36 protein-coding genes and 1 pseudogene are annotated in these 42,194 nt (G+C 60.4%); 17 read left to right on the top strand and 20 right to left on the bottom strand.

Translation table 11 applies throughout. The features are described 5' to 3' along the window. A partial coding sequence (locus ACEW8N_RS01065; protein WP_373497935.1) for a hypothetical protein occupies positions 1-195 on the top strand: 195 nt, incomplete at its 5' end. Between the two features lie 82 nt (positions 196-277). On the opposite strand, the gene ACEW8N_RS01070 is transcribed toward ACEW8N_RS01065, so the two are convergent. From ACEW8N_RS01070 to serC, 6 genes are all read right to left on the bottom strand, one after another. Further along, positions 278-1,024 (bottom strand): DUF6125 family protein, encoded by a 747-nt coding sequence (locus tag ACEW8N_RS01070; RefSeq protein ID WP_373497936.1) that lies wholly within the window; start codon positions 1,022-1,024, stop codon positions 278-280. A gap of 132 nt (positions 1,025-1,156) precedes the next feature. Then, the gene (gene amrA / locus ACEW8N_RS01075; RefSeq protein ID WP_373497937.1) at positions 1,157-1,732 is read right to left on the bottom strand and encodes an AmmeMemoRadiSam system protein A; all 576 of its coding nucleotides are present in this window, start codon (positions 1,730-1,732) and stop codon (positions 1,157-1,159) included. Between the two features lie 31 nt (positions 1,733-1,763). Further along, positions 1,764-1,976 carry a hypothetical protein gene (locus ACEW8N_RS01080; RefSeq protein WP_373497938.1) on the bottom strand — a complete coding sequence of 71 codons (213 nt, stop codon included), beginning with the start codon at positions 1,974-1,976 and terminating at the stop codon, positions 1,764-1,766. Positions 1,977-2,041: 65 nt separating this feature from the next. Then, positions 2,042-3,937 (bottom strand): SurA N-terminal domain-containing protein, encoded by a 1,896-nt coding sequence (locus ACEW8N_RS01085; protein WP_373497939.1) that lies wholly within the window; start codon positions 3,935-3,937, stop codon positions 2,042-2,044. Between the two features lie 239 nt (positions 3,938-4,176). After that, entirely contained in the window at positions 4,177-4,749 is a 573-nt protein-coding gene (locus tag ACEW8N_RS01090) for a hypothetical protein (protein ID WP_373497940.1), read from the bottom strand. A 278-nt stretch (positions 4,750-5,027) separates the two neighbouring features. Next, positions 5,028-6,116, bottom strand: coding sequence for a 3-phosphoserine/phosphohydroxythreonine transaminase (serC, locus tag ACEW8N_RS01095; protein WP_373497941.1), 1,089 nt, complete (start codon positions 6,114-6,116; stop codon positions 5,028-5,030). 132 nt (positions 6,117-6,248) lie between these two features. On the opposite strand from serC, the gene hisD reads away from it, so the two are divergent. Beyond that, positions 6,249-7,550, top strand: coding sequence for a histidinol dehydrogenase (gene hisD, locus ACEW8N_RS01100; protein ID WP_373497942.1), 1,302 nt, complete (start codon positions 6,249-6,251; stop codon positions 7,548-7,550). A 30-nt stretch (positions 7,551-7,580) separates the two neighbouring features. On the opposite strand, the gene msrB is transcribed toward hisD, so the two are convergent. Then, on the bottom strand, positions 7,581-8,591 hold the full coding sequence (gene msrB / locus ACEW8N_RS01105; protein ID WP_373497970.1) for a peptide-methionine (R)-S-oxide reductase MsrB: 1,011 nt from the start codon (positions 8,589-8,591) through the stop codon (positions 7,581-7,583). Between the two features lie 446 nt (positions 8,592-9,037). Here msrB and ACEW8N_RS01110 point away from each other — a divergent pair, with 446 nt between their 5' ends. Beyond that, positions 9,038-9,217: a hypothetical protein gene (locus tag ACEW8N_RS01110; RefSeq protein ID WP_373497943.1), complete on the top strand. Its 180-nt coding sequence runs from the start codon at positions 9,038-9,040 to the stop codon at positions 9,215-9,217. 14 nt (positions 9,218-9,231) lie between these two features. Here the strand turns inward: ACEW8N_RS01110 and ACEW8N_RS01115 are convergent, their stop codons facing one another. After that, the gene (locus tag ACEW8N_RS01115; protein WP_373497944.1) at positions 9,232-11,799 is read right to left on the bottom strand and encodes a glycogen/starch/alpha-glucan phosphorylase; all 2,568 of its coding nucleotides are present in this window, start codon (positions 11,797-11,799) and stop codon (positions 9,232-9,234) included. Between the two features lie 163 nt (positions 11,800-11,962). Further along, entirely contained in the window at positions 11,963-12,373 is a 411-nt protein-coding gene (locus ACEW8N_RS01120; protein ID WP_373497945.1) for an acyl-CoA thioesterase, read from the bottom strand. A 344-nt stretch (positions 12,374-12,717) separates the two neighbouring features. On the opposite strand from ACEW8N_RS01120, the gene ACEW8N_RS01125 reads away from it, so the two are divergent. From ACEW8N_RS01125 to ACEW8N_RS01150, 6 genes are all read left to right on the top strand, one after another. After that, positions 12,718-13,254 (top strand): Spy/CpxP family protein refolding chaperone, encoded by a 537-nt coding sequence (locus ACEW8N_RS01125; RefSeq protein WP_373497946.1) that lies wholly within the window; start codon positions 12,718-12,720, stop codon positions 13,252-13,254. A gap of 68 nt (positions 13,255-13,322) precedes the next feature. Then, positions 13,323-13,925, top strand: a complete 603-nt coding sequence (locus ACEW8N_RS01130) for an RNA polymerase sigma factor (protein WP_373497947.1) — start codon at positions 13,323-13,325, stop codon at positions 13,923-13,925. Then, positions 13,922-14,242, top strand: a complete 321-nt coding sequence (locus ACEW8N_RS01135) for a hypothetical protein (RefSeq protein WP_373497948.1) — start codon at positions 13,922-13,924, stop codon at positions 14,240-14,242. Before ACEW8N_RS01130 ends, ACEW8N_RS01135 begins: the two co-directional genes overlap by 4 nt. Next, positions 14,243-14,992 (top strand): hypothetical protein, encoded by a 750-nt coding sequence (locus tag ACEW8N_RS01140; RefSeq protein WP_373497949.1) that lies wholly within the window; start codon positions 14,243-14,245, stop codon positions 14,990-14,992. Positions 14,993-15,031: 39 nt separating this feature from the next. Next, positions 15,032-16,084, top strand: coding sequence for an RNA 3'-terminal phosphate cyclase (gene rtcA, locus ACEW8N_RS01145; RefSeq protein WP_373497950.1), 1,053 nt, complete (start codon positions 15,032-15,034; stop codon positions 16,082-16,084). Positions 16,085-16,265: 181 nt separating this feature from the next. Next, the gene (locus tag ACEW8N_RS01150; RefSeq protein WP_373497951.1) at positions 16,266-17,198 is read left to right on the top strand and encodes a YceI family protein; all 933 of its coding nucleotides are present in this window, start codon (positions 16,266-16,268) and stop codon (positions 17,196-17,198) included. A gap of 96 nt (positions 17,199-17,294) precedes the next feature. Here the strand turns inward: ACEW8N_RS01150 and ACEW8N_RS01155 are convergent, their stop codons facing one another. After that, entirely contained in the window at positions 17,295-18,572 is a 1,278-nt protein-coding gene (locus ACEW8N_RS01155; RefSeq protein ID WP_373497952.1) for an MFS transporter, read from the bottom strand. 260 nt (positions 18,573-18,832) lie between these two features. On the opposite strand from ACEW8N_RS01155, the gene ACEW8N_RS01160 reads away from it, so the two are divergent. Further along, the gene (locus ACEW8N_RS01160; protein WP_373497953.1) at positions 18,833-19,549 is read left to right on the top strand and encodes an AzlC family ABC transporter permease; all 717 of its coding nucleotides are present in this window, start codon (positions 18,833-18,835) and stop codon (positions 19,547-19,549) included. Then, positions 19,546-19,878, top strand: coding sequence for an AzlD domain-containing protein (locus ACEW8N_RS01165; protein WP_373497954.1), 333 nt, complete (start codon positions 19,546-19,548; stop codon positions 19,876-19,878). The genes ACEW8N_RS01160 and ACEW8N_RS01165 overlap by 4 nt, the downstream gene beginning before the upstream one ends. 28 nt (positions 19,879-19,906) lie before the next feature. Here the strand turns inward: ACEW8N_RS01165 and ACEW8N_RS01170 are convergent, their stop codons facing one another. The 3 genes from ACEW8N_RS01170 to ACEW8N_RS01180 all read right to left on the bottom strand — a co-directional run bounded on the left by ACEW8N_RS01170 (position 19,907) and on the right by ACEW8N_RS01180 (position 21,827). Then, positions 19,907-20,482 carry a flavodoxin family protein gene (locus tag ACEW8N_RS01170; protein WP_373497955.1) on the bottom strand — a complete coding sequence of 192 codons (576 nt, stop codon included), beginning with the start codon at positions 20,480-20,482 and terminating at the stop codon, positions 19,907-19,909. A 211-nt stretch (positions 20,483-20,693) separates the two neighbouring features. Further along, positions 20,694-21,257 (bottom strand): GAF domain-containing protein, encoded by a 564-nt coding sequence (locus ACEW8N_RS01175; protein ID WP_373497956.1) that lies wholly within the window; start codon positions 21,255-21,257, stop codon positions 20,694-20,696. Between the two features lie 105 nt (positions 21,258-21,362). Then, positions 21,363-21,827, bottom strand: coding sequence for a universal stress protein (locus tag ACEW8N_RS01180; protein WP_373497957.1), 465 nt, complete (start codon positions 21,825-21,827; stop codon positions 21,363-21,365). Positions 21,828-22,282: 455 nt separating this feature from the next. On the opposite strand from ACEW8N_RS01180, the gene ACEW8N_RS01185 reads away from it, so the two are divergent. Next, the gene (locus ACEW8N_RS01185; RefSeq protein WP_373497958.1) at positions 22,283-23,914 is read left to right on the top strand and encodes an FAD-dependent oxidoreductase; all 1,632 of its coding nucleotides are present in this window, start codon (positions 22,283-22,285) and stop codon (positions 23,912-23,914) included. A 34-nt stretch (positions 23,915-23,948) separates the two neighbouring features. After that, positions 23,949-24,623 (top strand): YggS family pyridoxal phosphate-dependent enzyme, encoded by a 675-nt coding sequence (locus ACEW8N_RS01190; protein ID WP_373497959.1) that lies wholly within the window; start codon positions 23,949-23,951, stop codon positions 24,621-24,623. Positions 24,624-24,693: 70 nt separating this feature from the next. Here ACEW8N_RS01190 and ACEW8N_RS01195 read toward each other — a convergent pair whose 3' ends face one another. From ACEW8N_RS01195 to ACEW8N_RS01215, 5 genes are read right to left on the bottom strand one after another with little or no spacing between them, the layout of a single operon-like run. Beyond that, on the bottom strand, positions 24,694-26,625 hold the full coding sequence (locus tag ACEW8N_RS01195; RefSeq protein ID WP_373497960.1) for a S8 family serine peptidase: 1,932 nt from the start codon (positions 26,623-26,625) through the stop codon (positions 24,694-24,696). Positions 26,626-26,643: 18 nt separating this feature from the next. Then, positions 26,644-28,002 (bottom strand): diguanylate cyclase, encoded by a 1,359-nt coding sequence (locus ACEW8N_RS01200; protein ID WP_373497961.1) that lies wholly within the window; start codon positions 28,000-28,002, stop codon positions 26,644-26,646. Beyond that, positions 27,995-30,322 carry an ATP-binding protein gene (locus ACEW8N_RS01205; protein ID WP_373497962.1) on the bottom strand — a complete coding sequence of 776 codons (2,328 nt, stop codon included), beginning with the start codon at positions 30,320-30,322 and terminating at the stop codon, positions 27,995-27,997. Before ACEW8N_RS01205 ends, ACEW8N_RS01200 begins: the two co-directional genes overlap by 8 nt. Before the next feature lie 4 nt (positions 30,323-30,326). Continuing rightward, complete coding sequence (locus ACEW8N_RS01210; protein WP_373497963.1) at positions 30,327-30,896, bottom strand: YfiR family protein; 570 nt, start codon at positions 30,894-30,896, stop codon at positions 30,327-30,329. A 10-nt stretch (positions 30,897-30,906) separates the two neighbouring features. Beyond that, on the bottom strand, positions 30,907-32,937 hold the full coding sequence (locus ACEW8N_RS01215) for a TonB-dependent receptor plug domain-containing protein (protein WP_373497964.1): 2,031 nt from the start codon (positions 32,935-32,937) through the stop codon (positions 30,907-30,909). Between the two features lie 305 nt (positions 32,938-33,242). Here ACEW8N_RS01215 and ACEW8N_RS01220 point away from each other — a divergent pair, with 305 nt between their 5' ends. The 3 genes from ACEW8N_RS01220 to ACEW8N_RS01230 all read left to right on the top strand — a co-directional run bounded on the left by ACEW8N_RS01220 (position 33,243) and on the right by ACEW8N_RS01230 (position 39,774). Continuing rightward, the gene (locus ACEW8N_RS01220) at positions 33,243-35,291 is read left to right on the top strand and encodes an FAD-dependent oxidoreductase (protein WP_373497965.1); all 2,049 of its coding nucleotides are present in this window, start codon (positions 33,243-33,245) and stop codon (positions 35,289-35,291) included. Between the two features lie 109 nt (positions 35,292-35,400). Beyond that, entirely contained in the window at positions 35,401-38,169 is a 2,769-nt protein-coding gene (locus ACEW8N_RS01225) for an SUMF1/EgtB/PvdO family nonheme iron enzyme (RefSeq protein WP_373497966.1), read from the top strand. 21 nt (positions 38,170-38,190) lie between these two features. Further along, positions 38,191-39,774: an NAD(P)H-hydrate dehydratase gene (locus ACEW8N_RS01230; protein WP_373497967.1), complete on the top strand. Its 1,584-nt coding sequence runs from the start codon at positions 38,191-38,193 to the stop codon at positions 39,772-39,774. 51 nt (positions 39,775-39,825) lie between these two features. On the opposite strand, the gene ACEW8N_RS01235 is transcribed toward ACEW8N_RS01230, so the two are convergent. Together ACEW8N_RS01235 and ACEW8N_RS01240 are read right to left on the bottom strand one after the other, a co-directional pair. Next, on the bottom strand, positions 39,826-40,926 hold the full coding sequence (locus ACEW8N_RS01235) for a 6-phosphofructokinase (RefSeq protein WP_373497968.1): 1,101 nt from the start codon (positions 40,924-40,926) through the stop codon (positions 39,826-39,828). Between the two features lie 67 nt (positions 40,927-40,993). Beyond that, positions 40,994-41,224, bottom strand: coding sequence for a type II toxin-antitoxin system HicB family antitoxin (locus ACEW8N_RS01240; protein WP_373497969.1), 231 nt, complete (start codon positions 41,222-41,224; stop codon positions 40,994-40,996). Between the two features lie 664 nt (positions 41,225-41,888). Here ACEW8N_RS01240 and ACEW8N_RS01245 point away from each other — a divergent pair. Beyond that, positions 41,889-42,194, top strand: a pseudogene (locus ACEW8N_RS01245) (hypothetical protein); the annotation flags it as partial.

Genomic DNA, 42,194 nt, shown 5'->3' on the forward strand with positions numbered 1-42,194 from the left:
TCAAGCACTTTTTTCGCCCTCTTGCTGAAACCGAAAAAACCGCACTCCCACACACCCTTCATTCAAAAAACCCAGGCTTTTTACTGCCTTCTTCACTTCCCGTCAAGGGCTTTTTCTGCTAACCTCAAAAAAACAAAAAAAAACCTGCCGACCGTCGCCCTTCCTGTCGGTAAGCAGACCCAAACGGACCCATAACCTACAAAATTACCCCAACATTGTCAAGAGGTTTTTTCGAAAGCCCTCCGATAAGATCTATCCGAACCGAACCCTGGGGCCGCTATTCCCCCGCCAGGGTAAATTTCCAGGCGCAGAACCAGTCATCCGGATGTTCGTCCGGCGGGCACCCGATGCACACTGTCTCGATTCGGGGATCGATGGTTTTTGCAAAATAGGGATACTCCACCAGGCCTGCGGATTTGCAGGGATAGTCCGAGAGCCCTTTTCGCTTCCTGGCCGCCTGGACCCGGCAATCGTTCATCCTGAAAATGATGCAGCCCTCGTTGACGTCCTCGATGGACTGCTTGTTGATGAAGGCATACATGCGGTAGGTCAGGGCCTCTTTCAATGCCGGGATCCCGCCGTGTTCCGGCAGGTTCAGCAATGATTTGATCCGCGATGCCTCGAATGGGGAAAACCGGGTCCAGCAGGTGTCGTTGCAGCGCTTGGCGTCGGCCATGCCGAAATTCCGCTCGACCGCCTGGAACCAGATGCCGTCATTCGCCAGCCAGTTGATACCGACCTTTTCGATCAGGTCGATCAGGGCCTCACGGGGCAGGGCCTTCAACGCCGCCGGGACACCGCCCTCCACGCCGAAACCCAGGGTCGCTCCGAGACGGGTGATCTGGTTCGAGAGGCTTGCATCCCACACCTCTTTTTCAACTTCCAGCGCATTCGCCATCCCGATCTGGTGTTCGACCTCTGAAAACCAGGCGCCATAATGGACAATGATCCGCCGAAAAGCATCCATCACCAACTTGACCAGCACATCCTTTTCCGCCTGCGCAACCGACTCGGTGATACCCATTTTCTCTCCCTGTTCCTTTCCTGTGGGCGGATGATCATCCCTGTTCCACCGCCGCCAGGTCCTGTTCCGCCTCCCGATGGCTATCGATTCAAGAAACCTGGACACACCGGAACGATGGATGCGTCCGCTTCCTTATAGAGACGGCCTCTCGGAGAATGATTCCACTTCATACACCTGAACCTCGATCCCCGAATCCTTCCAGCAGTCTCGTTTCATCCCGGCCTTCAGGCAAAGCTGTTCAAGAAACCGCTCCTTCTCCGGCAGCTGCTTCCATACCTGTGGCAAAAAGGTGGAACGGCGGCCCCCCTTGGTGAGGATGACGCCATGGACGCCGGGCTTCAATTGGCGCAGGAGATCCCGGGGGGTCGAGAACGCGAGGAGCTCAGGGGAGGTCAGCACGCTGATTTCTATATTGATTTCATCAAGTTCTCTATTTTCGATCGGCGGAAATCGCGGATCGCGGAATGCGGCATTGACCGCATTCTCCCGAATCCCGTCGATTAGGGGCGCCACCGGCTCGATGATACCGATGCACCCGCGAAGGGCCTTCTTTTTATGCAGCGAGACAAAGCATCCCATGGGCTGACCCAAAAAGGAGGAGATGCTTTGCGGATATGCTTCCCCGCTTTCCGCGCCCACTTTAGAGGCAATCACGGAGCGCGCCAGCCTCAGCAGGCCCTTCTTTTCATCGTCCGTCAACCGCGTCATGTTCCCCATCCCCGTTACAGGCATATTGCGCTTATTTCCGGAAAAACGCCCACCACATGAACCCGATAAACGCAATGGTCGCAAGGATGCTCATACCGTACCCCTTCCAGTCAAAGGGCTTTTTCGCAATGCCGTCTTTGTTGGCCTCACCGACCTTGCGCTTGCACGAAAAGCACCGGGTATCGCCCTTATTCAGATTGGTGGAGCAGTAAGGGCATCTTTTAACCCCCATTCGTCCGCTCATGTTGCCCGCCTCCAAACCTCGGTCCACGCGCATCCGGCGACTGACCCGGCCGTCCGCGCATGGCGTCAGTTCATGATATCCTGCTGCGTAATGGTGATATCGCTTTTTTCTTTGACCTGGGCCAGCCAGTCCCCAAAGGCGCCCCGCTGCTTCTGCGTCAGAAGCCGTTCCTTGACGGCGGCTTTCTCGGGTTCGAAGGCCGATGCTTCCGGTGATTTCCGCTCTGCAAACCGAATCACATATGTCCCGTTGGGCCCGGTGATGGGGGCTTCAGGCAACGGTGAATTCTTGGAAAGTTCAAAAGCGGCCGAGGCGATATCGGGCGCCTTGCCGATCTCCGGTATCGCGTCTGCGCGCTTGAAAAAACCCGTTTCCTTGGGAGACAGGTTCATTTTAGCGCCCGCCTCCTTCATGGACGCCCCACCCTTCAGGGCGCCCAAAAAGGCTTTGGCATCCACAACAGCCTTCTCCGAGCGTTTTACTCGGATGAGATCCGTTCTGACCTTGTCTTTCACGTCGCTGAATTGCGCCACCACCTCGGGCTCTCTTGCGACCACCTGGATCAGATAATATCCATCGCTGAAATCCTGGATGTCGCCGATCTGCATGTCGGCAAGCCCCGAGGCCGCCCCCGCGAAACGCACCGGATTATTGACACCTTCCGGCCCCTGGTTCAGCGTGAAAAACCCGGTTTCCCCGACCTTGACATCATGGCCTTCGGCAACCTTCTTCAGGTCGTCCCCTTCGAACGCGGCGTCGAAGATCGACTCGGCCTTGTCGTAGGCAAGCGTCTTGGCCTTCTCGGTGGTCATGTTTTTCCGGATCTCTTCCCTGACCTCGTCGAGGGTTTTTTCAGAGGCCTCGTTCACCGCCTCGACCTTGATGATATGCCATCCGAACTGCGTGCGCACCGGTTCGCTGATTTCGCCGGCATTCATCGAAAAGGCTTTATCCGCAAAAGGTTCGACCATGGTTTCTTTCTTGAAGGTCCCCAGATCGCCGCCGAGGTCCTTGCTGGGCCCTTCGGAATAGGTCCTGGCCAGCTCCGCGAAATCCTGCCCGGCCTTGGCCAGCGCCAGAACCTCCTCGGCCTTTTTGCGCTTCTCTTCGACGACCTCCGGCGAACTGTTGTTTTCCAGCTTGAAGAGGATATGGCGGGCCTTGACTGTTTTCGGCACCTTGAATTCATCGGGATGGGTATCGAAATAGTCCTTGACGGCCTCGTCACCCACCGTTACGCCTGCGGTAAACTCCTGAGGATTGAAATAGATATACCGGGCTTTCAGCTTCAGCTCGGTCTTGTAATTGTTCTGGTTTGCGTCGAAATATTTTTGAACCTCGTCATCCGTCACCGCCATATCCGGATACTTGTCCGGAGCGAACATCACAAATTCGACGTTTACCGATGCATTTTCCCAGAGATAATAGTCACGGGCCTCCTGGTCCGAAACCTTGACGCTGCCCATGACCAGCTGCCTCAGCTTTTCCACCAGAATGGATTCCCGCTGCCCGTTCTCGAATTCCTCCGGGCTCAGCCGGTTCATGCTCAGCACCCGAGTATAAATGCGCTTGTCGAACACGCCCTCATTCTGAAAGGCCGGTATCGCCTGAATCGAAGCGGCCAGCTCATCGTCCGTGATGCGAAGGTTGAGCTTTTCGGCTTCCTGCAGCATGAGTGCCTGGTTGATGAGTTGATCAAGCGCCTGTTTTTTCAGCCCGAACATCTGGATCATATCCTCGTTCAACTGATCCCCGAATTGACTGCGATACCGTTCGATAAGGCTGTTGTAGGACTGTTGGTAGGCCTCGACGGTAATGGGTGTGCCGTTAACGACGGCAACCTTGTTCATCCGCTCCGAGCGGAAATTCCCCACCCCCCAGAAGATGAAAACGATGACGATAGCCCCCAGAATCGCTTTGATAAACCAGCTGCCGGCCTTCTCCCGCATTAACTTGAGCATGCTCAATTACCTCGTTCATGGTGTTTTTCCACGGCGCCCCGATTCATCCTCCATCCGCGCCCCTGCGATCTTCATGTATTGTATAAAATATACATTGAAATGCCAGTGGCTTACGGCCGAAGTTCAAAAAAACCGCTTTTTCACTCAGGACGATTTCAGACTGTTTTTCCTGCAAAATATGCAGTTTTTTCAGAATCGTTATAAAAAAGGAACTATATTATTCAGGATCGACGTTTTTGTCAATACTTCTGTTGTTCCCCTTTCCACCGACGCCAGTTGACGAAGCGGATCCCGCTTTTCCCGCCCCGCCGCCTGAAGATGATTTCGTCCTCGTCATCACCGATAAAAACCGCGCCTTCGGGCATCACGTCCATCCGATTGAATTTCAATAAGATATTCCCTCGGATGCCGCCGGTGTAACAGCCGGCGCCGTCGGTCTCCATGTCGTTGGCGTGGATGGCGACGGACGCGGTGGAAATGCCGATGGCGTGAAAACGGCGGCGGACATCGGGCCTCCGGAGGAATTGCCCCACGGCATCCCGGGAGGACCCCCGGGAAACGACGTGAATTTCCGGAGTCCGCCGGAAGGATGGGACCAGATGATCGAGGATCGCCAACACCGCCGGATTCAGGCTGAGGGCATTGCGTTTCGCCGAACGCCTTCGTGTTGAGCTGTGATGAACCAGAGCCGCAAGGCTCTTTTCCTCGACGCCCCGGAAGGCGCCGAAGGCCGTGCGGACCGCCCTTGGCTCCCATGCGGGCCATCGGGATAAGATCATGGCCGCCCCGCCGCGGACGAGGCTTTTCAGCATGAATGCCATTCTCCGACCGGCAGGCCACCCGGAACGGCGCAGAATGAACAGGACCCAGGCAGTCAATAGGTGCTCCGAGATCAGTGTCCCGTCAAAATCAAGGACGATTCGGCGGAGCCCCGGCATGTGGTCGGGAGAAGGATTCTTGGGGAAGCCAGGGCTGTTTCCGGGAGGATCGGGGGCCATTTCACCATCAGGAGGAATGCCCCGCCGCGCGCATCCGGGCGGCGGGGCCGGACCGTTGTCGTTTTCTTTCACAAAAACGGGCGAGCGCAGGCCTACCCGTTCTTTTTCTCGAAGGTTTTCATGAAATCCACCAGCGCCTCGACAGCCTCGATCCCCGTGGCATTATATATGGATGCCCGGCATCCCCCCACGGAGCGATGCCCCTTGAGGCCGCCGAAACCTTCTAGGGTGGCCTCCTGGATGAACTTCTGTTCCAGCGCTTCGGAAGGCAGGCGGAAGGTCACGTTCATCCGCGAACGGCTGTCGACGTCGGCCGTGCCCCGGTAAAATCCGCTCTTGTCCATATAGCCGTATAGGGTGCCGGCCTTCTTTTCGTTGACGGCCGCCATCTTCTCGAGGCCTCCGACGGTCTCCTCCAGCCATTTCATGACCAGTTGAACCATGTAAATCGCAAAACAGGGCGGCGTATTGAACATGCTGTTCTTCTCGCTGTGGGTCGTGTATTTGAGCATGGTGGGCAGGTTCGGGGGCACCCGCGCCAGCATGTCCTCCCGGATGATCACCATGCAGACCCCGGCAGGCCCGATATTTTTCTGGGCCCCGGCATAGATCACGCCGAAGGGATTGGGATCGAAGGAGCGGCTCATGAAGTCCGAGGACATGTCGGCCATGATCGGCACGCCGCGGGTCTCCGGAAATTCGGCCCACTGGGTCCCCTTGATGGTGTTGTTGGAGGTGATGTGCACATAGGCCGCATCCTGGTTGAACGGGATGTTTTTCGGGATGTACGCGAAATCCCGGTCTTCGGAGGAGGCCGCCACGTTGACGGTTTTCTCCAGGATCTTCGCCTCCTTGATTGCCTTGGTGGACCAGGTGCCGGTGTTGACGTAATCGGCGGAACGGCCGTCGGGGAGGAGGTTCATGGGGATCATGCAGAACTGCATGCTTGCCCCGCCCTGCAGGAAGAGGACATGGAATCTGTCATCCAGTTTCAGCACGCGCCGGGTGCGCGCAATGGCGTCCTCGATCACGGCGTCAAACCACTTGGAGCGGTGGCTGATTTCGGTGATGGACATGCCGGACCCCGCAAAATTCAAAAAGCCCTCTTGAATCTCCTCAAGGACGGGCAGGGGAAGGGCCGCAGGGCCGGCATTAAAATTGTAGATTCGGTTCTCCTTCATAAACGCCTCCGTTCATCATATTGAATATTGTGTGAACAACTCACCTGTGTTAATTAGAAATCCTTCTTTTTTCAAAAGGCTATCCTGTTGTCAAGATGATAACGACATTTATGGAGGAAAAAAGCGGAGACCATGGAAATCTACACCTACCCATCCCACGCGGCATCCGAGCGGCTGGCCGCCATCGCCGCCCGGGGCGTGACATTTGATGACGCCCTGTTCGAGAATGTCAAAACCATACTGAAAGATGTCGCATCGCGGGGGGACGCGGCCCTGGTGGATTACGCCAACCGCTTCGACGCCCCCGGGTTGAGGGCCGAAAACATAGAGGTCAGGCCGGAGGAATTCGAGGCGGCCGAAGCGGAAGTGGACGGTGCCTTCATGGCCGCCATGAACCGGGCCGCGGAACAGATCGAGACCTTTCACCGGAAGCAGCTCAGGAAATCCTGGATCACCATGGACCGCCCCGGCACCCTGCTGGGGCAGATCTTCACCCCGGTGGAGACCGCGGGGGTCTATGTGCCCGGCGGAACTGGCGGGGACACGCCCCTGGTGTCGACGGTTCTCATGAACGTCATTCCCGCAAAAATCGCCGGCGTGGACCGCATTGTCATGGTCACGCCGTCCCGCCGGGACGGTTCGGTCAACCCCTGCATGCTCGCCGCGGCGCGTCGAGTGGGCGTGGACGCCGTGTTCAGGGTCGGGAGCGCGTGGGCCATCGGCGCCCTGGCCTATGGGACCGAACGGATCCCCCGGTGCGACGTCATCGTGGGCCCCGGCAACATCCATGTCACCATCGCCAAGAAGATCGTCTCCGGCACCGTGGGCATCGACATGATCGCCGGGCCCAGCGAGGTGCTGGTCATCGCCGACGACTCGGCCGACCCGGAATACACGGCGGCGGATCTCCTTTCCCAGGCCGAGCACGATCCCCTCTCTTCCGCCGTGCTGGTCACCCCCTCCAGACCCCTTGCGGAGGCGGTTTCAGCGGCGGTGGCACGTCAGCTGGAGCGGCTTCCCCGGAAGGAGCTGGCCCGGAAGTCGCTTGCGGCCTACGGCGCGGCCTTCATCGTTTCCGACCTGTCCGCCGGGTTCAATCTCGCCAACCGGATCGCCCCGGAGCACCTGGAGCTCCACATCGAGGACCCCTTCGAGCACCTTGGGAAGGTCCGGAACGCGGGGGCGGTCTTCGTCGGACAGTTCACGCCCGAGCCCATGGGAGACTATATCGCGGGACCCAACCATGTGCTGCCCACTGCCGGAACCGCCCGGTTTTCATCGGCCCTGTCGGTGGACAACTTCATCAAGAAGACCAGCGTAATCTCCTACAGCGAAGCCGCCTTCCGGGCGGAGGCCCTGGACGTCATCCGGCTCGCCGAAACCGAGGGCCTCGGCGCCCACGCCCAGTCCGTCAGGGTACGGCTGGAGAAGTAGGCGCCAGCTGCCAACCCCGCCGGAGGAGGCTCATGGGGAAAACAGCTGGAGATACACCCCGTACCCCGCCTTCTCCAGGTCTTCCTTTGGCACGAAGCGCAGGGCCGCCGAGTTGATACAATACCTGAGCCCCGTGGGCCGGGGGCCGTCGGTAAAAACATGGCCGAGGTGGGAATCGCCGCGGCGGCTTTTCACCTCGGTCCGGACCATGAAGAATTTTTGGTCCGTTTTCTCGACGATATTGGCCGGATCGAGAGGCCGGGTGAAACTCGGCCACCCGGTGCCGGAATCGAACTTGTCCGTGGAGCTGAAGAGGGGCTCGCCGGTCACGATATCCACATAAATGCCCGCCTCCTTGTTGTCCCAGTAAGCATTCTTAAACGGCGGCTCTGTGCCCTCCTCCTGGGTCACGGTGTATTGCACAGGCGTAAGGGTTTTCCGAAGGGTTGCCTGGTCGGGTTTGACATACGGGGCCGGGCCTGCTCCGGTTGCCTTGGGGCCCTCTCCGTCCTTCCAGGCCTTTCGAATGAACTGGTCCCGGCCGGAGTTGCTTCGGTAGAGTCCGTATCGGGCCGGGCTCTTTTTGTAGTAATCCTGGTGATAGTCCTCTGCGGCGTAAAATCTATCCAGCTTCCGGATCTCCGTCACGATGGGCCTGCTGAATCGGCCGGATTCCTCCAGGGCTGCTTTGGAACTCTGGGCGATGCCTCTCTCGTCTTCGGTTTCGTAGAACACCGCGGTCCGGTATTGCGGGCCCCTATCCACAAACTGCCCGCCGCCGTCCGTCGGGTCCACGTGCCGCCAGAAGACATCGAGGAGCGCCGCATACGAAACCTTCTCCGGATCGTAGATCACCTGTACCGCCTCAAGGTGGGTGGTCCTGCCCGAAGATACCTGCTCGTAGGTGGGATTCTCCGTATCGCCGCCCGTGTACCCCGAGACCACCTCGATCACACCGTCGATCGTCTCGAAATCGGACTCCACGCACCAGAAGCAGCCGCCCGCAAAGGTCGCTGTTTTCATATTTTGAGAAATATTTATCATATTGCCCTTCTCCGTATGCTTTCCGGTAGAGTTCATGCCGTCGGCGAACTGCAGGGCGCCCAGCCCCAGCATCACGCCGGCTGCACCAAGGATCATCAGAATGCCAACCTTCATCACCGTGCTCCTTTCGTCGGCGGGAGAAACCATTGTCATGCCAATCGGATACGGCGGTTCGCCGCTGTTTCTCCCGGGTCATAACACGAAAGTATATGCACCCTTTACACCTTGGGAAACCCCTGTGAAAACAGCCATTCGGCATATGTCTGAAAAATCGAAAATGTTACCCTCGTCATGAAAGTCAGCTTGAGTTTTTAACGAATCAACATTATTATATCTGACTACGTTTCCGGCGGGGTTTTTCACCGGGAACAGTTTGACGCGTCAACCGAAGCCCTGAACGTTGACGGCGTTCATCAGACGGAAACAACCCATGGAGGATCTTGATGCAAGCATTCAAGATGGTCGGCTACAACCCCGACAATGTCAAGAGAGTCCGGTACCGCTTTGCAAAGGATTTTCAGGAAGCGGAGCGACGGTTTACGAAAGAATTCTGGTATCTCCAAATCGAATCGATCATCGAGTGCCCCACGTCGGAGGCCAACATCAACGGTGTTCACAATTAAGCGCCTTCCAAGCGTCACCCATCGAGTTTCTCCAGCGTCACGGGCAGGGGCTTCACCTTCCAGATCTCCTCGCAGTACTCCCGGATGGTCCGATCCGATGAAAAATAACCCATCCGCGCCGTATTCAGGATCGACATCCGGACCCACCGATCCTGATCCAGGTAGACCCGGCCGATCCTGTCCTGGCATTCCACGTAGTCAGCGTAATCGGCAAGCACCATGAACGGGTCCTGCCCCAGCAGATTGTCGACCAGCGGCTGGAAGATGCCGGTATCTCCGCGGGAAAAGACGCCCGAGCGGATGGCGTCGATGGCGACCCTGAGCTCGGGGATGCTTTCGTAGACGTCCCGGGGCCGATACCCGCGGGTGCGCGAGGCCTTCACCTCACCGGCATCCATCCCGAAAAGGAAGAAGTTTTCCTCGCCCACGGCCTCGCGGATCTCCACGTTCGCACCGTCCAGGGTGCCGATGGTAAGCGCCCCGTTCATGGAAAACTTCATGTTTCCCGTGCCGGAGGCCTCCATGCCGGCCGTGGAGATCTGCTCGCTCAAGTCGGCCGCCGGGTAGATCCACTGGCCGTTCTTGACGCTGAAATTGGGGAAGAACATCACCGTGAGCCGTCCCTTGACATCCGGGTCGTCGTTGATCTTTTCGCCCACGGCGGCGATCAGGCGGATGATGAGTTTGGCCATGGCATATCCGGGCGCAGCCTTGCCGCCGAAGATGAAAGTCCGCGGCACGATGGGGGCATGGGGGTTCTCAATGAGGCGGTTGTAAAGCGTAATGATGTGAAGCACGTTCAGATGCTGCCGCTTGTACTCGTGGATCCGCTTCACCTGGACGTCGAAGAGGGTCTCCGGATCGATCACCATGTTGTGGCGCTCCTCCAGCATGAAGGCAAGGGACTCCTTGTTGGAGCGCTTTGCCGAGGCCCATTTCCGCCGGAATTCCGGATCCTCGGCATGGGGCTCCAGGGCCTTGAGCTGACCCAGGTCCTTGAGCCAGGCGCCGCCGATGCGCCTCGAGATCAGGTCCGCAAGGGCAGGATTGCTGAGGGCGATCCATCGCCTGGGAGTGACGCCGTTGGTCTTGTTGCTGAACTTTTCCGGCCATAGTTCATAAAAATCGTGAAGGACATCGGATTTGAGCAGCTTCGTGTGAAGGGCCGCAACCCCGTTGACCGCATAGCTGCCGATCGTCGCCAGGTGCGCCATGCGGATCTGCTTGACAGGCCCCTCCTCGAAAATGGACATACGGCTGAAGCGCCCCGTATCCGTGGGATAGCGGAGGATAACCTCGCTCAGAAAATTCTGATTGATATCGTTGATGATCTCGAGGTGACGGGGGAGGAGGCGGCTGAAAAGGTCAATCGGCCATTTTTCAAGGGCCTCGGGCAGCAGCGTATGGTTGGTATAGGCAAAGGTATTGCGGGTGATCTCCCAGGCCCGGTGCCATTCCATGTCATGTTCATCCACCAGAAGGCGCATCAGTTCCGGCACCGCAAGGGACGGGTGGGTATCGTTCAGCTGGACGGCGAACTTTTCGTGAAAGGATTCCAGATCGAATTTCCGGTACCGGACGTGGATCCGGATCATGTCCTGGAGCGAGCAGGACACGAGAAAATATTGCTGTTCCAGCCGGAGTTCCTTACCCTGGATCTGCTCGTCGTTTGGATAAAGGACCTTGGTGATGTTCTCCGAGGCGATCTTCTGGCGGACCGCCCCGTAGTAATCCCCGACGTTGTAAGCATTGAAGTCGAAGGACTCCTCCGCCTCGGCCTTCCAGAGACGGAGGAGGTTGGCCGTGTTGACCCGGTAGCCCAGGATGGGGGTGTCGTAGGCCATGCCCCGGACCTCCCGGTCGGGCATCCACCGGGACCGGACGGTTCCGTCGCTGTCCTTGTAGCGCTCGGTGGTGCCGCCGAACCCGACCCTGTAGGTCAGGTTGGGCCGCGCGATCTCCCATGGATTGTCGTTGTGCAGCCACTTGTCCGTCATCTCCACCTGGCGGCCGTCTTTGATATCCTGGCGGAACAGCCCGAACTCGTAGCGGAGCCCGTACCCGATCGCCGGGATCTCGAGGGTGGCCAGAGAATCCATAAAACATGCGGCCAGCCGCCCCAGGCCGCCGTTGCCCAGCCCGGGCTCCACCTCTTCATCCATGACGTCGTGGATGTCAAAACCGGCCTTGGCCGTCGCCGCCCGAACCAGTTCAAAGATCCCGAGATTGATGAGGTTGTTGCCGAGATGGGGGCCGGGAAGGTATTCGGCCGAGAGGTATCCTAACAGGCGCGCATCGGACTTGAGATAGGTTTCCGAGGTGCTGAGCCACCGATGGACCAGCCGATCCCGGATGGCATAGGCCATCCCCATATAAATGTCGTACCGGGTGGCCCGAAACGGAAACCTGCACCGGTTGAAGACCAGGCTGTCCAAAAACCCCTGCCGGAGGTCGCTCAGGTTCATCCCCATCCGCGGGTTCGACAGGGCAGCAATCGGTTTCATCTCTTTTTTCCGGGGCTCCCCGGGGACGCCCGGTTCATTCCCCGCGCTCACCGGGGGTCTGTCTTTCCGAATGATCATGGAACTGCCTCCATCTCCATGTGAAAACGCCTTTCCCTCCGCCCGCGGTCATTCACGCGGCCGGGGACATCAAGCCCGCACCCGGTCCCCGGACGGGGTGGGCGCCAATCGCCTTTGGAACCAACATAATGTCCGCGGCGGCGTGTGTCCACATCCCCGGACCTCAGCCCGCGCTCTCGATCGCGGCGACTGCCGCCGTGAATGCCGGAGGAAGGGGGACGACCTTTCCGGCGGCGTAGTCGAAGCAGAGGATGGTGGTGGCGCCCGTGGCGCACGTCACATTCATTTTTTCGATACGATAGGCCATGATGAACGCCTTGGATTTGATTTCCGCGACACGGCAACCGACATCGACGACATCCCCCAAAAAAAGCTCCCTGCGATACCGGCACGTCACCTCGGAGACGATCATGCCATATCCGCCGATGTCCTTTTCCGTGAATCCCAGCTTGCCGAGGTAGGCGATCCGCGCCTCCTGGAAATAGGTCAGGTAATGCTGATACCCGACATGATTGCCGTAATTGATCTCCGAAACGCGAACCGTGAGGGGGATGCTGATCTTGAATTCGTTCATATGGAATCGTCAGGCCCTGTCCGTTCATGGATGTAATTTCAGTTTACAGGCCGATCCCTGAGCCGAAGGCTCCGGGGGCCGCTTCCACCGTGAATCTTCACGCTCCCTTATATCGCTCATCGGGATGAAAAAGGCAACCATCCAGACCGAGATCGCCCGAGTATCATCCAGAGCAGGAGGCTCCGCCAAACCTCCGGCCGCAGCGGCCCTCCCGAAAAAAAACGAAGGGTGGTGTAACCATCTCCCCCTCTCGGGCGATCTTACCATCAGGAGGCGATAAGATCGCCGGATACGGAAAGGTCAGGAGGATCCCTGACCATCACATTCGACACATGGAGGATGCTATGAAGATCAACAAAGGATTGACAATCATCTTGGGCCTTGCCATGATTTTTATCGTGAGTTCGCCGGCCATGGCCGGCCACGGCCGCGGCTGGAAAAACGGTGACGGCATGGGGTATCGCGGATGCCCCATGGGCAGGAACGGCGGACACGGGATGATGGGGTTCGGATTTCTGCGGGACGCCGATCTCACCGACGATCAGATGCAGAAGATCGTAGAGATTGCAAAGGGCTTTGCCCCCGAGCTGAAAGCCCAAAAAGAGGCCGTCTGGACGGCCCGCCAGGGCATGATGGAGCTCATGATGGCGGACGGCACCGATGAAGCGGCGGTTCGGAAAGCCTACGGCGCGGCTGCGGCTGCCGAAGAGGCCATGACGGTTCTCCGCTTCAAGATGATGTCCGAGATCAAAACCGTGCTCACCAAGGAGCAGCTCGCCCAGGCAAAGGAGAAAATGACCCTCCGGCACGAGCGGATGCGGGACCGATCCGACCGGCGGTGGGGAGACTTTGAAAGACAGATGGACGCGCTGATCCAGTAATACCGTCTGCCGGGGTCCGGGAATTCATTTCCCGGGCTTCGGCCGGTAAACGAGACTGACTTCTCATCATGCAGCAGAACGCGAACACCGACAGCGACGCGGCGATCGTTCAGCGGGTGATGGACGGGGAGCCAAACGCCTTTGAGACCCTCCTCAAGCGATATGAGCAGCCGGTATTGGGGATCTTGAAAAGGCATCTCCCTTACGGCCAGGTGGCGGAAACCGCCCAGGACGTCTTCATCCGTGCGTACCAGTCCCTGCCGGGCTTCAAAGAGAGCGGCAGCTTCAAACACTGGCTTTCGGCCATCGCCGTCAGAACCTGCTACGATTTCTGGCGGAAGCACTACCGGAACCGCGAAATCCCCATGAGCACGTTGACGGAAGCCCAGGCATCGTGGCTGGAGAAATCCCTTTCAGACACCTCCGGCGACACGTATGAAGACCTGGGCCGACGGCGCGAAGCCCGGGAGGTTTTGGATGAGGCCTTAGGCCGGCTCTCCCCCGAAGACCGGATGGTGCTGGACCTGATATATCTCGAAGGTCTGACAGGCAAAGAAGCTGCGAAGCTGCTGGGCTGGAGCGTCGCCAACGTGAAGGTTCGGGCGTTTCGCTCCAGAAAGAAGCTCGAAAAAATACTCACCGGACTGGCCGGAGGCGAGGAGGATCGATGACATACCCCAAAAATGACCGGATGAGAGAAATTCTGGCCGCGGCCTACAGGAAAAAGGAGGCCGCCGTCGTTGCCGACGGATGGCAGCAGAAGGTCATGATCCGAATCCATGCGATTCCGGCGCTGGCCCGCCGCGCCCGCCTCATCGACGACCTCGCGGGACTCTCCTGGCGGTTTGCCGCGGCGGCATGCGTTCTGGTGCTGGTGCTGTCGGCGGTCGCCTTTCAGAGCGGCTTCCAGACGGAATACGAGATGGCCCGCCTGTTCATCAGTGATCCGCTCGATTTCAGCCTGGTGCAATCCATGGAGATATTTTAAATGAACCACGTCAAGCTGAAAATGATGGCGGGGATCCTCCTGATATTTTTCATGGGGATCGCCGCAGGCGCCCTGGGGACCTACATCTACCAGAAGCATCGGTTCGAGAGGATGGTCCGGGGCCCGGCCGCCTTTCTGTTTCCCCGGTTCATGGAAAAGATCGGAAACGAACTGGACCTGACCCCGGAGCAGCGCAAAAAGGTCGCGGAGATCCTGGGCGACCTCGAGGAGTCCCTGTCCGAGTTCAGGAAGAAACACGCCGGCGAACTGGACACCATCATCGATCGGCATTTTCAGCTTCTGAAGACGGCTCTTTCCCCGGAACAGCAGGAGAAGCTGGACAAATTCCAGCATCATTTCCAAAAGCTCAGAAAACGATGGCTCCGGCCCCATGACGCCTTCGGCCCCCCGAGGCACTCGGAATCGCGTCCTTTCCAGAGGCTCCTGAAACAGCGCCTCGATTTGACCGAAGCGGTGTGGGAGCAGGTCCAGCCGATCCTTCAGAAGGATTTTCACCAGAAACGCAGGCTGTTCAGGCGACAGTGGAAGGAGGATCTCAGCGAGGCGGATTTCCAGAGGCAACTCGACGACATTCAGATGGAAACGGAGCGCGAGCTATCGGCCATCCTGACGGCCGATCAACTAGCGGTCTATAGTAAGATCCGGGATGAGTTCACGGCGCGGGAGCTGGAGGGCCCCCCTGCCCCGCCGCCACCGCCATCCCCACCGGCATCCAATGACGCCCCCTGAGAACCCTCAACGAAAAGCGCCTCCCGGGAGACACGGCCGATGATCCAGATCGACGGTTCCTGCGGTGAGGGCGGCGGGCAGATTCTCCGGACAGCGATAGCCCTTTCCCTGGCCACCCTCACCCCCTTCACCATCACCCGCATCCGGGGCAACCGCAAGCAGCCCGGGCTCATGCGGCAGCACCTGGCCGCCGTTCTTGCGGCCGCCAGGGTCGGCCGGGCCGATGCGCCTGAAGCGGCCCTGGGCATGACCAGCCTGACCTTCCGGCCCGAGACGGTGCGATCGGGCCGGTATCATTTCAACGTGGGGAGCGCCGGGAGCGCCACCCTGGTCCTCCAGGCCGTCCTGCCGCCCCTGCTCACGGCGGACGGCGATTCCGAACTGGTCCTGGAAGGGGGCACCCACAATCCCTTTGCACCGCCTTTCGATTTCCTCGACCAGACCTTCCTTCCCCTGATCCGGCAGATGGGCCCCGATGTGACGGCCGCCCTCGTCCGCCCGGGGTTTTATCCGGCCGGCGGGGGCCGTTTTCAGGTCAGCGTCCGGCCCTGCCGGCACCTCGCTCCCATCGATCTCCGCCATCGGGGCGCCATTCGGCGCATCCGCGCAAGGGTTGCCGTGGCCCGGCTGCCCCGGCACATCGCCCTGCGGGAAATCGCCGTCCTCCGTCAAGACCTATCGCTGCAAGAAGAGCAGCTCGACATCGAGGAGATCGGGAACTCGGCGGGCCCCGGGAACATCGTCACCGTGACCGTGGAGAGCGACGCCCTCGTCGAGGTATTCTCGGGCTTCGGCCGGCGGGGCGTGCCCGCCGAGGACGTGGCGGCGAAGGTCATTTCGGAGGTCCGGGAATACCTGGCCGCGGATGTTCCCGTGGGCCGCCGCCTCGCCGACCAGCTTCTCGTCCCCCTGGCCCTTGCCGGCGGCGGGCGCTTCCGGACCCTGCCGCCATCCCGCCATACCCTGACGAACGCCCATGTGATCCGGCAATTCCTGAACGTCGAAATCAGGATGGAAGACCAGGGCGACGGGTCCTGGGAGGTCGCTATTTCCCGCCGTGCCGGCAGTCCTGATGCACCCGCTCCGGCTTGAAGCGACTTTCGGAGGTAATCTTCTCGTCCGGGTGCCCGATGACCAATAAAGCCATAAAGCGCCGAACCCCATGGCATGGGCGGCCGGCAGCAGGTTCTGGACGGCCTCGGAGTGCGCGGAGCAGCATCCTGTTGACAAGCGATCCCGACCATATCTATTTTGATGCCAAAGGAGGTCCGCCATGAACCACGCCAATACGTTTTCTACCGTATCCGCCGAGACCCTGAAGGCATCCCTCGAAAAAACCCCGGCCGCCGTTCTGATCGACGTCCTGCCCGGCGACCATTTCAGGGCCGTTCACCTGCCCGGTGCGGTGAACGCCTGCGTCTATGAAGTCACCTTTCCCCAGCAGATTGAGGCCATCACTCGGGACCTGGATGCTTCCGTGGTTCTTTACGGCGCGGGCGCGGGCTCCCTGGACGCGGCCGTCGCCGCCGAAAAGATGCTCCGGATGGGGTATCGGCGGGTCGCCGTGTTTGAAGGGGGCCTCGCGGCATGGACGGCGGCCGGGCATCCCCTCGAAGGAGAGCAGCCTGACTCAGCGGGAGGGCCCGAGCCTGCCTTCCTGTTCGAGGATGGAACCTACCCGGTCGTACCCGAGGCATCCCTGATCCAGTGGACCGGCCGGAACGCCAACGGGCGGCATTACGGCACCGTTTCCCTCGCCGGCGGATCGGCCCGGGTCGAGGGCGGCGAGGTCACCGGGGCCTTCGAGGTGGACATGACGGGCATCCGAAACATCGATCTGAAAGGCGACGCGCTGAAGCCGGTATTGATTGATCACCTCAACTCCGACGACTTCTTCTTCGTCAAGAGGTTCCCCACAGCCGTCTTCACCCTCCGCGCGGTCATCCCGCTGGACGACGCCACGCCCACGGCGGCCAACTACGAGATCACCGGCAACCTCACCCTCCGCGGCATCTCCAGATCCATCCGGTTTCCCGCCACGGTGAACCGGCTGGCGGACGGGGGATTCGCCGCCGAGGCCCACTTCGACATCGACCGGACCCGGTGGGGGGTCATCTACGGCTCGGCCCGCTTCTTCAGGCACCTGGGCATGCACCAGGTCTACGACGTCATCAGCATCGAGGTCCGGCTGGTGTTTCAGGATTAGGCTCAAGCGGATGCCCTGATCAAGGCCGTCGTGAGGTCCCGGACGATCTCGATGCTCCGGAGGCAGACCTTGGAGTTTAGGTCGCCGCGGACCGCTTCAGACGATCTCCAGGGTTTCCCGAGTCAGCAGCGCGGCGCCGAAAGCGATAATCGCGGACACAAACAGCGCAAGGAAGGCCGCCTGGTACCCGGCTGCGGCAAACCCCTCTGCCGCGGCGCCCCAGTGTTCCAGGAAATATCCTAAAACAGGCTGGTAGATGGCGCCCCCGGCAAAAGGAAACAGGTTGACCAGTCCGGTGGCCGTTCCGGCGATGGCGATGGGAAAAAGCTCCTTGTTCATGGTGAAGGCGATCACGCCGGGGGCATTGCCGCAGAAACTCATGACAAAAAAGACCGCGTAGAGTCCCCATCGGGGAATGCCGTCGGTCTGGAAGGCCAGGAGGCCGGTCACGACGATCATGACCGCCGCACAGATCACCAGAACCGGTTTCCTGCGCTTGAATACCCGGTCGGAGAGCCAGCTCACGGCGGGCGCGCCCACGATCAGCCCTGCGGCCAGCATGGTCAGGATCCTCCCGGTCTCCTCCCGGCTCATGCCGTAGACATGGACGAGATAGGGCCCGCCCCAGAGGCCGGCAAAGGAAAAAAATATCCCGAAGTCAAAGAAGAACCAGACGGCAAGGGGCCAGAAGGCGCCGCAGGAGAGCACCTTCTTCATTCCGTCGACCAGGCCGACGGCAGGGAATCCTCCCGAAGGCACCGGTTCGAGGGGCGAGGGCCACCCCAGGTCCCTCGGACGGTTTCTCACGAAAATGCCGATGAGGACTGCCATCACCAGGGTCAGGCCGCCCACCAGGTGGAAGGCGTTCCGCCACCCTACCCGGCTGCTGAGCCAGACCAGGGGCGTTGTCGCGGTCAGGGTGCCGACGCCGCCCATGGCCAGAAGCAGCCCGGTCATGTAGGCGAATTCCCGTTTTTGGAACCATTCGGCCAGGATCTTCAGGGTGGGGACGAAAAGCATGGCCGCGCCGACGCCCACGATGGTACGGCCGAAGATCGCCCACGCGACGGTCGGGGCCAGCCCCAGAACAACGGCGCCCGCGGATGCGGCGATGAGAAAGACGGTGATGGTCCTGCGCGGCCCCCAGGAATCCGACAGGAGCCCCGCGGGGAGCTGCATGAGGGCATAGGGATAGAAATAGGCAGCGCCCAGAAGCCCGGTGACCGAGCCGCCGGCAGCAAGGTCCCGCATGATGTCCACCGCAAGCACTGCCGGACAGAGGCGGTGGAAAAAGACAAGGATATAGCCCGATGCCAGAAGGCTGAAGATGAACCATCGGTACCGGAACACCTTGGTCATGGGGTCGGTGGTCATAAAGGGTCCGTTGGGTTGAGGGTTAAGAGCGGGTGTGGCGCAAAACGCCTTTCCTTACCATCAAACCCGACGTCGATGCACTTTTTTTCTCCCGGGACAGGATGCCATGCTGTTTTTACCGGCCCCCGGGAAGCTTTTTTTTTGACCTGGGAGGGAATATCCGCTAAGGTCCTTCCGATTTTATGGGGATGCAGGATCCGCCATTCCGCCGGGGCGCATGCCGATGGCCGTTTTGTTGAGATCAAAATGGAGATGAGGTTTTGTCGACGCGAAAGCATGAATTCCTGGCCGGGGCGAGGGACACCTTTCCGCTGCTGCTGGGGGCGTTTCCCTTCGGGCTGATTTACGGCGCCCTGGCCGTGACCTCGGGCCTTTCGCCCGCCGCCGGAATGGCCATGGCCGCCCTGGTCTTCGCGGGATCGGCCCAGTTTATCGCCGTGGGCCTCGTGGCCGCAAGGGTTCCCATGGCGATCATCATCCTGACGACCTTCATCGTCAACCTCCGCCACATGCTTTACAGCGCCACCCTGCTCCCTCACCTGAAGGCACTGCCGCAGAGATGGCGGATCCCCCTGGCCTTCTGGCTCACCGACGAGACCTTCGCCGTCACCGTCCGCCGGTTTCAGCGGGAAGATGGCTCGGTCTGCAAGCACTGGTACCAGCTGGGATCGTCCATCGCCATGTACCTCAATTGGCAGTTCTGGTGCGGCCTCGGGCTGGTGCTGGGGGACCGGATCCCCGACGCATCGAGCTGGGGCCTGGACGTGGCCATGCCCGTCACCTTCATCGGGATGATCATCCCCTTCGTCAGAACCACTCCCATGGCGGTCTGCGTCCTCGCCGCGGGGGCGTCCTCTTTGCTGACCCTGGGGCTGCCCTACAAGCTGGGGATCATCGTCTCGGCATTCGCGGGGATATTTTCAGGGATGGTCACGGCGCGGATCGCCGAAAAAACGGGAAAGAGGCTTCCGGCATGACCAAAAATGAATGGCTGCTGATTCTGGGAATGATGGGGGTGACCTTCGGGGTTCGGTATTTTCTCTTTGCCCTGGCCGACCGGATCCGGGTGCCCGCCCTGATGGAATCCTCCCTGCGGTACATCCCGCCCGCCGTCCTGACGGCCATCACCCTGCCCGCGGTCCTGCTCCCCCGGGGGGAATGGCACGTCTCCCCCACCAACCCCTATCTGGTCGCCGCTATCGCCGCCACGGCCGTCGGTGCGTTTACGAAGAACCTCCTGGCGACCATTGCCGTCGGGCTCGCGGCCTTTTTCGGCTGGCGGCTGCTGCTCGCGTCGCTCCTATGATCCATTCCGGGGAAGGGTCGCATCTGGTTCAGCCGTTGATCTTCTTCAGCAGCCAGGCCATGTTTCGGCCCAGGGTCCGCATCGTCTGCATGCCCTCTTCGTCCTTCTCCACCTCTCCCTTGTCGCGGCCGATGCCCATGTTCCAGTAGCTGGAGCCGGGGATGATCATCTGGCCGATGGTGAAGAAATGGTTGATGGCGTCGAAGGTGTACACGGACCCGGCGCGGCGCACCGCCACCACCGCGGCCCCCGCCTTGCGCCGGTACATCTCCCCGTTGGCCTTGGCCACCAGGCCGGCCCGATCGATGAGGGCCTTGAGATCGGCGCTCATGTTGGCGAAATAGGTGGGAGACCCCAGGATCATGCCGTCGGCGACGATCATCTTTTCGATGCAGTCGTTCATCATGTCTTTCGTGACGGCGCATCGCCGGTCCTTGTTTTCAAAGCACTTGTAGCAGGCGATGCACCCCCGGAGCTTCTTGCCGCCGATGTGCACCAGCTCGGTTTCAATCCCTTCCTTTTCGAGTTCGCCCAGCACCGCGGTGATCAGATGGAAGGTGTTTCCATCCTTACGGGGGCTGCCGTTGAACGCGACGACTTTCATGGTGGATTTTCTCCTCTGACGATTATGGGGTTGCTTCCGTTTCTCCGGCGGGGGGGATATGCACGCGATCCGTCATCTGCATCCGGAGGACCACAGCAGGGATACAACGCCGCAATCGGCGCCTCTGCCGAAAAAATCAAGAGCGGCCCGAAAGCCGCCCTCAATCACATTCCTTAATGATACCGGCGACTCATGTCCTTTTGGCGCCGTCTCAGTACGTTGGACGCAGCCAGACGGAGTGGATGGCATCCACATTGTCCTTGACGGCCAGGAGCGAGGTCGCCAGACGGAAATACATCATGGTGATCCCGAGATTCTGGGCCAGCACCTGGAGGTACTCCAGGTCGTGCTCCGAAACCTCCCAGGCGGCCTTATCATAAAGCCTGAGGGCACCGATGATCACCCCGTGGAGGGTGACCGGGAGCGAGACGATGGCCTGAATGCCTTCCGCCTTGGCATTTTCAGGATACTGCAGCCGGTCGCTCTTGGAGACATCGCTGATGACGACGGGCTCGCGGTTGGAGGCCAGTTTGAGGCTCTTGTCCACCAGGACCGGCCCCTTGCGGACATAATCCATGCTCAGACCGGAGGTGGCCAGCACCTCCAGAGACTCGAATTCAGGATTGACCATGAAGATGGTGGCCCCCTTGATGCCCAGGGCGCCGACCAGCAGCTGGGTCAGCCGGCCGGACATCGTCTCCAGTTGGGTTGATCCGGTAATGGCATCAAAGAGAAGCTTGAGAACGCCTACGTCGATTCTGTTCTTGTCAGTCATGAATCCCTCCTCTTCCGTTGCGGCAACCGCCCCGGAGGCGGCTGCAAGACTGTAGGGTTTGATCTCACGCGGTCCCCTGCGGGACGGATCGCCTCCGGAGAGGCATCAGGTAACGATGAGCACCGACGCGTTCTTGACGCCCCTCACGACCTTCTCGAACACGTTCCCCGTAAAAAACCGGGAGATCGATCCGGATGTGCGGTTGAGGACGATCACGTTGAATCCTTCTGTCTGGACAAGATCGACGATATCCTGTGAGATGTCTTTTTTGATGGGCTTGAAGAGATAGGATACCCGATTCCTGGCGAACCCTTTTTCGAACAGGCTGTCGCGGACCGCCTTGATCTTGTCTTCCTGCTCGCTGATCTTCTGCCTCAGATAGGTCAGGTTCTGCCGCATCTTTTCCATGATCGGGTTGTTGCGGGTTTCGATCTCCGGCGCCGATGTATACGCATTGAAGAGGGTCACCTCAGCGTCCTCCTGCGGAGCAAACATGCGTATGACGAAGTCCACGGCCTTCTGATCGTTTTCGGTGAAATTGTAAGGCAGCAATACTCTCTGTTTGGTCATCTCGCCCTCCTTTCTCCATATCCTGCTGGGTGTTGCGGTTATGGTTCATTTCACTCATGACATCATCTATCGTCATCCCCTGAGACGCGGCTCAAACGGGAAATGCGGTCGACGGACGAGGCGGCGGATTCAGTATTTCTGTCACAGATCGAGGCAGCCGGGCGATCGCGAGGCGCTCCGGGACGGTCCGGGACGGTCCGGGACGTGAGGCCTGCGGGATGCGCCGTTGTTGTTCATATACTGTTAACATAACCGTTTCTCTGAAAAAAAGCAATATGTGATTTCTCTTTAATCCCCCCCGGACCCCGGAGGGGATCATCGGCCGGTCGACACCCGGCCGTCGACTTCACCCCGCGGTTGACACCCGCTATCCCCTTTCTTAGAATATGAATCAAAAATGCTGGTGATCGGGACGAACGATCGCCCACAATTTGCATATTCAATGGAGGTTTGACATGGATGACACCAGAGGCGTGGATGATCGACAGGCGGCGATGAGCGAGGCGCAATTCATGGCCCAGTTGCGGGCGGCGTTTTCGCAGATGCCCAACGACATCCCTATCTACATGTTCGTCAACCGGGAAAAAGATGATATCTTTGCCCAGACCAACCGCCAGATCGTTAAGATTTTTCGGGAACTTACCAAGAAGATCACCTTCCGGGAATACCCGCTCGACCACGACCTCGCCAGAAAGTGGAACGTGATCCACTCCCCCACCCTGCTGATCGCGCCGGAGCGATATGCCATCCGGTGGCTGGGCGCGCCCATGGGAGAGGAGGGGCGGATCTTTCTGGAAACCATGATGATGGTCGGGATGGGCCAAAGCCACCTGAATGACGAATCGAAAAAAATCCTCAAAAAGATCGACTCGCCCCGGGCCGTCAAGGTCTTCGTGAGCCCGACCTGCCCCTACTGCCCCCAGCAGGCGCTGAACGGAGTCCAGGCGGCCGTCGAGCGCCCTGACGTCATCTCTCTCGAGATCGTGGATATCCAGGCCAACCCGAGGCTTGCGGACCAGTATTCGGCCCACAGCGTTCCCCAGACCTTCGCCAACGAGGTCCTCATCGGCATGGGCGCCCAGTCCCAGGAGCTCTTCTGCGCCTCCCTGAAGAAGCTCGAGGCCCAGACGGTGTTCATCCCCGAAGTGGATGCGGGCCTGGTCGAGAATGACGTGGTGATCGTGGGCGGCGGTCCCGCGGGCCTCACGGCGGGCATTTACACTGTCCGCAGCGGCCTTGCGACCGCCATCATCGAGCGGGACGCCCTGGGCGGCCAGGTGGCCACAACCCCCATCGTCGAGAACTACACCGGCTTCTCCCAGGTCGGCGGGAAAAGCCTGGTGGACATCATGGTCAGCCACGCCCTTCAATACGTTCAGATCTTCCAGGGCGAGGAGGTGCTGGACATCACGCCGGGCACCCCCATGGTCGTGCAGACCAGCCGGAGGAAGTTTCACACGCGGGCCGTGCTCCTGGCCACCGGCGCCACCCACAAGCACCTGGACGTTCCGGGCGAGTCGCGCCTGGCGGGCAAGGGGGTGAGCTACTGCAGCACCTGCGACGGACCTCTTTTCGTCGGCAAGAAGGTCATCATGGTGGGAGGCGGCAACAGCGCCGTAACCGAGGCCCTTCACCTCCACCACATGGGCATCGACGTCACCCTCGTCCACCGGCGGGACGTCCTGAGGGCGCAGGACGTGCTGGTGGGTCACCTCAAGGAGGCGGGGATCCCCATTCTGTGGAATATCGAAGTCAAGGAGATCCAGGGGGATAAATCGGTGGAGCGGGTGGTGCTCTACAACAACCGGACCGGCGAAACCTCGGCCCTGGACGTCAAGGGCGTCTTTCTGGCCATCGGATACGAGCCCGCCGTGGGGCTGGCGCAAAAAATCGGCGTAGAACTGACCGGGGAGGGGTATATCCGGCATGACCGTCACCGGACCCACGTCCCCGGCGTCTATTCCGCAGGCGACGTGGAAGGCGGCTACAAGCAGATCGTCACCGCGTCCGGCCAGGGCGCCGAATCGGCCATGGCCATCTTCGAAGACCTCATCAACCCCTACTGGCAGACCCGGAAAGGGGCCTGAAAAAAACCGGAAAGGAGAACGGACGGGACCATTCATGAGCATCCGAATCGCCTACAAAACCCTCCGGAAGGAGGTGCCGGGTCATGTCACGATCCTCTTGGCCTGCAAAACAAGGACCCCTGACGAAATCCGGGAGGCCGTCGCAGCCGGCGCCACGGATCTGGGCCAGAACTACGTCCAGGAGGCCGAGAGCCTGATGGAAGCCCTGGGCGGCCGGGCGGGAGCCGTGAGGTGGCACATGATCGGCCCCCTGCAGAAAAACAAGATCAACAAGGCCCTGCGGCTCTTCGACGTGGTCCAAACCGTCCATTCCATGAAACAGGCCCGGGAAATTCAGCAGCGTGCCGAGGCCATCGGAAAACATCTGTCGGTTTACATCGAGGTCAACATCGGGGAGGAATCCGCAAAATCCGGCGCGCCGCCCGAACAGGAGGCCGTTTTACAGCTTGCGCGGGGGATCTCGACCCTCGCGAACCTCCGCCTGGAGGGGCTCATGACCATGGGCCCCTTCCTCGACGACCCCGAGGCCATCCGCCCCTACTTCCGGAAGACCCGCGAAATCTTCGACCACATCCGGTCCCTGAACGAGCCCGGAATCGATCTCACGGTGCTTTCCATGGGCATGTCCGACTCCTACCGGGTCGCCATCGAGGAGGGCAGCACCATGATCCGCCCGGGGACCATCGTCTTCGGCCCGAGGCCGGCCTGACGGGGCGCCCCTGTATCGCCCCGGATGAACCGGCAGTGCAGCCCCTTGTGTCTCGACGAGGCGGCCTGGCTTAGAAGCCGAACGATTGCGTCATAGCGTCGATGAAGCAGCCGCCGCCCCCGCCACCGTCTTCGGTGCCGCCGGCATCTCCGTCCGCATCGTCCGAGTCCGGGTCCGCCAGAAGGGCCTTTTCGGCGTTGAGCCGGCCCCCGGAAGCCACTTTGTTCGTCAGGGTTTCATGGGGGTCCGCGGACGCGATGAGGATCTGCTTCACCTCCAGGTGGGTCAGCTCCGGCCGGTGGGACCACACCAGCCCCGCTACGCCCGATGCAACGGGCACGGCCATGGAGGTGCCGCTCTTGAAACCGTATTCGTCGCCGGTAAATTCCCAGCGGATCCCCGTGAGTCGGATGTCGTCCAGATAGGCCCCGTCGAAATTGACGGCATCGTCGCTGGTCAGGCGAAACCGCAGGTAGAATTCCGGGCCGATCTCGTCCTCGCTTCCCCAGGCATTGAGCGATTGGATCCCCCCCGAAAAACCCGTGAGCACCCGGGTGACCGGGAAATCGACGGAAAAATTCTCGCCGTCCGTCGCCCCCTCCACATACAGGAAATCGCGGTCGGCCTCCAGAAGGTACCGGGTACGGAACTGGATATGGAGGCCCCGGTAGTTGGAGGCGTCGATGGGAACGCGGGTCTGGATATAGGACGCCTCGTTTTCGTGATAATCGGCGACCGAGTCCTGGATGACGCTGGAGCCGAAATCGTCCCTGAAGGCGATGGACCATCCCTCGAACGCATACCCCGTCTCCCACGCGGCCGCGCCTGCCTCGAAGTCCTCGGAAAACAGCACATCCCGCCCGGGGGGCGTGGTGCTGTATATGTTGGAAAAAAAATTGCCGCCGGGAGCGGCCAAATCGACGGAGGCCGGCCCGAAGTTGGAATAGGCGGCCAGCCCGCCGTCCTCGTCGACGGCCGTGACGGAGACGATGTTGGGAAGGTCGTATCCGGCGGGGTAGACGGGGAGAAGGTCGTTGCTGCGGTTCTCGTTACCGGCGGCGGCCATGACCAGCACGCCGTTTTGATCGGCAAAACTGAAGATGTCGAACAGCGCCGCGCTCCTCCCGTAGCCGCCGAAACTGCAGTTGATGATCCGGGCGCCGTTTTCGACCGCATACTCCACGGCGGCCAGGATGAGGGTGTTCTGGATGCCCTCAAAGGCGTTGACCTGAAACAGGTCGAACACCTGAAGCGCCATGATCTGCGCCCGCCACATCACCCCCGTCGTGCCGATGCCGTTGTCGCCCGCGGCCGCGATGACTCCGGCCACGTGGGTGCCGTGGCCGTCGCCGTAAAGGTCCCTGGAATAGTCCGACGGGTTGCCGTCGCCGTTGACGAAATCCCACCCGTGGACATCATCCGCGTAGCCGTTGCCGTCATCGTCCAGCCCGTTGTCCGGGATTTCCCCCCCGTTGGTCCAGACGTTTTGGATCAGGTCGGGATGCTCAAAGGCCACGCCGGAATCGATGACCGCGATGACCATCCCGGGGTCGCCGGTTTCCGTGTCCCAGGCCGCCACGGCGGAAATGTCGGCCCCGGGGGTGCCGGCGGAGCCGTTGACCCACTGGCCCGTATTGTGAAGGTGCCAGAGCAGGCCGAAATCCGGGTCGCCGGGCATGGCCTGGGGGGTGTAGACATAATTGGGCTCGGCGTATTCGATCTCGGGGAGCGCTCCCAGCCGGCGCAGTGCCGCCTCGGTATCGGCGCCCTCGGGCAGCCGCCAGTGCTCCACCCCGATGCGCTTGAATTCCCGCTCGACCCTGACCCCCAGGAGGACCCGAATCGCCTGTCTGTCTGAATCCGGGACCTCCGGTCTGAATTTTACGAGGATCTCTCCCCCCCGATAGGGCGCCTTTTCCGCAGGGTCATCCCCGGCGGCCCCCGTCCCGGGGATGACCGTAACCCAGACGATCAGTAAAAAAAATCGCAGCAGCTTTTCCATACGATCCTCCCCGGTGCTTCAGATCCGGCCTTCCGATGCCCGGACGGCGTCCTTTCCCCCGCCCTTCACGTCAAACATCGCCTGATCCGCCAGCGCCAAAAGGCCGTTGACGTCGCCTGCGTCCTCCGGAAAGGCGGCGATGCCAAAGCTTGCCCGGATGCGGACGTCATGGCCGTGACCGGCGAGATACGACGTCTCCCGGATCCGGGTCCGGATCTCGCCGGCCTTCTGCAGGGCCATCTGCTTGTCGAAGCCGGGCAGGACCACCACGAACTCATCCCCGCCGTAGGCCACCCCGTAGGCCGGCTCGGCAAGGGTTTCCTGGATGGTCCTGGCCATCTCCTGAAGGGTCTGGCTGCCTTTCAGATGCCCATAGGTATCCACGACCGTCTTGAAATCATCCACATCCATGAAGATAAGAGAGAATGGCTTGGACTGGGCGCCGCAGGTATCCACCAGTTTCTGGAGTGCCTGATAGAGATACCGGGTGTTGTAAAGACCGGTCAGGTTGTCGTGGATGGCCTGATACCGAAATTTTTCACGGCTTCGCCTGAGCTCCTCCTCGGCCAGCTTCCGGGCGGTATGATCGATCGCGATGCCCTCGATAAAAGACTCGCCGGCTTCGTCCGTCGCAAGGCGCGAGTTGAGCATGATCCAGGCCGGCGAACCGTCCCGCCGGCGGATCTTGAGCTCATAGTTGGCGACAAAACCGTTTGCCTTGAGTCTCTCGATCATCACCGCCCGATCTTCGGGCTGAAAACAGAGGGCTTTGGCCGCCTCATCAATGGCGATCACCTCTTCCGGCGAATCATATCCCAGAATGCGCGTGTAGGCCGGATTGATGTCCGTAATCCGGCCGTCCAGCGTGCTTCGAAACATTCCCTGGACGGCGTTCAGGACCATGTTGCGATACCGATCTTCGCTCTTTTTGCGTTGGGCGATCTCCTCGTTCAGCTGCCTGTTGATGGAAAGCAGCCGCTGCCGGGACCGGTGGAGCTCCAGCTGCGTCTTGACCCGCGCAAGCAGCTCGGCGTCCTTGACCGGCTTGGTCACGTAATCCACCGCACCGGTTTCGAACCCCTTGACCAGGCTTTCCGTATCGGTCTTGGCGGTCAGAAACAGTACGGGGATATCAGCGGTTCCGGGATCGCCATGCAGCCTTCGGCACACCTCGAAGCCGTCCATCTCCGGCATCATGATGTCCAGCAGAATCAGGTCAAACGGATTGGTCCGGACCAGTTCGACCGCCGTGGCGCCGCTCTGGGCGAAGGCCATGCTGTACCCCTCGTTCTGGAGAATATTGGCCACGACCTGGATATTCTTGGGGACGTCGTCCACAATCAATATCTTGAATTTTTCATTCGCGCGTTCAGACATCTCCCGACTCCTCGGCATTTCTCCTGTAGAGAGTTTTGATCACCTGGATAAGATTGGGATAGGTATCCATGGTAGCGTTGATCTTCTCGATATCGAAACTGCTGACCTGGAGATCCAGGGTTTTTCCAAACTGGCGGAGGAGATCAAGTTGATAGGTCTCTCCGGCCTTCTGAATCTCCTTGGCAAAGGTCCCGATGTCTTCAAAAAATCCGTTGCTTCTCGCTTTTTCCCAGAGTTTCCGGTACTCCCCCTCGAGCGCTTCAATCAGATGGGGCAGCCCGGCAAGAACCGCTGCTGAAATCGTTTCATCGACATGGATCTCCGATTTTTCCATCGCATCCTCTCGTGACGGATCTTCCGATGCGCCGGATGTATCGACCTGAATGAAATGGGAGAGCCGGCGAACAAGGTCTTCCCGCTTGAACGGCTTGATCAGCAGGCCGTCAAAGCCGCATTTCCGGATCTTCTCCTGCTCCGACCGCATGCTTGACGCCGTCAGGGCGATGATGGGGATGTTCCGTGAGATCTCGTCCCGCCGGATCATCTGTGTGGCGTCGCAGCCGTCCATCACCGGCATCCGGATATCCATGAGAATGATATCGGGCTTTTCCTTTTTGGCCAGGGAAACCGCCTCCGCGCCGTTGCTGGCTTCCAGGCAGCGGATCGGCGTATCCTGAAGATAGGCCTTCACCAGGTTCCGGTTGGCCTTGATATCGTCCACCACCAGCACCGTCGAGGGTTCGAAAATGATGTCGCTCCGCCGCGGGGGGCTGTACGTTTTTGGTTCCACCGGCCGGGCTTCAAAGGCGACCCCGTGAAAGATGACCTCGAAGGTGCTTCCCTTCCCGACCTCCGACGTCACCGTGATGCGACCGCCCATCATCTCCACCAGGCGTTTGGTGATCGTCAGCCCCAGCCCGGTGCCGCCGTATTGCTTCGTGCTCTGACCGTCCTGCTGCTTGAAGGCATCGAAAATCGTCTCCCGCGATTCCGGAGGGATGCCGATTCCCGTATCCTCGACAGCCATGAGAATATCCAGTTTTTCGTCGTTCTCCGGACGTACCCTCCTTTTCGCAAACAGCCGGATATGGCCCGAAACGGTGAATTTGACGGCGTTGCCCATCAGGTTGAACAGAATCTGCCTAAGGCGCACCTCGTCCAATAGGAGATTGTCCGGAACCTCCGGCCCGATTTCGGTGATAAACTTGATGCCTTTGTCCTTGATTTTCAGGGAGAAGATGTCTTTGATCTCGTCGAAAACGGTCGCGATGTTCACCGGTTCGTATTGGAGATCCATCTTTTTTGCCTCGATCTTGGACAGGTCGAGGATGTCGTTGATGAGGGTGAGAAGGCTCTTGCCGGAAGATTTTATGGCATCAAGGTAGCTCTTCTGCTTGTCGTCGTTGATCATGGAATAGAGGAGGTCGGTGAATCCCAGGACCGCATTCATGGGCGTGCGGATCTCATGGGACATATTGGCCAGAAACTCGCTCTTGGCCCGGTTGGCGGTCTCCGCGGCCTCCTTGGCCTTCTTGAAGGCCGTCACGGACTCCCGCAGTGCCTGGGTCCGCTTTACGACAAGCTCTTCCAGGTGCTCCCGATGCTCTTTCAGTTCACCCTGCTGAGACTGAATCTCGGTCAGCATCTCGTTGAAGCCGTCGATGAGGACCCCGATCTCGTCATCCCGCTGAAATTTTTCAGCCCGGACCGAATAGTCCTTGTTCTGGGAAATCAATCGCGCCGTCCGGGCCAGGTTCAGGATCGGAACGGAGATGATCCCCTGAAGAAGCGAGGAGAGCATGAGGGCCACCAGAAAGGCCACCAGAATGATGAAGCAGACGATGGCGATGTAGCGAGCCAGTTGCCCTCTGATTTCATTCAGGCCGTGCTGAATGAAAACCGTTCCGATGACCTCCGATTCGATGACGATCTCCTGAAACAGGAACAGATAGTCCCCTTCGAAATAGTGACTGCTTTCCCGGATCTTGGGCGGGGTGATGCGCCCGCCCCCTTCCGGGGCCGCATAAGATGCAAAGACCGTTCCGTCCGTCCGGTAGATGCATGCGTAGACAATCCCGTTGTTGGCCCGGAAAGCCGACAGATGCCGCTCGGCGGTAAACCGGTCGTCGAAGACCAGCGCGCCTTCGCTGTTGATGCCCACCACCTTCGCCAGGGTGGAGAGGTCCTTGATCAGACTCTCACGAAGCGAGATGATGCTGATGGTGACGAAAGCGACCGACGCCAGAAGAAGGGTGATGCCGCTGGTGCAGAGGATGATCAGAATCAGCTTCTGCTTGATGGAGGTCTTGAATGCGCGCATCAGGTCATTCCTCGCCCTTTTTGACAATGTCCGCGGACATCAGGAGCTGAGAGCTGAACTTGAGGCCCGCCGATTCGGCGGCATCCAGATTGACCTCGAACCGGAGCTGGTTTCGGGTCACAAAAAAATTGATGACCCCCCCCATGCGGGTAAAGTTCTTGATTTCTCCGATGCTGAGAATTTTTCGCCCCTTCAGGGATTCCAGCATCGGCTGGACGAATTTCTCGTCATCCGATGCAATGAACAGAATCTGGCAGGTTTCAACATCCTCGCTGGTGACAGATCGATTCACATCGATTTTCCTGCCTTTCACCTCCTTGTCCTGGAGGGACAGCAGGATGTCGGCGGCGGGGTTCGCCGAAGCAATGCAGAAATTGATGGGGCTTTCGGGCGTCGGGAACGTCTCGGGCGGCCATTGGGTAAACCGGATGAAATGATAGATGAAGCCCATCTTCACCCTGTATTCCGCGCCGGAAATCGGCTCCCCCGAGGCGGGGGCCGGAATCAGGAGCGACACGCATAACAGAATCCCCCAGATGCCTCCGGAGATTCGTCGCTGCAATGTCCCTATCAAGCGAGCCCCCTTAGAAACACCAGTCCGCCTTGACATAGACGCTTCGCTCCACTTCGATGGACGAGAACTCGGCATGCCGCGCTTCCAGAAGATTCTGCCCCACGACGGACAGCTCCCACCGCTCGGCGGGCCGATAGGCCAGCCTGGCATCGAGGGAGGCATAGTCATCCACGTCGTTTTCACTCAGGCGGTCCACATATCGAAACCACAGGTCCAGTTCCAGCCGCCGGGTCAGGTTCAGCGCGGAACGCAGCGATACCTGGTTGCGGGGGTTGCTCGCCGAAACGAGAAAGGCTTCTACCCCTCCCGCATCCAGCAGGTCCTGGCTCAAATTCGTCTTGAGAAAGGTATAGGATCCCTGAAGGAGCCAACTGGGGGTCGCCTGCCAGTACGCCGCCATTTCGACGCCATAGGATTCCCCCCCCAGGGTGTTGTCGTAGTGAAGCGGAACAATGAGCCTGGGGATGGGATCGGTTTCGATCCGGGCGTCCTCGTTGTACCGGAAGGCGATGAGGTCTTTGTAGTCGTTGTAGAATCCCGTGGTATCGAACCACAGGGCCGTCGTGGGCTGGAACCGGTAGCCGATCTCATAGGCGATCACGGTTTCCGCCTCCAGTTCGTCGTTTCCCATGCCCACGAGCACCGCCCCCTTGTCCGCCTCCGCCGCCGCACCGGAAAACAGGATCTCCTCGATCCTGCCGTCGTACTCGACCCGGGACGGCACCCGCGCCGCCCGCGAGACGGCGCTCCAGAAAGAATGACGGTCTTTGGGGGTCCACAGCAGGCGGACGCTCGGCTGAATCTCCCAACCGGTATAATCGTTGTGTTCGAATTTTGCGCCCAGGGTGAGGTTGAGGCGGTCGACGATCCGGATCTTGTCCTGGACAAACGCGCTGTAATAGTGGAGGGTCTGGGCGTCGGGATCAAGGACGAAGTCGTCGGAGTTCTGGAAACGGTCGGTGATCAGCCGGTAATTGAGCCCCCAGATAAACTCGTTGCGATCCAGGAAAGAAAACCGGTGCTGGAAATCGAGATCGTACGTGCTCACATCAACGTTGGCGAAGTCGATATCCTTGTCGTAATAATCGTAATAGAATTGGAGGGCGCTGTCGGACTTCTCCGAGAAAGCGCGGGTCCATCGTCCCAGCACGTGCCCGCCCTTGGCCCGGGAGATGTCCTGGGTCTCCCGCACAAAGGGCGGCTCTTGGACAGCCACTGGAATTTCATCCTCATAGCGGTTCTGGAAGATTTCGCCCTCCAGAAAGAGGGTATCCCTTCCGGCGCCGGGCGTCCATTCGAGTTTGGCGCCGCCGCGGCCCGACTGCCAGTCTTTTTTGGCGGAATCGCCCAGGAAGTCCGTGTCCTCCTGGAACAGCCCGCCCCGGTTGAAGTATTTTGCATAAATCCGGTAATGGCCTTCATCCCCCATGGCGTCGCCGTACCTTGCCGTGCCGACGCCCTCCTCCGTGCCGACCAATGCCGTCACCTGGGGACCCCGGGTGTCCGCCGCTTTCTTGGTGATGATATTGATCACGCCGTTGACGGCGTTGACGCCCCACAGGGCGGCGCCGGGCCCCCGGATGACCTCGATCCGGTCGATATCCTCCAGCACCGTGTCCTGGATGTCCCAGAAGACGCCCGACGCCACATGGGAATAAATGCTCCGCCCGTCCATCAGGACGAGCAGCTTGTTGGCGAAGAGCTGATTGAGATCCCTCATATTGACGGCCCACTCCGTGGCGGATATGCGGGCCACCTCGACCCCCGGCGCCATGCGCAGGGCCTCCGGGATGCTCGTGGCGCCGGAGCGCCGGATGTCGTCCCGGGTGATGACGAAGACGGCCGAGGGCACCTCGGAAAGATTTTCGGGCATCTTGGAGGCGGAGGTGATCTTGACGCTTTTCAACTCCTCCAGACTGAACTCGGTGAAGTCGATGTCGGCATCGTTCGGTTTTTCAGGAGGACCCGCCCATGCCCCTCCCGGACGGCCGTTCATACTGAGAAAGGCCAGAACGAACCCGACAACAAGCCAAGCGGCCATGTATCGGCGCCGATAAGCTCCGAGCGCCCGGATGTGGAACATATTCCCCTCGCACAAGAAAAGCAGTTCTGGTTTATAGTCGAAATATATTATATCTTTCCAATGAGAATGCAAACACTAAACGGTGTTATTAATTTTTCTCCCAAAAAATTTGATTTACCCGTTCAAGCCGCGCCACGGGCGGTTTCGTTGGAAGTCCGGGGACAATAAACTAGAATCCTTACAGAAACGACAGGAATGCCCAACAGGGCTCAGCGGCGCAGCCCCGTCTTTACTCCGGAACCGTCAACCTCAAGGAGGACCAGATGCCCCATCTACTGTATCCGAATCTGCTTTCCCCCCTGGACCTGGGATTCACCACCCTGAAAAACCGGGTCCTCATGGGATCCATGCACACCGGCCTCGAGGAGACGCCGGACGGCTTCCGGCGCATGGCGGTCTACTATGCAGAACGGGCCAAAGGCGGCGCCGCCCTCATCGTCACCGGCGGCGTCTCCCCCAACGCGGTCGGCAGAACATCCGGAGGGGCCGCCAAACTGGATACCGACGCAGAAATGCGCCCGCACCGGGAGATTGCCAAGGCCGTGCACCATGCCGGCGGCAAAATCGCCCTTCAGATCCTTCACACCGGCCGGTATGCCTATCACAAGGATCTGGTCTCACCGTCCGCCATCCAGGCCCCCATCAACATGTTCACGCCCCGGGCACTGACTGACGGCGAGATCGAGGAACAGATCCGGGATTTTGTCCGATGCGCGACGCTGGCGCAGTCCGCGGGCTACGACGGCGTCGAGATCATGGGCTCCGAGGGATACCTGATCAACCAGTTCATCGTTCCGCGGACCAACCATCGCACCGACCGGTGGGGCGGAAGCTTCGAGAACCGGATCCGGTTCCCCGTGGAGATCGTCCGGCAGGTGCGGAAGGCCGTCGGCGCCGATTTCATCCTGATCTACCGACTCTCCATGATCGACCTGGTCGACGACGGGAGCTCCTGGGAGGAGGTGGTCGCCCTGGGCCGGGAAATCGAGCGCGCCGGCGCGACGCTGATCAACACGGGCATCGGCTGGCATGAGGCCAGAATCCCCACCATCGCCGCCATGGTCCCCCGGGGGGCCTTCACCTGGCTGACAGCCCGGCTCCGGACCGCTGTTTCGGTCCCGCTCATCACCAGCAACCGGATCAACACGCCGGAGACCGCCGAGGCTGTCCTGGCACGGGGCGACGCCGACATGATCTCCATGGCGCGTCCGTTCCTGGCCGACCCGGAATTTGTCAGGAAGGCACAGGAGATGCGGGCCGACGAGATCAACACCTGCATCGGGTGCAACCAGGCCTGCCTCGATCATATCTTTCAGGGCCGCATCTCCTCGTGCCTGGTCAACCCGAGGGCCTGTCATGAAACCGAGTTCGATGCCCCGGCCGCCCGCGATCCCAAAAAACTCGCCGTGGTCGGCGCCGGTCCGGCAGGATTGTCGTTCGCCGTCATCGCGGCCGGGCGGGGCCACGGGGTCACCCTCTTTGAAAAAGCCGACCGCATCGGCGGCCTGTTCAATGTCGCCCGGCGCATCCCCGGCAAGGCGGAATTCGGGGAGACCCTCCGGTATTTCAACAGGCGCCTGGAGACCGCGGGCGTGGCGGTTCACCTCAACACCGAAGCCGCACCCGGGCGGCTGATCGGGGAAGGATACGACGCGGTGGTCCTGGCCACGGGCGTCGTGCCCCGAAAAACAGCCATTCCCGGCGCCGATCACCCGAAGGTGTTGGGATATATGGAGGTCCTGAGCGGGAAGGTCCCGGTGGGCGACCGGGTGGCCATCATCGGCGCAGGGGGCATCGGGTTCGACGTCGCCGTGTATCTCACCCATGCGCCCACGGAGGTCTCCCATGCCGACGCGGCGGCATTCCTCCGGGAGTGGGGCGTTGATCCGGCCTATGCGTCGCGGGGCGGCCTCCTTGAAGCGCCCGAGGCCGCGGGAAAGACGCGGGAGGTGACCCTCCTTCAGCGGAAAACCGGCAAGATGGGCAAGGATCTGGGCAAGACCACGGGCTGGATTCATCGCGCCGCCCTGATCCGGAAAGGCGTCCGGATGCTGAACGGCGTGACGTACCGCAGGATCGACGACCGGGGCCTGCATGTTGTTGTCGGGGGAGAGGAGCGGCTGATCGCGGTGGATTCGATCGTCATCTGCGCCGGACAGGAATCCCTCCGGACGCTCCTGCCGGAGCTTGCATCGGCCGGCATGCCCGTCCACCTCATCGGCGGCGCGGACCAGGCCGTTGAAATCGACGCCAGGCGGGCTATTATGCAGGGCGCGCGCCTCGCCGCTGAAATTGAATTGAAGTGTCGGTAATTCCGTGGTATTATTTACTGAGTATTTTCCCTTTTCAGGTGGAAGCGGCGGCGGAAAGCAACGCGGACCGCATTCCAACCCGCGGGCTGTTCAGGAAAACCAGTCACCGATGACCAATGTAATCGAGAAAAGAAAAGCACAGTTGGGGCAGGCGCTGGACAGGGGGCTTATCGACCCGGACACCTTCAGGGCCGCCCTTGCGGCGCTTGAATGTTCGCCGCCCGCGGATAGCGTGACGGAAGACCCCCGTAAGGCCGGCTTCCTGGACGACGATGCCGGCCAGAAAGCGCTTCAGCAGCCCATCTACCTGGGCCAGGCTCCCGATGATCCCGCCGAAGCCCTGGCCATATACCGACGCGTGATCGCCGCCTCGGTGCAGCACATTCCGCTTCGGGGCGCGGACGTGGGCGCAGGGGATGCCGGCGCCCTCAGGCGCATCCACCTTTCCCAGATCTATGTGGACCTCGACATCCATGCCTCCGGTCAGGTGAAACCGCCGATGCGGAGGCTTTCCGGAGACCCTGCATGCGGCGCCCCGGATGAACTCGACATCTTTTTCGATGCCGAGGATCACCCGACCTCGGCACTGGAGGCGACCTCACAGGAGCGCCGCCTGGTCATTCTTGGAGATCCCGGGTCCGGAAAATCCACCTTCCTGAACCATCTCTGCCTCTGCCTGGCCGCGCATCCCAATCAACCGAACGGCGGATGGATGAAGCGGCTCCGCTGCTGGCCGGTGGACGAGGAGGATATCGTTCCCATTCCGGTCGCGCTTCGCGATTTTTCCAACTGGCTTCCCGACGCCCCCGGACCGCCCCGGGTGAGGCATCTGTGGTACTTCATCCTGAGCCGCCTCAAAGGCCAGAACCTGCTCTTTGCCGCCAAGGTCCTCGAAAACGCCCTGGAAAACGGCCGCGCCATCCTGCTGCTGGACGGCCTGGACGAGACCCCGTCGAAAACCAAGCGCGCCTTCGTCCGCGATGCCGTGGCCGTGTTTGCGTCCCGGTACTCCAAAAGCCGCATCGTGCTCACCTGCCGGATCCTGTCCTACCAGGACAGCCAGTGGCAGATTCCCGATTTTCCGGCGGTCCGGCTGGCGCCCCTGGATGACAAGAAGATCGACCTGTTCATCACCGCCTGGTATGACGACCTGGTCCGCATCGGCAACGTCTGCTCCGCGGCGGAGGGGGCGCGGCTGGCCGGAAGGCTCCAGGCCGCAGTCCGGAGGCCGGACCTGAGGCGGCTGGCCCCCAACCCCCTGCTGCTCACGGTGATGACCCTGGTCCACACCCATAAGGGGGAATTGCCCGAAGCCCGCGCCAAACTCTATGAAGAGGCGGTAGACATCCTCCTGTGGCGCTGGGAGCAGATCAAGACCGGAGAAGCGCAGGAGGCGTTTGACGTGAGGGCACTCCTGGCCGAGGCGGGCCGCAAGGAGATGGACCTGAAGCGGGTCCTGTGGCATCTGGCGTTTGAGGCTCAGCTCAAGATCAGCGGCGCCGGCGAGAGCGCCGCCACCGATATCGACGAGATCCTGCTTCAGAAAGCCCTTGCCGGCCTGCATCCGCAGAAAGACCTCCGCTGGACTGAACAGATGCTGCAGGCCATCAAGCACCGCACCGGACTCCTGATCGAACGGGCTCCGGAGGTGCTGGCCTTTCCCCATCGCAGCTTTCAGGAATACCTGGCGGGCTCCTTCCTCGCCGCCCAGCCGAAATTTGCCCAGATGGCCGCCAAGCTTTCTGAAAACGGCGATATATGGCGCCTGGTAACGCTTCTTGCCGTCGGGAAGCTCTTCCATGTCAACGGCCACATCGATACGCCCCTGGCCCTGGTGGGCGAACTCTGCGCCGTCGAGCGCGGACGCCATGGGCCGGACTGGCGCAAGATCTGGCTCGCGGGTGAAATCCTGCAGGAGATCGGCCCCAACAGCGCGTCGGACAGCGCCCTGGGGAAAGATTTGAGCGAGCGCGTCCGGGCACGGATCTCCCGCCTGATCCAGGGAAACCATTTGACGACACTGGAACGCGTCGCCGCCGGGAACACCCTGGCCGCCCTGGGAGACGCCCGCTTCAGGACAAATTTCTGGGGCCTCCCCAGAGACGAGGGCCGGGGCATCGAGAAGATCGGCTTCCTCAAGATCGAGGCCGGACCTTTCCAGATGGGAAGCGACCCGTCGCGGGACCCCGACACGCAGGATCGGGAGCAGCCGTTCCATTCCGTGGACCTGCCGACCTTTTTCATCGCGAGATATCCGGTCACCGTGAACCAGTACCGCCTCTTCATCGAAGACGCCGGCGCGCGGCCCTCCAAAACCTGGCATCTATACAATACCGTGGAGAATCACCCGGTGGTGCTGGTCACCTGGCACGACGCCGTCGCCTACTGCAGGTGGCTCACCGCCAGGCTGCGCCAGAATTTTTCGCTGATCCGGGACAAGGGGTGGCGCTTCCGCCTGCCTTCCGAGGCGGAATGGGAAAAAGCGGCCCGCGGCGCCGACGGCCGCATCTATCCCTGGGGAAACCGGCCCGACCCCGGACGCGCCAACTATTACGACACCAGGATCGGCGCCCCGAGCCCGGTGGGGTCGTTTCCCGCAGGCGCGAGCCCTTGCGGCTGCCTGGATATGGCCGGCAACGTATGGGAATGGACGCGAAGTTTGTGGGGCAGAGAGTGGGAAAAGCAGGAATTCGGATACCCCTACGACCCGGAAGACCCGTCCCGGGAAGACGAGACGGCGGACAACTGCGTCAAGCGCCTGCTCCGCGGCGGGTCCTATCTGTTCAATTCGGACATCGTCCGCTGCGCCTACCGCTACCGCGTCGATCCGAGCTACGCCAACTTCAACTGGGGGTTCCGGGTCGCATGCGTTCAATAATGACGGTTTCGGGGGGGAACGATGAAAATCAGCAGCGTTGAGGAAATGCGGAGGATGGACCGGCAGGCCATCGAGCACTACGGGATCCTCGAGGAGATGCTGATGGAGAACGCGGGGCTGGCCGCCTTCCGGGTGCTTTCGGAGACCGTGGGCGTTCCGGGCAGGCGGTTTCTCATCGTCTGCGGCATCGGCAACAACGGCGGAGACGGATTGGTCGTCGCCCGAAAGATCCATTCCGGCGGGGGCGAGGCCCGGGTGATCCTTCTTTCGGATCCCGCCGGCTACAAAGGCGCCGCGAGGACCAATTTCGAGATCGTCTCCCGGCTCGGGCTGAGTATTCGCGCCATCGACGACGCATCGGCCGCCGACGAGGATTTCCAGAGCTGCGACGCCGTTGTCGACGCCATCTTCGGCACGGGGCTGGCCCGGCCGGCGACGGGGCGCTTCCGGGAGGTCATCGAGCGGATCAATGACAGCGGAAAGCCCGTCCTGAGCCTGGACATCCCCTCGGGCGTGGCGGGGGATACGGGGCGGATCCTGGGCGCCGCCGTCCGGGCCGACGACACGGTGACCTTCGGCCTCCCCAAGATCGGCAACCTGCTCTACCCCGGCTGCGGCCGCGGCGGACGGCTGCATGTGACCCATATCTCTTTTCCGCCGGCACTTTACCGGTCCGAGGCGCTGACGGTCGCCCTGAACGAACCGCCGGCCCTGCCCCCCAGGGATCCGGCCGGCTACAAGGGCAGCTTCGGCAGCGTCCTCTTCATCGCCGGCGCCGCCGCCTATTTCGGCGCCCCCTATTTTTCGGCAGCATCCTTCCTCAAGGCGGGGGGCGGGTATGCCAGACTGGCCGCGCCCCGGTCCATCATCCCGGTAATCGCCCAGAGATGCAGCGAAATTGTCTTTCATCCCATGAAAGAAACCCCGGGCGGCAGCATCGCCATGGAAAACAAAACCGCCCTCGGGGAGATCGCCCGCGGGGCGGACATGGCGGTGATGGGGCCGGGGCTTTCCCTCGACGCCGAAACCCAAAAGCTCGTCCGCTCCCTTTCCGCCGACCTGGACGTCCCACTGATCCTGGACGGCGACGGCATCACCGCCTTCGCCGAAGCCCCCGACTGCGTGAGACAGCGCACCTCGCCCACCATCCTCACCCCCCACCTGGGCGAGATGGCAAGGCTCACCGGCCTCAGCATCCGGGAAATCGCCGGGGACCCGGTGGGAATCCTGAGGCAAACGGCCGCGGACCTCTCCGGCATCGTCATCCTCAAGGGCCCCCACTCCCTCATCGGGTTTCCCGACGGCCGGGTGCGGGTCAATATGAGCGGGAATGCGGGCATGGCGACGGCCGGCTCGGGGGATGTACTCACGGGAACCATCGCGGCCCTGTTCGGGCTGGGGATGCCCGTCGAGGATGCGGCGGCCGGCGGGGTATTTCTCCACGGCCTTGCGGGGGACCTGGCGGCGGAAAAAATGGGCCAGGACGGCATGACGGCCCAGGACATTCTCGATTTTCTGCCCCAGGCCCTTAAAACCGCACGCAGCCAGGCCCATGCGGCGCTGCCCTATGAGGGCCGTTACCGGATTCCGGTGGTCGACGCCTGAGGCGCCGGCCTCGAAACGCCCCGGAACGTCAACGGCATGGAGGCCGGTTGCCTACTCATCCCCGAAGGCAACCCCCGTGTCACGCGCCGCCCGAACAAGATCGTTCCCGGGATCGACAAAACGATTTTTTCCCGCGATCTCCGCAAATGGGATCATCTGGATCTCATTCTGTCGAAGGGCAACCATCTTGCCGAATTCGCCCTTAACAAATGCATGCACGGCAGCCGTTCCGAGACGGGTGCACAGGATGCGGTCATACCCACTCGGGATGCCTCCCCGCTGAATATGTCCCAGCACCGTGTGGCGGCATTCGGTCCGGATGCGCCCTTTCAATTCTTTGCAGAGCCACTCCGCAATGCCCCCGAGCCGGACGGGTTCTGCCGCCTCCGGGACGAACTCCCGTGTGATCCGCGTCCCATCGATGGGCGCCGCGCCCTCGGCCGCGCAGATAATGGTGGACCGGCTCCCCCGGGTACTGCGCTCCTCGATTTTCGCGACAACGGCCTCCAGGCTGAACGGGATTTCAGGGATGAGGATGACATCCGCGCCGGATGCCGCGCCGGCATGGAGGGCGATCCAGCCGGCATTGCGCCCCATGGTCTCGAGGATCATCACCCGGTGATGGCTGGTGGCGGTGGTTTGCAGCCGGTCGAGGGCGTCGGTGGCAATTTCGACCGCAGTATGAAACCCGAAGGTTTCATCGGTTCCCCAGATGTCATTGTCGATGGTTTTGGGGACACCGACCATCCTGAGCTTTTTCCGTTCCCAGAATTTATTGGCGATCGCCATGGTGCCGTCCCCGCCAATGATGATCAAACCGTCCAGGTCCAGCTTCTCGACATTGGCCATCACCGCTTCCGACCGGTCTTCTTCGACGATCTGTTCCCCAACGCGGACCTTGTAAGCAAAAGGATCCCCCCGGTTGGTTGACCCCAATATAGTGCCCCCCTGAAACAGAAGGCCCTTGGTTCTGTACCAGCTCAGGGGAATGATCGACGGGCCTTCGATCAGGCCGTCAAAGGAGTCGAGCACGCCGAGGCACTCGATGTCGTACCGCCCGACGGCGCATCTCACCACCGCACGGATCACGGCATTCAACCCCGGGCAGTCTCCCCCGCCCGTCAGGATGCCGATCCGTTTGATATCTGTCATAAGTTTTTTCTCCTTCGCGAAAGAGGATGTTCGAATTTTTCTCAAAATCATCATGCCGAACGTGAATCTAACCGGCGGAGGCCCTGTGCGCTTCTGTCGGCAATTGGAGATTCTTGTAAACCCGAAACAGAACCCATTCTTCGAGCACCTCTGGCAGTTCTTCCCGAAACGCTTCTAGTGTCTCTGCATTCGCGCAGACTCCAGGGCATTCGGGGATCTCTCCACAGTAGCTGCCGTCGTCTGGCAAGATCTCGTGCTTCGCTCGGCGAAGTGCAGCCTGTATGTATTCCAACAGCATCCTGAATCCTCCAATCGGTTGGATACATTGCCCAACGTTTTAATCGGTGGCGCGAGTTTACGAGCGTCCGCTGGAGCGACGTGTTAAGCGCTGGGTTGAGCGAGTCAAATGAAGTAGCGATCTGAGCGCCTCATTTACAGATGCTGAATCATGGAAAGCTTTCGCAACATCGGGTTCAAGAACGACAACGTTGGAACCATGCCTATCCGGTTGTCACCCACAATATGATCAAAGCCTCTGTTATTATAAACCATTTTTCAGAGATAGGTCTTCGATGATTTCGTGTGCTTCTAATCAAGTATTTACATAAGGTTATGTCACTTTTCATAAAGTATTTTGGGCATTAACCGGATAGGCATGGTTGGAACGTTGGAACCTTCTTCCATTAGTTTCTTATAATATTTCTTTCGAACTGCATTTGAGTAGTCGAAATTGTACTCCGAACGTAATTCATCCTGGTTTTTTTTTGTCTTTATCCTTCATGTCTTTTCCTCTCATGCGCGGTTGCAGGTCTTGCGCTTTATGTGATTGACCACGATAATTAATTGAAAAGCAGCAATTTTTCTGGACAGTATCTGAGGGAGAGGTAAGGAACCCCCTCCGATATCGTGGCAGATTGACAAGGGGGTTCCTGCCCGCACTTCTACAAAGAAAGGGCAGACAAATGTTACCGGAACTCCTGCAAAAAGCCAATCTTTTTTCCCTCCTGTACCGGATCGACCAGGATCTTGCCGAAAGCGTTAAGGCAAATAAATGCCGTTTTTGTCAATCACGATTGGACAGTGCCAACTACTTGCGCAAACCGCGGGGCGGTCCTGCCGATATCGATGAGGCTCATCTGGTTCGATTCAGCCTGTGCTGCAGCCGGGAAGGGTGCCGGCGCCGGACCTTGCCGCCCTCAGCCCGTTTCGATGGAAGACGGGTTTATTGGGGCTGTGTCATCCTTGTTGTGATGGCCCTCCGGCAGAAC

Origin of the sequence: Desulfococcus sp. (assembly GCF_041737845.1) — a bacterium.
In the GTDB taxonomy this organism is placed as follows: Bacteria; Desulfobacterota; Desulfobacteria; order Desulfobacterales; family Desulfococcaceae; genus Desulfococcus.

What these genes read in the sequence shown, in the direction of transcription:
- ACEW8N_RS01090 (WP_373497940.1), bottom strand. Translation starts at nt 4,749, where the DNA reads ATGCTGAAAAGCCTCGTCCGCGGCGGGGCGGCCATGATCTTATCCCGA.
- hisD (WP_373497942.1), top strand. Translation starts at nt 6,249, where the DNA reads ATGGAAATCTACACCTACCCATCCCACGCGGCATCCGAGCGGCTGGCC.
- ACEW8N_RS01125 (WP_373497946.1), top strand. Translation starts at nt 12,718, where the DNA reads ATGAAGATCAACAAAGGATTGACAATCATCTTGGGCCTTGCCATGATT.
- ACEW8N_RS01220 (WP_373497965.1), top strand. Translation starts at nt 33,243, where the DNA reads ATGCCCCATCTACTGTATCCGAATCTGCTTTCCCCCCTGGACCTGGGA.
- ACEW8N_RS01130 (WP_373497947.1), top strand. Translation starts at nt 13,323, where the DNA reads ATGCAGCAGAACGCGAACACCGACAGCGACGCGGCGATCGTTCAGCGG.
- rtcA (WP_373497950.1), top strand. Translation starts at nt 15,032, where the DNA reads ATGATCCAGATCGACGGTTCCTGCGGTGAGGGCGGCGGGCAGATTCTC.
- ACEW8N_RS01080 (WP_373497938.1), bottom strand. Translation starts at nt 1,976, where the DNA reads ATGAGCGGACGAATGGGGGTTAAAAGATGCCCTTACTGCTCCACCAAT.
- serC (WP_373497941.1), bottom strand. Translation starts at nt 6,116, where the DNA reads ATGAAGGAGAACCGAATCTACAATTTTAATGCCGGCCCTGCGGCCCTT.
- amrA (WP_373497937.1), bottom strand. Translation starts at nt 1,732, where the DNA reads ATGACGCGGTTGACGGACGATGAAAAGAAGGGCCTGCTGAGGCTGGCG.
- ACEW8N_RS01205 (WP_373497962.1), bottom strand. Translation starts at nt 30,322, where the DNA reads ATGCGCGCATTCAAGACCTCCATCAAGCAGAAGCTGATTCTGATCATC.
- ACEW8N_RS01225 (WP_373497966.1), top strand. Translation starts at nt 35,401, where the DNA reads ATGACCAATGTAATCGAGAAAAGAAAAGCACAGTTGGGGCAGGCGCTG.
- ACEW8N_RS01180 (WP_373497957.1), bottom strand. Translation starts at nt 21,827, where the DNA reads ATGACCAAACAGAGAGTATTGCTGCCTTACAATTTCACCGAAAACGAT.
- ACEW8N_RS01155 (WP_373497952.1), bottom strand. Translation starts at nt 18,572, where the DNA reads ATGACCACCGACCCCATGACCAAGGTGTTCCGGTACCGATGGTTCATC.
- ACEW8N_RS01170 (WP_373497955.1), bottom strand. Translation starts at nt 20,482, where the DNA reads ATGAAAGTCGTCGCGTTCAACGGCAGCCCCCGTAAGGATGGAAACACC.
- ACEW8N_RS01235 (WP_373497968.1), bottom strand. Translation starts at nt 40,926, where the DNA reads ATGACAGATATCAAACGGATCGGCATCCTGACGGGCGGGGGAGACTGC.
- ACEW8N_RS01240 (WP_373497969.1), bottom strand. Translation starts at nt 41,224, where the DNA reads ATGCTGTTGGAATACATACAGGCTGCACTTCGCCGAGCGAAGCACGAG.
- ACEW8N_RS01190 (WP_373497959.1), top strand. Translation starts at nt 23,949, where the DNA reads ATGAGCATCCGAATCGCCTACAAAACCCTCCGGAAGGAGGTGCCGGGT.
- ACEW8N_RS01135 (WP_373497948.1), top strand. Translation starts at nt 13,922, where the DNA reads ATGACATACCCCAAAAATGACCGGATGAGAGAAATTCTGGCCGCGGCC.
- ACEW8N_RS01230 (WP_373497967.1), top strand. Translation starts at nt 38,191, where the DNA reads ATGAAAATCAGCAGCGTTGAGGAAATGCGGAGGATGGACCGGCAGGCC.
- ACEW8N_RS01085 (WP_373497939.1), bottom strand. Translation starts at nt 3,937, where the DNA reads ATGCTCAAGTTAATGCGGGAGAAGGCCGGCAGCTGGTTTATCAAAGCG.
- ACEW8N_RS01195 (WP_373497960.1), bottom strand. Translation starts at nt 26,625, where the DNA reads ATGGAAAAGCTGCTGCGATTTTTTTTACTGATCGTCTGGGTTACGGTC.
- ACEW8N_RS01070 (WP_373497936.1), bottom strand. Translation starts at nt 1,024, where the DNA reads ATGGGTATCACCGAGTCGGTTGCGCAGGCGGAAAAGGATGTGCTGGTC.
- ACEW8N_RS01120 (WP_373497945.1), bottom strand. Translation starts at nt 12,373, where the DNA reads ATGAACGAATTCAAGATCAGCATCCCCCTCACGGTTCGCGTTTCGGAG.
- ACEW8N_RS01165 (WP_373497954.1), top strand. Translation starts at nt 19,546, where the DNA reads ATGACCAAAAATGAATGGCTGCTGATTCTGGGAATGATGGGGGTGACC.
- ACEW8N_RS01110 (WP_373497943.1), top strand. Translation starts at nt 9,038, where the DNA reads ATGCAAGCATTCAAGATGGTCGGCTACAACCCCGACAATGTCAAGAGA.
- ACEW8N_RS01150 (WP_373497951.1), top strand. Translation starts at nt 16,266, where the DNA reads ATGAACCACGCCAATACGTTTTCTACCGTATCCGCCGAGACCCTGAAG.
- ACEW8N_RS01115 (WP_373497944.1), bottom strand. Translation starts at nt 11,799, where the DNA reads ATGATCATTCGGAAAGACAGACCCCCGGTGAGCGCGGGGAATGAACCG.
- ACEW8N_RS01185 (WP_373497958.1), top strand. Translation starts at nt 22,283, where the DNA reads ATGGATGACACCAGAGGCGTGGATGATCGACAGGCGGCGATGAGCGAG.
- ACEW8N_RS01200 (WP_373497961.1), bottom strand. Translation starts at nt 28,002, where the DNA reads ATGTCTGAACGCGCGAATGAAAAATTCAAGATATTGATTGTGGACGAC.
- ACEW8N_RS01215 (WP_373497964.1), bottom strand. Translation starts at nt 32,937, where the DNA reads ATGGCCGCTTGGCTTGTTGTCGGGTTCGTTCTGGCCTTTCTCAGTATG.
- ACEW8N_RS01140 (WP_373497949.1), top strand. Translation starts at nt 14,243, where the DNA reads ATGAACCACGTCAAGCTGAAAATGATGGCGGGGATCCTCCTGATATTT.
- ACEW8N_RS01175 (WP_373497956.1), bottom strand. Translation starts at nt 21,257, where the DNA reads ATGACTGACAAGAACAGAATCGACGTAGGCGTTCTCAAGCTTCTCTTT.